Raw genomic sequence first — 57671 nt, forward strand, 5'->3', positions numbered from 1 at the left:
TTATGTCGTCATTGAAACATGGGCTTCGAAACAAGCAATTGATTTGCACAATCATACACCAAATTTTATTGAATTCGCCGCATTTGCTAAAGAGCATTGCGAAAAACTCGAAATTTGTATTGTGAAACCTGTGTTATAAGATTAAACCGAACAAGCGATTAACCAAATTGTGTGAGAAAGAAAATTGGTCAAGAAATATTATATTAATAACGCGGATGCGATAAAGTTTGGAGCAGTTTAATCAGGTCAATCGGTTGCCAAAACTTTTGTTGACAACCGATTTAATAAAGTGATGAATGGCGTTATAACATCAGGCATCTATTCTGTTGAAATTACATTTTTTCAACGGTTTTTATGCCTAACATATCTAATCCTACTTTCAGTGTTTTAGCTGTCAAAGAAGCCAGTTTTAAGCGACTTAATTTTAGGTTTTCATTTTCAGCTGTTAAAATAGGGCAGTTTTCGTAAAAACTTGAAAAAAGCGTTGCAATGTCATAAAGATAAGCACAAAGCACGTGAGGCGTTCCTTCATTTGCTAACACTGAAATAGTTTCATCAAATTGAATTAGTCGAGTGGCTAATGCGCGTTCTTTTTCTGTTTCTAAAATAATACTTCCCGATAAGTCATCTTCTGAAATATTGGATTTTCTAAATACCGATAACACACGAGTATAAGCATATTGTAAGTAGGGTGCCGTATTACCTTCAAAAGAAAGCATATTGTCCCAATCAAAAACATAATCAGTGGTACGATTTTTAGAAAGATCAGCGTATTTAACCGCACCAATTGCAACGGCATCGACGACTTGTGCTAACTCTTGTTCAGTGAGTTCTGGATTTTTACTTTGAATTAAGACTTTTGCCCGTTCAGTCGCTTCATCTAAAAGATCATTTAATTTAACCGTATCACCTGATCGTGTTTTAAACGGTTTACCGTCTTTTCCTAACATCATACCAAACATATGGTGTTCGAGTTTTAAAGAATCAGGCACATATTTGGCTTTATGTACAATTGTCCAAACTTGTTCTAAATGCTGATGCTGACGTGAGTCGGTATAATAAAGTATGCGATCGGCATGTAGTGTTTCATAACGATATTTGGCACAGGCGATATCGGTTGTTGCATAAAGGTAACCGCCGTCGCGTTTTTGAATAATCACGCCCATTGGTTCGCCTTCTTTATTTTTGTATTCATCTAAAAATACAACGATTGCACCTTCGCTTTCTACCGCTAATTTTTTATGTTTTAAGTCTGCCACAATGCCGGGTAACATTTTGTTATAAATGCTTTCGCCCATGGTGTCTTCAACGGAAAGTGTGACATTTAACCGTTTGTAAGTCGCAATATTTTGCGTCATGGTAATATCGACCAATTTTCGCCACATTTCACGACAATATTCATCACCACCTTGCAGTTTTACAACATAATTACGTGCTTTTTCAGCAAAAACTTCGTCTTCATCGTAATGTTTTTTGGCTGCTCGATAAAACGATTCCAGATCGGATAGTTGCATATCATTTGCATGTTCATTTTGCATTTTTTCCAGATAAGCAATGAGCATCCCAAATTGTGTTCCCCAGTCACCGACATGGTTAGCACGGATAACATTATGACCAAGAAAAGTTAAAACTCGTACAGTGGCATCCCCGATGATTGTTGAACGTAAATGACCGACATGCATCTCTTTGGCAACATTCGGTGCTGAGTAGTCTACAACAATCGTTTGTGCTTTTGCAGGTAAGGTAATATTCAGTTTATCGCTACTCAGTGCAACTTCATTTTGTTGAGCAATCCAACTATTTTTTAAAAAGATGTTAATAAAACCGGGGCCAGCAATTTCGACTTTTTCGGCAATGTCATCAATATCTAGATGTTGTAAAACCTTTTCTGCCAACGCTCTTGGTGGCATTCCTAGTTTTTTGGCGGTTGCCATGATGCCATTAGCTTGATAATCGCCAAATTGTACTTTAGCTGATTGTTTAATTAAGGCATCACAGTTATTATCAGCACCGGCCATTATCATTGCTTGCGAAACACGTTGAGTTAGTAATTGTTGAATATTCACACTAAACCTAATCAATTATCATAAATGCCCAATATAATACCGATAAAGTAAACACTTGTCACGGCTCAGATGATGTCGTTTACTTTAGTTTAACAGGGTTTTGATTTCCTATTAGGGTATTTTTCAATCAAAAGCATGATTGACAAAAATGACCGATGTTAATCGATCAATTTGGTGATAAACAGAGTCAAAATTTGATTGACATTCTAGTCGTTGAGTGTGTGCTTGATCTTTGTTCCCAATATATTTTCAATATAATGTTGTAGTCGTTGCTTTTCATGATCATTATTTTCATACCAGTTACGTGAAGATAGGCGAAATATATGCGGAATGGTTCTAGATAATACCGATTGTCGCCAAATGTTTCTATATCGTGCATTGGATAATAACGGGTGAATTGGCGCATCGCACTCAATGCCGATACAATAAAGTTTAGTGCTCGGATCTTCAATAGTAAAATCTAATGTAAATACGCCACAGCCTGAGTGGCGGCTATAGGATAAATTGAGCGAACGAATAAAAGTTTCTACATCGTCAAGCAGTCCGTCATCGTGTTGTGTTGGTATTGGCAAATCAGATTGCTTATGTGCCTGTTCGATCAGGTTAAGTAATAATTCAGCAAAAGTAAAATTACCTTCAGATAATGCTTTAGAATAAGCTAAATAGTATTGTAGGTAATCACGAGGGGAGGTTGGAGCACGTTTATTGGCTAGCGCATCAGAAACATCTTCAATAGGCATTGAGGAGATCAAAATGACTTTTTGGCGAGCTCGGGTGATTGCTACATTTAAGCGCCTTTCGCCACCTTGTTGCCCTAGTATGCCAAAATTTCGCCTGAAAATACCTTGTTTATTACGACCAAATGTCGTTGAAAAGATGATAACATCACGTTCATCGCCCTGCACATTTTCAACATTTTTGATAAAAATTGATACATCTTCACCCTGATCGAATCGTTGATTTTCTTGTTCAAAAATGTCTGAAAATTTTTTATCTAAATTGGCTTTTTCATAAAAACACTTTTCAATCAAATCTGCCTGCTTTTTGTTAAAGGTTACAACGCCTATGGATGGACGATGAGTCGCATCTTTTTTCCAAATGTTATCGACCATTTCAACAACTTTTATTGCTTCACTATAATTGCGTTGATCTTCATATAGACCATTTACCCAAATATATTCAAGTGGTTTGATTTGCTTAATGATCTTAGCTGAATGTCTGACAGGTACGTTTAGTTGGCTATGGTAAAAAGCGGTATTGGAATAGTTAATCAGCTCACGATAAGCGGAACGGTAATGAATTTGTAAATAAGTTGTTGGCAACACAGTGCGAGAAAGTTGTAATAAATCCGGACAATCCATAATTTCTTTTAAATTCCAACGATTGAGTAGAGGATTTTCGTTAACTTCTTGTGATAGTGCTTGAATAGTATCATCATCAGCCTCTTCGACTATGTCAGCGTCTGTTTGTACGCCAAAAAATGTAGTGGGTGGCATCTGTTTGTCATCACCACTGACTATGGCAATTTTGCCCCGATAAAGAGTAGGTATAGCGTATTCAATGGGCATTTGTGAGGCTTCGTCATAGATGACCAAATCAAATAATCCCGCTTTTAATGGCAATAAGCGACTTGCGGTGTCGGGATTCATTAACCAAATTGGTCTTAAGAACATTAATCCAAGCGGTATACCTTGCTCGATGAATTCACGTAATCGTTTGGCGCGTTGACCTGTTAGCCTTGTTATTCCTTCCCACCTTTTGGGATCAGCTATCTGATTACATTTTATATTATTAAGTAGTAACTGTTTATTCAGTTGATGCAGCTGTTCGTCGTTAGATTTTAGCTGTTCAATGGTTTGATTGATAACTTGCTGATCAATCTGTAATATCGGGTTTTCTTGTTCGATGTACAATTTCCAAATCGTTTTAGCTTCATAATCCAATAGTTGTCTAAATTGATATTGTTGGTTTTCTGGGCTTAATAAGGCTAGTTCGGATTCAAAAGGTCTTAGTTTTGCCAATACTTCAAGTGCAGTTTCAGATAATTGAATCGCTTCTTTACGAAATGATTGATACGCTTTTAATGAAGGTAAAACATGGTAAATAGCGTCAATAGTTGAAGGTGTTGGTTGATTTTTAACAATCGCCTGTAAACAGTTTTGATACAGGTTTTCATTTAAAAATTGATTGAGCAAGGATAAATGTTGTTCTGAATCTTGACGATATTGATAACGGACAAAGGCCGCTTCGTATTCATTAATTAAATCTTGAAAAGCGTCGCTACTTTTCAATAATGATTGCTCCACATACTGACTATAAGGTGCTTGGTGAATTTTATCAGCCCATGCTTTGACTTCTTCAAGTTCCGATAATGTTTCCTCGATCAAGTATTGAGTGGTATCAAGATTAAGCGTTAAATTGTGTTGAGGTAATTGCAAATCAACAAAGATACTCAGTAACGTTTTGCGAATTGGCCGATATTCAGACTCCAATAATAGCGACTCATAAAGCATTGGAATGCGGTTAATGTTTGCTTCCTCACCGTGCATAGCTAAAAAGTTAAAAAGTCCTTTTTTTGCTAAATAGCGTTGCAAACTCAGGCATTTGTACCAAGCATTAGGGGTTATGAGTTTTCTTGCTTTACTCAGTAAATCTTCTAGTATCTTTGGCTCTAAATAACAAAATTTTTGAGACAGGTGGCACCAAGCCTCTGAGTTTAAATAAGATAGCTGATTTTGCAAAAATTTTAACCCATTGATGAGTCTATCACCTTCTAAATTACCTGTTTGGATATTTTGAATTTTGAACAAGGGTAACCATTTTAATAGCCGCTCCCGAAGATTTTCCGTGATATTTAAAAAAGCTTCACTCTCTTTTTTAAGCCACTGTTGATGAGGGAGGGGATCATCAACATCAAATTGGATAGGTTGGTTATCAAGATTTGCTGTTCTAACGTGTTCAACTTGAATAAATTGAGTCAGTGATTGATTAAATAAATTTATCGTAATTGGATCATTTGAAAATTCTGTTAATTCTGATAATGGACTATGTTCAAATTTTGCCGGTAACCACAGTGAAAGTAAGGGTGAACACTGATTTTTAATCATTGATAGTTGTTTGACATCAAGATTCTGAAATACTTTGCCTAATTCCGGTACGGTTAATTTGGGTGGATTGTTGGCAATCGTGATTAAATCAGCGATTAACTCCCGATAACTTAAACCAAAGTGGGTCTGTTGAGTATATAATGCCTCATCATATTGATCGAGCTGTGCTTCCAGTTTTGTTACTGTTTTTGCCAGTTTGATGCGCGCTTTAATGTAGTTATCTGAAGGCAGGTTTTTGTCCAGCAAATCAAGCTGTTGACGAATACTATTAATCAATTTGGAGCGATCAGCATTAATATCGTTAATCATTATACTGCGCGTATCAAGGCCTTCGGCAGTTAAACGCTTATGAACAACTTCAAGGGCCGCTTTTTTTTGACAAACAATCAGTACCGTTTTATGGCGTCCAATTGCGTCGCCAACCATATTTACAATGGTTTGACTTTTTCCGGTTCCTGGTGGGCCTTCAATTAACAAACCGGGCGCTAATCGTGCTTGTAAAACAGCGTTTTCTTGGCTTGGGTCACTGGCAACCGAAAAAAAACAATTTTGTACGTCTGGTTTTTCAATTTGCTCATCGATTTGAGAATTGGATTTCAGTTTTAGTGCGGTTTCAAGTGCTGTGTTGTCGTAGTCGAGTTTTTTTAATTGACTAAGTTCTTCACCAATTGATTGTCCTATAAAGTTGGCATCAAATAACACAGCGGAACAAGCAAAGTAGATTTTACCTTTTTCTGGTTCAAAGGATGTTGGTAAATCATCGATTTGACTCGACAAAATTTGTCCTAACGACTTTAATTCATTCATAACCTCAAGGCTATTTAACGTTGAACGTAATAATAAGTCATCAAAAACATGTTTCCATTGATTAAAAAGTGTTTTGCCCAAAATCCCTTTAAGTGCGGGATTGATTTTTATTTCTTCTCGTTGACGATCAAAGGCGAGTGTAAGTCGTTTCATTGATGCTATATCGTCATTCATTTTTATGGGCCAAAGTAATAATGGTGCTATTCTGGGTAACCGATTGCCACTGGTTTCTTGATAAACTAAAAAAGGAAAGCCCATATAAAGACTGTCAATGCCCGTATCCCGTTGATAAATAGTGGTTGTCCGAAATAAGTTGCGTAATTTAATTTCAAGAAGTTCATTCGTTTCGAATACGGCTTTAATATCGATTTGTTGCTGACGAGGTTGTCGAGCAAGAATATGATCAAGTAGTTTATTTGACGGTAAAGATGCGGTTCCTAATAAGTTAAGATCAATACGTGGTGTAAAACGACCTAGGTTCATCCTAACTAACGGGCCTTGCAAGATACTCATTGATACTTTTTTATGAAAGAAATCGATAATTCGAGATGAGTATTTTTTTAATGGCGGTTTAATCCAATGTTCATTAGGAATGCTCAATAAAACCAAGAGCCGACAAAATGGTATACGTTTTTCAAAACGATACTGCAGTGTCCACTGATCGAGCTCTTCATGACCCAGTTCGGCAAATCCTTCTATTCGCTCATCCAATAGTTGATATAGTCTTAATCTAGGTTGCTTAAAATAATTTGCTAACTCTTCATCGCTTAATATATCAATATCATAATCATTGGCTAATTGTTTACATTCATTGATGACGTTATTTGCCGTTTTAAATTGATCTTCTTGTGCACTGAGTAAAATGATTAGATCATCTTCACTAATATTGTTACGTTCCATTAATGATAATAATCCAAGATTATTGGCATCAGGAAAGAAAGATGAGCGTTTAGTCCACATTGCCATTAATTGGTTTTTAGAACAGGCTAATTGAAGTGTTTTTAGTCGGTTTTCATCCAATTTGATTTGTAAATTTGATGCACGTAAGCGAACATTATTGGCGCGTATAGATAATCGCCATAACCCTAGTTTAGATTTATGCTCTTTAATAGGCATAGTTTCACTAATCAATTGAAATTTTTTTAATGGTTTTGTATCAATAGAATTTTTGAGTGAAACGGATAATAGGTCATAATGATATGTTTTATCATCGATCATTTGCTTACTTAGTATTTTATTATCGAATCGTTCAGTTTGGCAATGACCACAGTGACGCTCTAACTCCATTTTGTATTCCTTATATTCAACTTAATGTTGATGTTATTTTTATCATTTTTATTTATATTGAATTGTAGAATGACAATGATTATTTATAAAGATTAATTTTAATACAGTCGATAGAAAACACGCATTTTAGCCCGATTTGGGTTAGCAAATGGCATCTATTATTTTGTTAAATATACAATTCAAAAAAAGCCCGAAAACTCTTATTGGTTTTTAATTTATCTATATTAAATTAACATCAATCTATTTTGAATTCATTATGACCTCTTAAGTAAACCGGCTTTGTGCGATGATCCTTTAAAAAACGAGCTACTCTAGTTATTCATCATTTATATTTTTACGGATTGCTTAACTGGATGCTGTCACAGGAATATGACGAATCTTAGGGTTATTAATGAGTAACCAATCGGGTAAATTACTTTCTTTTTCAACTAGCCAAATAATGGTATTTATAAATAACCGATCGTTTAAACCTTTAGGTTTTGGGTATTCAAGTTGTGAAAGTGCTAAAGAACGCGCAAAAAGTTGATGCTCACTAAAACTCATATTATGACGATTTTTAGACAAATGTGATTCATAATCAATTATCAACGCAACAGGCTGTTGATCATAGCTGACTAGTTGATCTAACGTGTTACTTAAATGATTTATTTTTGCGGAATCTTTTTTGGGAACAGCATTTAATCTTAGGCGTTTAAACAACGTATCGCTTTTAATTGCGGGTAAGTCTGGTGTTTGAATTTCTTCGAATCCAACAGCTGAATTCCACAATAAGACGTGATTAAATTTTGCATTTTTTAATATTCGATAAATCGACAAGACTAATGTTTCGGAAATGATGGTTTCAGTATCAATTTTCGATTGTTGTCGATCATGAATGTTTCCGGATAAAACGAATTGAGGTTTTGAATTTAGATAGCGATTTAAATCACGCATCCAGCGAGGGCTCTTGAAAGATTGAGACATAATTAATCCTTTAATAAAAATCAAATAACTGACGTTTTTATTATATACAAAGCAATTGAGTAACATCTACTATTTTTTTAATTAATAACTTATTTTTATTTGAATTTCTTGAATACTCAATCCGTTAAACAGTGATTAAACTTAGGTGATAATCATAATAAGACACAATTAAAATCGCTTTAAAATTATCTAATTTTGGATCATTAATTCGTTACCTTTTTACCTTAACAGTGATTAAACGTGCTTGTTATTATTCATGCTATCACAATTACAACTGTTTACAATTAATGAGGTAAACACTAAACTATTTATCGTTCTCAACGGGGTGCCCAAATGGCTGAGAATGTTGGTTAACATAACCCGTCGAACCTGAACTGGATCATGCCAGCGGAGGGATTTGAGTTATTGTGTCTGCTCAAACCTTTTGTCTTTTATTTACTATTTTGGAGGCAAAATGTTTCGTAAGAATCTTCTTTTGTTTTTTGTTTTTTCAGCTTTTTTCTTGATTGATACCGCCAATGCTAAGCCAACTTTAACCGTTTATAGTTACAATTCTTTTATGTCTGAGTGGGGCCCAGGTGAGGCCATTAAGCAAGGTTTTGAAGCGGAGTGTGATTGTCAGTTGGATATCATTTCGTTAGGGGATGGTGTATCTATTTTAAATCGGATCCGGCTCGAAGGGAAAAAGACCAATGCCGATGTTATTTTAGGCTTAGACAATAACATTTTACAGCAAGCTAAGTTAGCCAATATTGTTATTCCTCATCAAATCATTAAACCTGATAATCTTAACACTGATTGGTGGAATAATGATTTTCTTCCTTATGATTATGGTTATTTTGCTTTTATTTATAACAAAGATAAAATCAAAAATCCTCCCCATAGTATGCAACAACTTGTTGATAATAAAGCCAATTGGCGAATTATTTATCAAGACCCAAGAACCAGTACGCCAGGACTAGGTCTACTGTTTTGGATCAAAAATATCTATGGCGATGATGCTGCCAATGTATGGAAAAAGATTGCTAAAAATACGGTAACCGTCACCAAAGGCTGGAGTGAATCTTATGGTATGTTTTTGAAAGGCGAAGCTGATTTTGTTTTAAGCTACAGTACATCGCCGATTGCTCATATTATGAAAAATGATCATCGCTATGAGGCAGCCATTTTTGATGAAGGACATTACCGTCAGGTTGAAGTAGCAGGTATAATCAAATACAGTCAGCAACCTGAGTTAGCACGTCAGTTTTTACAGTATTTACTTAGACCTGAAATACAACGTCAGATTGCTGAAAAGAATGTGATGTACCCGATCATTCAAACGACATTACCTGAGGCTTATCAGCAAATAAAGCCTGTCACTAAGGCGTTAGAATTTGGATCTGAGCAAGTTGAAAAAGGACAAAAAGCTTGGATTCGTGAGTGGCAATCAGCGATCAGTAAGTAATTATAGACATTAACATGTTGAATTTTAGAACGTTAATACCGGGTATTCTTGCCTCCGGTAGCATAGTGGTTGTACTGGGTAGTGCATTATTATCCATTGGTTATTACGCAATAACTTCAGGTGAGATAAACAGTTATATTGACAGCTATTTATTACATATTTTGTGGATAACTGTTTATCAAGCCACACTATCAACATGTCTTTCCATTTTCTTTGCTATATTAATGGCAAAAGCTTTATCCATGGTTGAGTTTTGGGGTAAAGGTCTATTGTTGCGAATAATGCCGGTGACGTTTATTTTACCTGCACTGGTTGTTGTGACAGGGCTTTTATCCGTTTATGGGCAACAGGGATTACTGTCAATCTTTGTTGGATATATCGGCTTGCCATTTTCATGGTCAATTTATGGATTACAAGGAATTTTATTAGCACACGTATTTTTGAATTTTCCTTATGCTTGTTGTCTATTTTACCGAACGCTGATGAGTGTGCCTGTTGAACAGAAACAGCTAGCCGCTCAATTGAATTTTTCTGGTTACACTTTTTTTCGATTGGTTGAATGGCCACATCTTCGTCGGCAAATATTGCCTATGGCTTCGCTGATTTTTATGCTCTGTTTTTCAAGTTTTGCGATTGTATTGGCTTTAGGCGGTGGCCCCAAATATACCACCATTGAAGTAGCAATTTATCAATCCATTCGTGATTTTGATTTTATTCAAGCGGTTTTGCTTTCCTTATTGCAATTGCTTTGTTGTGTAGGTTTTATGGGAATAATGCAAAAGTTTAATAATAATAAACAAGTCACAATGCGCTTTATAAAGCAAAACTACCGTTTTCCTGTTTCTGGCTTGGCTGCCTTGCTAAGTTCAATCGTGATTATTATAGGGGGATTATTTATTTTACTTCCTTTGATAAATATCGTGATTGATGGTGTTTATTTTTTCCGTTTGTCACTGTTTACGCCAACCTTTCAACATGCAACACTGTTTTCACTTTTCATTGCATTGGGGTCAGCCATCGTAACCCTGTTAATGGCACTATTTATTCTTTGGACAAATAGTCGATTGCTCATTTATCAAAAGGTAACTTGGAGTAATCGATTAATGTTAGCCAGTTCGTTAATTTTAGCGATTCCCAGCATGATTTTAGCGTCAGGACTGTTTATATTATTTTATCAGTATGCAGGTAATACTTGGTTTATCTGCATTTTATTAATATTGTGTAATGCTTTAATGGCATTACCTTTTGTCATTAAAAGTCTGGCTACCCCCATGTTCGATGTCACTAAGCGTTATTGGCTATTAAGCCAATCCCTTTGCATTGACGGGGTTAACCATTTTTATTTGATTGAATATAAAGCGTTAAACAAATTAATGTTAAAAAGTTTTGTTTTTTCGGCTATCTTATCTTTAGGGGATTTTGGCATTATCGCACTATTTGGTGGGCAGTCAGTCATCACATTGCCTTATTACCTCTATGAGCAGCTATCACATTATCATTATCAAGATGGTAGTGTCACAGCGGCAATATTATTAATTATCTCTTTTAGTTTATTGGTTTTGGTGGATGATGATCACACTCAATCATATTAATTATCATTATGATAATTTTAAAATGTTTTTTAATTTTGGTATTGCCGCAAAAGAACGGGTCGTCATTGTTGGGCCAAGTGGTGCGGGTAAAAGTTCATTATTGAGTTTAATCGCTGGTTTTATTTCACCTGATTCAGGAAAAATAATACTCGATGATCAAGATATGACGAATGTCACTCCCGGAAAACGCCCGGTATCTATGTTGTTTCAACATAATAATTTGTTTGACCATTTAACGGTTCAAGATAATATCGCTTTAGGATTAAAACCTTCTTTAAAGCTGAATATTTCACAAATGCAAATTATTGATGATATTTTAGAAAAAGTTGGATTAACAGGATTTAATCAACGTTACCCTGAACAATTATCGGGTGGTCAACGTCAACGGGTTGCTTTAGCGCGGTGTCTAATTCAACATCGTCCGATTTTACTTTTAGATGAGCCTTTTTCAGCGCTGGATCAATCATTACGTTTTGAAATGCTTGAATTAGTTAACCAAATCTGTGAAGAATTTGAATTAACATTAATGATGGTGTCCCATTATCTGGATGAATCATTGTATTATTTTTCACGATGTTTAGTTGTCGATGAAGGGCAGATTATTTTTAATCATTCACCCAAAAAGTTAACCTGTTCAGAACATCAACATGTTGCTCAGCTATTAGGCTTGAAGTCGATTTAATCCGCTAAAATTAATCTTTAGCTAAGCAGTATATTCATTGAAAATATGTTTCATATTGCTTTCATAGCATTAATGATTACCGTTGGCTTTTGTTAGTTTCAATATCGAATGTGAGTGCTTAAGGTTTTATTAATCTACCCAATGTATCTTATAAAAACTTATTCATCATGATTCGTTATTGATATTTATGCAAAATTTGAAAGAAGATCAGAAATTTAGTTTTTCCTCGTTATTTTTGATTATATTATTTTTTACCTATTTTTCATCCGCTTTGCAACTCTATATTTCTCTGTCGGGACACTCTAATTTTATTGGGTTAAGAGATTCCATTATTTATAGCTTAATTTGGCTCATACCGGTGTTATTTTTTCCGAATCATACTCGTAAAATTGCAGCCATTTATGGGATTATAGTTGGCGGATTGTCTTTAATTTCGTTAGCTTATTTTGTGATTTATCGGCAGGAGTTTTCACAAAGTGTTTTTTTTATAATGGCTGAATCAAATTTCAATGAATCTAATGAATATATTCAGCAATACTTGAGTTTTAAATTGATTGCCGTATTAGTCGTCTATATTTTAGTGGCTCTATTTCTTTGGAAACAAGTCAAACCGGTTTATGTCCAAAATAAAACTAAGTGGATAGTTTCATTGTTGATTGCTATTTATGCTTTGATGCCACTAGTAATCAGTGTAATGGTAAAAAAAACCTCCTTTGAGAGAGCGGGAGCACATTTATTAAGCCGTATGGAAACGACAGTACCTTGGCAATTAATGAGCAGCTATATTGCATACCGTTCACAACTTTCTAATATGGAAAATATTTTGAATAATTTGCAATCTTTGCCTTCATTAGAAAATTTAACAGATAGTAATGGAGAGACACCAAGAACATTAGTCTTAATCATTGGGGAATCGACTACCCGTACAAGAATGGGAATTTATGGTTATAACCGCAATACTACCCCGATGATTGAACAATTTAAAAAAGAAAATCCAAATTTATTGGTTTTCAACGATGTTGTCTCATCCAGACCATATACGATCGAAATTTTAGAACAAGCCCTGACTTTCGCCGATGAGCGGCATCCTGATTTATACTTAACACAACCTTCACTCATTCATCTTATGAAACAAGCAGGGTATAAAACATTTTGGATTACCAATCAACAAACAATGACTAAACGAAATACGATGTTAACCATGTTTTCTAAGCAAACAGATAAACAATATTATATGAATAACGATCGTAATCAAAGTGCCAGACAATATGATGATGCTGTGATTCAGCCTTTTAAAGAGGTGTTAACCGATCCCGCTAAAAAGAAATTTATCGTTATTCATTTACTTGGTACGCATATGAAATATGAATTTCGTTATCCGAAAAGTAGTGAATATAATGTTTTTCAAGATAAGACAGGCATTCCATTCAATATTGACGATGATAACGCCAAAGTCTACAACAGCTATGATAATGCAATTAGCTATAATGATTATGTAATAACGACATTGTTTAATACATTTAAACAGAGCCATGATAACGGTTTTATATTGTATTTTTCCGATCATGGTGAAGAGGTTTATCAAACACCACCGTATGATGTCTTAGGACGAAATGAAAAAGCACCAACCAAACCGATGTATACCATTCCCTTTATACTTTGGCAATCACCAAGTTGGTTGAAAACACATCCTAATGATTATCAAGCTTACGTTGATCGCAAATTTAGCTCACAAGATTTAATTCATACTTGGTCTGATTTAGCCGGCTTAAGTTACAATTTATATCAGCCTGAAAAAAGTTTAGTTAATCCTAACTTTAAACCATCAATACGTTGGATTGGCGATCCCTATGATAAAAAAGGTTTAGTGGATTTTGATAAATTGGTTAAGTAATTGATATCCTGATTGCACAAGCATTTAAGGTATGATATTGTATATTTATACAGTTATATTTTAGATGCTATCATTCAGATTATGCGAAAAATCATTCATGTTGACATGGATTGTTTTTATGCGGCAGTTGAGATGCGGGACAACCCTCGATACCGTAATATCCCCATTGCTGTTGGGGGTGACCCACGAAAAAGAGGCGTTGTTGCAACAGCCAATTATCTTGCTCGACAATTTGGTATTCATAGTGCTATGTCAATGGCACAAGCGGTAAAACTGTGTCCAAATCTTAAAGTTATTCCGGGTAGACATGCTGTTTATAAAGAAGTTTCAAACCAGATTCATCAAATTTTTCAGCGTTATACCCAAGCAATCGAGGCCTTATCACTTGATGAAGCTTATTTAGATGTGACTGATTGTCAACTTTGCCATGGTTCGGCAACATTAATTGCCAAAGACATTCGCCAAGCTATATTTAATGAACTGGGTTTAACTGCGTCAGCTGGTGTTGCGCCACTTAAATTTTTAGCTAAAATTGCTTCAGATATGAACAAGCCTAACGGTCAATATGTGATTACACCTGACGAAGTTGATTCGTTCATACAGCAACTCCCTCTTAAAAAGATTCCGGGGGTGGGGAAAGTCACCGAAAAAAAACTGGCTGAACTAGGGTTATTTACTTGTCGAGATGTGGTGAAGTATGATTTAACCAAATTACTTAATCAATTTGGTAAGTTTGGACGAGTGCTTTATGAAAGATGTCAAGGCATTGATGAGCGTGAAGTCTGTAATGACAGGCAACGTAAATCAGTGGGTGTTGAACGTACTTTGGTTGATGATATTCATACTTGGGATGACTGTTTACTGCAACTCGATCCACTTTATGATGAGTTAGAAAAACGATTAAGTAAAGTCAGAACAGATTTATCGATTGCCCGACAAGGGGTAAAATTTAAATTTGATGATTTTCAACTCACGACACAAGAACATGTCTGGGCAAAGCTGGATAAACAAGATTTGATTGAACAAGCGTACAAAGTTTGGCAAGAACGACGAAATGATAGGGGGGTTAGGTTAATTGGCTTTCATGTTACCCTTATTGATCCACAATTAGACAAACAGTTAATCTTCCCTTTTTAGCTATTTAAAGCACTAAGGTGTTAAGCTGAATTTATGGGGATGATTGAAATATCACAAAATCCCCATAAATGAGTTTGGCTTAACTAAGTCGTTATTTTAAGTTTTCACCGTTGGTCTGAATGACTTGTTTATACCAATCAAAGGAATCCTTCTTATACCGTTTCATGCTACCATTACCTTCGTTATCACGATCAACATAGATCACACCATAACGTTTTTTCATTTCGCCAGTAGTAAAGGATACAACATCTATAATTCCCCATGCGGTATACCCAATAACATCTACCCCGTCATAGTCCATTGCTGTTAACATTGCTTTGATATGTGCACCGAGATATTCAATTCGAGGTTGGTCATGTATTTGATGACCATTTTCGAGTTGGTCAATTGCCCCGAAACCATTTTCAACAATAAATAACGGCAATTGATAGCGATCATATAAACGGTTTAATGTATAGCGTAAGCCTTCAGGGTCAATTGGCCATCCCCAGTCACTGCTTTTAATATAAGGATTTTCAACCGCATTTGGTAAAGCACCATTGACGATATTGTCACGGTTATCATTTTTGACATCGGCTTTAACGACAGTAGACATGTAATAACTAAACCCAATGTAATCAACTGTGCCTTGTTTCAAACATGCTAAATCTTCTTGCGTAATATCAAGTTTATAACCTTCACGCTCAAACTCTTTTAATGCATAAGCAGGGTAATAGCCTCGGACATGAACATCAGGGAAGAAGAATCGTTGATGCATTGCAATTTCTGAAGCCATCATATCTTCAGGATTACATGAGTATGGATAGATTGGTACATGAGAAATCATACAGCCAATTTGAAAATCTGGGTTGATTTTTTTACCCGCGATCACGGCTTTAGCACTGGCTAAGAGTTCGTAATGAGCAACTTGGTAAAGGACTTCTTGCGGATTTTCGCCTGCTTTGACTTGTACACCAGAATTAGTCCAAAAGAAAATAGGATTACTCGTATCCATTTGATTGTTAATTTCGTTAAATGTCATCCAGTATTTAACTTTGTTTTTATAACGCTCAAAGCAGGTGATCGCAAATCGTTCAAAAAACTCAACCGTTTTACGATTACGGAATCCCCCATATTCACGAGCAATATGCAAAGGAATTTCAAAATGGGATAGGGTAATGACCGGTTCAATTCCGTTGGCAATTAATTCATCAAATACCGCGTCGTAAAACTGTAATCCCTCTTCATTAGGTTGTAGTTCATCGCCTTTAGGGAAAATTCTTGTCCAAGCAATCGAAGTACGAAGACATTTAAGTCCTAGATCCGCAAATAGTTTAATATCCTCTTTATAATGGTGATAAAAATCAATTGCGGTATGGTTTGGGTAAAATTTTCCTGCTTCAATATCTTGCGTAATTTGTCTTGGCACACCGTGTGCACCTGCTGTCATAACATCGACGACACTTGGGCCTTTACCGCCCTCATTCCAACCGCCTTCAAATTGGTGGGCAGCTAATGCACCACCCCATAAAAAATTTTTTTGCTTCATATCTGTGTTCCTTGTTATTGCTTAATGTCAAATACGATATCTTGAGTTGTAACGTCTGTTTTATCGGTTAAAGTGATTTGCTGATACTGCGTACTATTAACAATAATAATTGGGGTGATTAATGGATAACCCGCTTTTATAATTGCGTCTGGATCAAAACTGATAAGCAAATCACCTTTTTTAACTTGTTGATTTAATGATACATGATAATTAAATTCGTTATTTGTTAAATTAACTGTATCGATACCACAATGGATTAATAGTTCTACACCATTATTTAAGGTCAAACCAATTGCATGCTTTGAACGCTCAAATACTGCAGTAATTTGCGCATCATCAGGGGCATAAACGTGATTATCCGTTGGCTCAATTGCGATACCTTCTCCCATTAACTTTTGCGCGAAGGCAGGATCAGGGACTTCACTCAGTGGCAGCGCTTTCCCTGTCATTGGGCTGGTAATTTGAATCTCATCAAGTAAAACATTTGGCGTATCATCTTCGATTGAATCGTTTGAGGATAATTTTGTTTCACCCGTCCCTAAAATTTGTATCAATAATACAGGTCCAAACAGGGCAATTGCTGAACCAAGTAATACGCCAATAAATGATCCTGGGTGTTCAGGGTTAATCGCATTAACTATAGTTAACGGACCCGGCAAAGCGGCATAGGTATAGTAATAAGGTGTAAAAAATCCAGCAACAATTCCGCCTATTGCTGCACATGCACAGCCATAAATGAAAGGTTTTTTGAAACGTAAGTTCACACCATATATAGCCGGTTCAGTAATACCAAAAATACCGGTAACAAATGCGGATAAAGAGACCCCTTTCATATCTTTATTTTTGGTTTTGATATAGAATCCTAACGCCGCGCCCACTTGACCAATAACAGCAATTGTTTGGAAAGCTTGGAATGAATCTTGACCGTATTGATTAATATTTTCAATGATAACGGGGGTGATTCCCCAATGAACACCGAAAATAACAAATATTTGCCAAACTGCACCGATTAATCCACCTGCCACAGATGGTGCAAGATTAACAATCCAGTTATACCCATTAGCAATATAATGTGCAGCATTTGCAGTCAGCGGACCGATTGCAAGCAAAGTAAGCGGAACCATAATGACTAAGCAAATAAGAGGCATCAGGAGTGGTTTGATGATGCTATGTAAACGTGGCTCTAAAAATCGTTCTAAATAAGATAACAACCAAACTAAGAATAAAGGGGGTAAAACCGTAGATGTATAAGTAGTTTCAGACAATGCCAAACCAAATAAATTAACTTCTTGTCCTGATTTAATGAGCGCCGCTAATTCAGCCCAGGTTGGTGATAACAAGGCTGCACAACACGCCACGGCGATATAAATATTACAGCGAAAATGTTGTGATGCTGTAATCGCAATAAAAATAGGTAAAAAGGCGAAGGGTGCCCACGAAATGAAATTGAATACTTGGTAAGTGCCTGTCGTTCCGAAATCAGGAAAGGCTAATTTAATTAAGATTAGAATCCCTTGTAATATTCCCGATGCGGCTAAAACATAAACGAAAGGCGCAAAAACGGCTGACATAGTTGCAATGATAAGATTTAATATATTTTTATTTTCGGAACTTGCAACTTTATTATCTGTTTTAATTAATTGTATAAAAGCATTGTAGACCTTATCGACATTTGTGCCAATCACCACCTGAATTTGTCCACCTTTTTCAACAACGGTTATGACGCCAGGGAATTTAGCAATATTTTCTTTAGCATTTTCGGGTGTTTTTTGGGTTACCAAACGTAAACGTGTTGCACAACGAGCGACTGTGACAATATTATCTTCACCACCCAGCTCATTCAAAATATCAACAGCCAACTTATTATAGTCTCGAATCTTTGATGACATTGTTTAAAGTTCCTTATAAAAAATACAGTTAGCTTATCTTATCGACAAATTGAAAATTGTTAATTACCAATTTTATTGTTTGTGATCTAGATCTAATTTTAAATTTGTTTGCTTTAATATTAAAATAACCTGTATAAAATGGGATATGCCTATCTAAAAAACAGAGAAGGGAAATAAATGTTAAAATATCAGGATGTTGCAGAAAAAATTAAACGAACAATTTATCAACAAAAATTGCCAAAAGATACCCAATTACCCAATATTGAAGGGTTAATTAACCAATATCAAGTCAGTCGGACAACCATTATTAAAGCCTTGAATCAACTTGAACGCCATGGCGTAATCTATCAAATACAAGGTAGTGGTATTTTTGTCAGACAGCCTAAAAAAAGTGGATATCTCAATTTTCTAGAGAGTCACGGCTTTAGTGTAGATTTAAACGATCTTCCTGGTGCATCGCAAGTATTTAACGTAGATGTTATTGAACCAGACAAAAAAGTAAAAGAAAATCTAAGATGTAGTGATGATGAACACGTTTATTACATCAAGCGTTTGCGATATGTGGACGGCGAAATATATGGATTTGAACAATCTTATTATCGCAAAAAACTGGTTTCATATTTGAATAAAGAAATTGCTGAGCATTCAATATTTAGTTATGTGAAAGATATCTGTAAAATTAGCATTGGTTTTTCAGATAAGTATTTCAAAGCGATAAAATTAGACGCTGAAATAGCGGAATACTTAGGCTTACAAGCAGGCGATCCGGCGTTATGTGTTGAAGAGATATTTTATACATCGGCAGGAGAACCATTCGATTTTTCAACAATTATCTACCATTACGACAATGCTAAATTTTATGTGCAGAGCCATTCTAAATGAATCGAAGTTTTAAGAGAGTAGCTTGAAAAAATGGATGATTGATGTAGTAAACTATTTGTACAATAAATACTTTAAATTATAAATAAAATGGTAAGTATATTCGGGTTTAAACGCTCTCCGACTATTTACCATTTAGTTAAAAAGCTAACTAAGGAGAGCGTGCTCAATTAATAATAGGTTTATCTTAAAAGTTTATTGTATAGGTTTAAGTGTTTCAAAAGTACCTGATAAAATTAGATTTATTTTATACTCTGTTGGAGCATAAATATTAACATCTGCCCTCATATTTCCATCATCATACAATCTTTTCGCATAACGTTGAGATGAATTGTATTCGGAATGCAAATCAAATTCTCTACCGCTTATATCAAGTTGTATTGGTGCACCTAACAGATATTGTTTCGCCAGTAGTCTTTCAACTTTATTTTTAAGTTTAGCTAATAATATTGCTTCATGCTCTTCAACTGCTTTTTGAACGGCTTCTTTCGAAACGGTGTAATAAGTATCATCATTGACAACCATTTTTAATTCTTGAGCTTTAGCAATAATTTTACCAATAAGGTCAAGCTTAGTTGTTTTGACCATAAGATTATGCTGAACATAATATTGTTTTACAGTAATTCTTTCCGGTGATATTTTATCAGTATCTGACTGTGTTATGGTAAAATTCGTTAATTGAAGTTTTTTTAATTCATCGGTAATGGTTGAATATTTTTTATAAAGATTATCTTTGGCGTTATTTAAAGTTTGGGCTGTTTCGCGAATATTGAAAGCATAGAGATTTTTAACTTTATCGCTTTTTACTTGATGAATATCATTGATATTATATTTATCTAATATTTTATTGAGATCAACAAAGCTATCGTTATTATCAATCTTTATAACAATATTCATATTTGCTTGATATTTTGAATTTTCTTGACTATTTTCTTGATTTATCTCTCTCACATTGTTTTGATAACCAATTGTCTCTAAATTGTCTTCAGTTAAGCCCAACTTCAATAATTCATCTTTAAATTGTTTCATTATATTTACATTGAGATCTGAGGCATCGTTAGGTGTTGCGGCATCAGTTAGTAAAGTTACAGAAAATTGTACTGTGTCAGGTTTTAATACGACAGTTTCAGAAATTTTGGCTTCAACTTTTCCCACAGGTATTAAATTTTTGCCATATTTTAATTCTTGTAATTGAAGATAAGTATTATTGACATTCAATTCTTGATTAACTGAGTTAGCAGCATAACTATTAAAGGCGATACCAATATTGAGTAACATGGCAAATAAAATTGTTTTTTTCATCTTATTATCCTACAGTTAAGGTTTATTTGTTTATAAAAATACTTGTTGAATTGCTAATAAAAGGCTAAATAAATCTAATCTAGATTATAGATAAAAAGCAGATTAAATGTCTAAAAAATGTATGGGATTGTAAAAAGATGTAAAAGCGTTTTTCAACGCTTTTATTTCATTAGCTGATTGTGTAAGAGTTTACTTTAGTTTATACCATATTGCTCACGATAAGCTTCAACTAGTTTTACTTGATCTTGTCTGGTTGGATCTTGATAAAGATATTGGATCAAATCATCAAGTGTAATAATTGAAATCACTTCGCAATGATAAGTTTGTTTAATTTCTTGAATTGCAGAAAGATCGGCACGACCTTTTTCTTGTCGGTCTAAGCAAATTAATACGCCAGCTAATTTTGATTTATTATCTTCCAATATTTGCATCGATTCACGTATTGCGGTTCCTGCAGTAATAACATCGTCAACCAGCATAACACGTTGCTCATAAATCGAACTGCCGACTAAATTGCCTCCTTCACCATGATCTTTTGCCTCTTTACGATTAAAGCAGTAAGGAACATCAACGTTGTGATGTTCAGATAATGCAACGACAGTTGATGATACAATCGGAATCCCCTTATAAGCAGGACCAAAAATTACGTCATATTCGAGCTTGGCATCTAATAAAGCAGCAGCGTAAAAGCGACCTAAAAGCGCTAAATCTTTACCGGTGTTAAACAAACCCGCATTAAAAAAATAAGGACTTTTTCGACCTGATTTTAAGGTGAATTCGCCAAATTTCAATGCTTGCCGATTTAAAGCAAATTCAATAAATTCACTTTTGTATGATTTCATCGATCCTCTCCAATTAATCTTTTAAGGCCTGTCTTTGTGCATCAATAATTGTTGCAATGCCATTTTTGGCTAATTCTAATAATTTTAATAATTCGTCATGACTAAAAGGTTCACCTTCGGCAGTCCCTTGAACTTCAATAATTCGTCCGTCATCAGTCATTACTACATTCATATCAGTTTCAGCATTAGAATCTTCAATATATTCTAAATCACATACCGGTTGACCATCGACAATACCGACAGACACCGCTGCGACCAATGATTTAATCGGATTTTGTTTAACTTTACCTTCGGCAATCATTTTATTTATCGCATCATTTAGCGCTACACACGCGCCAGTAATTGAAGCTGTTCTTGTACCACCGTCAGCTTGAATGACATCGCAGTCTAAGGTAATGGTATATTCGCCTAAAAGTTTAAGATCTATCATTGCTCTTAATGAACGAGCAATTAATCGTTGAATTTCCATTGTGCGACCTGTTTGTTTACCTTTTGCCGCTTCCCGTTGCGTTCTTGAATTAGTCGCACGAGGCAACATACCATATTCAGCCGTGACCCAACCTTGATTTTGACCTTTTAAAAAACGGGGTACGCTTTCATCGACAGTTGCATTACACAGTACTTTTGTTTCACCGAACTCTACTAATACAGAACCTTCTGCATGCTTAGTGTAATGACGGGTAATTTTGATAGGGCGGACTTGTTCCGCAGATCGACCTGACGGGCGCATGCATTTCTCCAGCAGTTATATTTAAAAAATTATTTGAATTTACCATTTAGGAGGACATCAACAAGAAAAGGTTGATGTTTAGCCTAAGCTAAGAGCGCATTATACAGAATTTGTGATACAATGCCCAGCAAGTTTTTTACTAAATTTAGGAAGCCATTATGATTTCCAGTATGACCGCTTATGCCAGAAAAGAAGTAAATCAACCATGGGGGACCGCTTCTTGGGAGCTTCGTTCGGTCAACCAACGTTATTTAGAAACTTACATTCGTTTGCCTGAACAGTTTCGCTCACTTGAGCCTATTATTCGTGAACGGCTTCGTCATCGTTTAACGCGGGGTAAAATTGAATGCCATTTGCGTTTTGAATTGGATCCTGCTGCTCAACATCAAGAATTATCTTTAAACCAAGATCTAGCTAAACAAATTTTAAATGCAGCTAATTGGATTCAGTCAGAGCACAAATCCGGCGAAGTCAATCCTATCGATGTTTTACGTTGGCCAGGTGTATTATCAGCTAAAGAGCAAAATTTAGATACCATATCGCAAGAACTTTTAGCAATATTAGATTCGACAATTGATGAATTTATTACTGTACGTGAACGTGAAGGTAAAGCATTAGGTGAGCTTATCATCCAACGGCTTGAAGGGATAACGGAACAAGTTGAAAAGATTCGTCAATGGATGCCACAGATTTTGGAATGGCAAAAAGAGCGTCTACAAACTAAATTAGCTGAAGCCAATATCGAATTAGATAGCTCAAGGTTTGAACAAGAAATTGTCATGATGGCTCAACGTATTGATGTTGCTGAAGAGCTTGATCGTCTAATGACACACGTTAAAGAAACTTATGCAATTTTGAAGAAAAATGAAGCCGTTGGACGTCGACTTGATTTTATGATGCAAGAATTCAACCGTGAATCGAATACCATTGCTTCAAAATCTATTAATGCCGATGTCACGGCTAGTGCCATTGAATTAAAAGTTTTAATAGAACAAATTCGAGAACAAGTACAAAATATCGAATAATTTTATTAATTAGATATAACAACGTAATTCTTCTCAATATCAATTGATTTTATTATCAAAATATTGAGAAGTTAATGAATTTAAAAATAGCTCGATTTCAACATTTAAAAAAATCCCTTTTTCTTTCCTTTTACTCATACTAAAATACGCCGCTCTCAAAAAAGCTTTGATATGTTTTATGAAAATAATGACGGTTTCACTTGCTGTCAATAATATAAATTATCTAATTTTTCTATTGAAATAATCAAAGTAGATTTATCTATAAATATAAGGAAAAATAATGAACACCTCAACTGAACACTATCAATTTTCAAATAAATTCAATCTGGGCTCTACGATTGTTTTAACTTTGCTGGGTATTTTTGTGGCTATTTTACTTGGCGTTGTATATGCCATAATCTCTCATTTTTCTCCACTAATTCTTATTGATATCGGTCTTATTGTGGGGATGTGTTATGTGATAATCATGTTGCAATCTAATTTATCTCAATTAGCGAAGATCCGTAATGTCAAAATCAATATATTAATGACTTTTTTAATCTGCTTGTTTGCCTATTATTCAAATTTGGTTACTTTTGAAGTTTTGTTATTTGACACTAATTATTTGTCCAATTGGATTTCACTGTTTTTATCGCCTATTGATACTATAACTTTATTAATAGATGATATCATTCCTTATCGTGAAATCACGATTACTAAAGGTAGCTCATCAAAAGGTTCAATTTCAGGGATGTTATTAGCTGGCGTTTATCTGATTGAATTCTTAGTCTTCTTTTACCCAATTTTAACAGCTTTATTTATAGAAGATGCCTTTTGTGAAGATTGCCAAACTTGGTACAAAAAATATTTTTTCCATTCTTTGTCTAGTGAAGAATTAGAAAACAATATTAATAATAGTCGTGTAGGTAATTATGCCGATGCATTAGCCAATGTAGAACTTCAAAAAGATATTCGGGATTTGCTCGTTAAAAAGACTGACGATAAAATGTCAATGCTAAATTATGAATATTGCCAATGTCCAAAATGTCAGCAAAAAAGTATTTTAACCATTACGAAAAAAATGTTAAAACAAACGGATAAAGGGCCTGAAGTTGAAGGTGTGAATGATGGAATACTTGTCAATCAAGCTTATCTTGATCACCAAACAGATCAACTTTTTTCAACAAAAATCTAGCATCACAACGATTAACTATTCTCTTTTAAAATCAGGTACTCTTAAGAGTGCCTGAAAACCCATATTTTAGCTGAAGTCTATTTCCTCAACTCAGTACATCGAAAATGTTATCTTTCCAATGTTAAATCTAAAAAAATAATGTTGTTATAAAAATCGTTTAATAAATAGCGCTGTAAATGTTAAAAAAATTTAATAAATATCATAGAGAAAAAATAAAATAATGGCTTACCATTTAAATTTTATTAAAAATTTATTTGCGTTGTCTATGGCAGCTAGCCAAGTTATCAACCGTTATAAATTGAGAAGTTTGGTGTGCAAAAAAGGTCCAATGTTTGTCACTTTTTAAGTGAAAATTAGATTAGCGGTTTTTACGTTTATCTGAAAATTATCTCATCAAAACTTTTCATTGTTTTTTCATTGAATTAATTAATATTTAATAAAAAAAACAATAGATTAAATAATGCTTACAATATTTATAAGAAATTTTCGATCGATTGAATATTGATTGATCATTTAATCCGATCAATAATATTTTTACATAACTTTCTAAAAGACTAGTGGTTATGTTTAATATCGTAAAATCAAGGAAATTTAATAAATGAATAAAATCTACAAAGTTTTAAAAAATAGACAAGGAATAAGCTTGGCAGTATCGGAACTAGCCAAAGGCAAAACAAAATCTTCAGTAAGTAAAATTGCAGCAGCCATCATGATTACAGCTGCGATGTCTGAAAGTGCATTAGCTGCACCAATTCATATTAATTCGAATGAAACAATCAAAGGTAATGGTACTGGCACAATTCAAAGTGGTCAAATAACCAATGAGGAATATTCATTAGGATCAGGGACAAATGGAAAAGGACGTCTAACGATTAGTGATGGCGGTACGCTATCGTTAGCAAGAATTTTAGTTGGTCGAGGCGCAGGAAATTCAGGTGAATTAATTCTTGATAATGGACATCTTATTAATGCTCAGGGTGTTGCATACTTTGGTTTCCAAGGTGGTGATGCGAATGTATTAATCACAAATGGTGGTACTTTCACTAATACTGCTTGGGCTTCGCCAAGTATAGGAAGTGAAGCTGGTTCTAATACCACCCTAACAGTGAAAGGTAAAGGAAGCGCATTCATTCAAAAATCGAAAATTCAAGTATTTGTTGGCGCTAATGGTAATGCCAAAGTTGATGTCATAGAGGGCGGCTTATTTGATGCAAAAAATACGCTATTGCTTGGATTTGCAAATGGTACTGCAATTTTTAATGTTATAGGTAAGGATTCAACATTAAATGCGGCCACTATGCGTATAGGGCCAGAAAAAAATGTAAATACGGGTCATGCTGAGCTAAATATTTTAAATGGTGCTAAAGCCAATATTGGTGATACAGTCAACGGTACTTTAGTTGTTAGAAATGGCGGTAAAGTATTTGTTGATGGAACTGATTCTGCATTGAATGTGGTTAAGGATATATCAATTGGTAATAAAAGTGAAATCACGGTTTCTAATGATGCCAAAATAAACACAACTAAAAACGCTAATGGTGAAAATGATGGTATAACCATCAATGAGGGCGGTAAATTAAATATTGGTGGTAAACCAAATGAAGCGCCACAAAAAGCGGGAGCAATTGATGTGCCGGTTATCCATTTTGCAAATCAAGATCCATCATTACCAGCGGGTGAACTTAATTTCAATCATACTAATAATGATTATCAAGTAGGCTGGGATATTGATAGCAAAGCAAATGGAAAAGGCAATGTCAATGTAATCTCTGGTGATAACTTTATTAGTGGTAAACATACTTATGAAGGAAACACCAATATAACTGGTGGTTCTTGGAACGCGAAAGCCGAGAATGTCTTTAGCGAAAAATCTAACTATAACGTTGATAAGAAAGGTTCACTTAATTTAGAAGATCATAACCAAACAATTGGCAATTTAGTCAATGGTGGAACTATCGATTTAGGTAAAGACTCAGCAAATACAGTATTAACTGTCAATGGTGATTACCGTGGTGAAGATGGCAAACTGAATATGTATGTGGATACAGAAAAAGGTGAGTCAGATAAACTTGTCGTAAAAGGTAATACGTCAGGAAAAACCAATATTGATATAACTGAAATCGGCCGAGGAAATTCAGAACGCGGTAAAATCAATCTAGTTGATGTTGTCGGTCAAGATGATGCTATCTGGAATATCATTGAGAAAAAAGATAGTGAATTTGACTATACAATTGGACGTGATGAAAATGGCAAATTAGTCATTGAATATACCAACGCATTTTCAAATGTTTATAAATCACCGATAGTAGCATCAGTATTTGGTAACCAATTAGCGGCATTAAATATGTTCCGTCATAGTGCTCACGACCGTGATACCTCAATTTATGTACCGGATTCAAATGTTTGGATGCGTTATAGCTATGACCGAACTCAGACTGATATGTTTAATGGTAGACAATCAATAGACATGAAGACATCAGTGATTGAAATGGGTGTGGATGTATTATCTTTAGACCAATTTAAAGTAGGGGTTTATGGTGGATACGGTCACAGCTCAATAGACACTCAACAAAAACACAGTAAACGTAACGGTGATGGCAGTGTTAGTGGTTATAACTTAGGGGTTTACGGTAACTGGAATGCACAAACCAATGGTGAAGGGCTTTATGTCGATACTTGGGCACAATATAGCTGGTTCAAACATAAAACTTCAGTTCATTTATCAAATTCAAGAAACTATTCAAGCAAATATAATGGGAACGCATTAAGTTTATCTGCTGAAGTTGGTTATGGATTAATTGTCCTTGAAGGCGATGAGAAAAACTGGTTACTTGAGCCACATGCTCAAATTGGTTATACCTGGTTAGACAGTGATAAGTTTAATTTAGGTCGTGCAGGTAAAGTTGACAACATTAATGCAGATGGTGCGCAATTACGCCTAGGTGCACGTTACTATGGTCAAAGCACAAAATCGGGTTACGGCGTGTTACCATTTATTGAAGCAAACTGGCTATATGATTCATCTTCACCAGAAGCGAAAGTAAAAGGAAAACATGTTGACTCAAATCAAGGTAAAAACTACGCAGAGTTTAAAGTCGGTGTCAGTGGAAGCATGACAAAATCACTAAGTGCTTATGCTCAACTTGATACTCGATTTGGCTCAGATAAATATTCACGAATTGGTGGACAACTAGGTTTAAATTATTCATTCTAACAATAGTAATATCTTAGTAAATACAAAGCAGTACGATTTAGTACTGCTTTTTTATAGAAAAAAGATATGTGATTCAAACTAAATTGAAAAAGGGGATATTTAGCACTGACTAAATAAAGAATTTAGTCTAAAAAAAATCATAACATGAACAATATATTGAAAAAAAAAGATTGCTAATTGATTATGTATTTTAAACGCAGAATATGAAAATTTTGTGCAAAAATAATCAGTTTATTAACTTTACATTAACTTACAATTAACAAAAAAAACAATTAATTATAATTATATTACGCTTTTTATTAGAAATTTTCGATAGATTAAATGTTGATTGATCGCTTAATCCGATCAATAATGTTTTTTACATAAGTCTCTTGAATCTTAGTGACTATGTTTAATATTGTAAAATGAAGGAAATTTAACAAATGAATAAAATTTATAAAGTTTTGAAAAATAGACAAGGAATTAGTCTGGCAGTTTCGGAATTAGCCAGAGGAAGAGGTAAAAAAACTAAATCAGTATTAATTAATGCCACAATTCTTGGGGCTTTATCTGTTTTATCTTCCGGCAATGCTTTTGCTGCACGTGTTAATATAGATACCAATCAAATTATTAAAGGTGATGACACTGGAACTTTGCCTAATGGCGTAGTCAGCAATGATGAATATATCATTGGTCAAAATGGACATTTAACAATTAGTGATAATGGTACATTAAAAATTAATAGAATTATAGTGGCACATGATGTAGATACTTCTGCTCAATTTACACTCGACAATGGTCATTTCATTAACTCTACTGGTGATGCTTATTTAGGATCTCAAGGTAACGCTAATATTCTTATTACTAATGGCGGCACTTTTACCAATACTGGATGGTCTTCATTACGTATAGGTCATTCTAGCACTTCTAATACAACTTTAACTGTATCAGGTAAAGGCAGTACAATAAATCAAGTTAACTCACAAGATATGGGGATTGCCGGCGACGGTAAGGCTGTAGTTAATATTTTAGATGGTGGTGTTATTAATTCATCTCGAGCGACATTTGTCGCAAGTGGTAATGGAAATGCGATTATTAATATTGACGGTGAAGGTTCTGCTTTTAATTCAGGTGGTATGCGAGTAGGAACGCAATCAGCTGATAAAGATGGCTATGGTGAAATTAATGTAACCAATGGTGGTAGTTTAAATATTGCTGATGGTGATGCAGGTACATACAACAAGCTAGCTATCAGAAATGGTAAAGTATTAATTGATGGTAAAAATTCTCAATTGAACGTGATGTCTGAAATTATCGTCAATGAGGGTGGTAATCATTCTGCTAGTTTAACCGTTGCAAATGATGCAGCCATCAAAACTCAAAAAGGCGATAAATCTGGTGAGGATCTCGGTATTCGAGTTGATCAAAATGGCGCCCTTAATATCGGTGGCGAAGTTGGAAAAGCCGCTGAAAAAGCAGGTTCTATTGATACGCCAAAAGTTGGATTAAGAAATGGTGGTAAATTAAATATTAATCATACTAACACTGATTATCAAGTAGGCTGGGATATTGATGGAAATGGGGATGTCAATGTCGTCTCTGGTGATAACTTTATTAGTGGTAAACATACTTATGAAGGAAACACTAATATAACCGGTGGTTCTTGGAACGCGAAAGCCGAGAATGTCTTTAGCGAAAAATCTAACTATAACGTTGATAAGAAAGGTTCACTTAATTTAGAAGATCATAACCAAACAATTGGCAATTTAGTCAATGGTGGAACTATCGATTTAGGTAAAGACTCAGCAAATACAGTATTAACTGTCAATGGTGATTACCGTGGTGAAGATGGCAAACTGAATATGTATGTGGATACAGAAAAAGGTGAGTCAGATAAACTTGTCGTAAAAGGTAATACGTCAGGAAAAACCAATATTGATATAACTGAAATCGGCCGAGGAAATTCAGAACGCGGTAAAATCAATCTAGTTGATGTTGTCGGTCAAGATGATGCTATCTGGAATATCATTGAGAAAAAAGATAGTGAATTTGACTATACAATTGGACGTGATGAAAATGGCAAATTAGTCATTGAATATACCAACGCATTTTCAAATGTTTATAAATCACCGATAGTAGCATCAGTATTTGGTAACCAATTAGCGGCATTAAATATGTTCCGTCATAGTGCTCACGACCGTGATACCTCAATTTATGTACCGGATTCAAATGTTTGGATGCGTTATAGCTATGACCGAACTCAGACTGATATGTTTAATGGTAGACAATCAATAGACATGAAGACATCAGTGATTGAAATGGGTGTGGATGTATTATCTTTAGACCAATTTAAAGTAGGGGTTTATGGTGGATACGGTCACAGCTCAATAGACACTCAACAAAAACACAGTAAACGTAACGGTGATGGCAGTGTTAGTGGTTATAACTTAGGGGTTTACGGTAACTGGAATGCACAAACCAATGGTGAAGGGCTTTATGTCGATACTTGGGCACAATATAGCTGGTTCAAACATAAAACTTCAGTTCATTTATCAAATTCAAGAAACTATTCAAGCAAATATAATGGGAACGCATTAAGTTTATCTGCTGAAGTTGGTTATGGATTAATTGTCCTTGAAGGCGATGAGAAAAACTGGTTACTTGAGCCACATGCTCAAATTGGTTATACCTGGTTAGACAGTGATAAGTTTAATTTAGGTCGTGCAGGTAAAGTTGACAACATTAATGCAGATGGTGCGCAATTACGCCTAGGTGCACGTTACTATGGTCAAAGCACAAAATCGGGTTACGGCGTGTTACCATTTATTGAAGCAAACTGGCTATATGATTCATCTTCACCAGAAGCGAAAGTAAAAGGAAAACATGTTGACTCAAATCAAGGTAAAAACTACGCAGAGTTTAAAGTCGGTGTCAGTGGAAGCATGACAAAATCACTAAGTGCTTATGCTCAACTTGATACTCGATTTGGCTCAGATAAATATTCACGAATTGGTGGACAACTAGGTTTAAATTATTCATTCTAATAATAGTAATATCTTACTAAATACAAAGCAGTACAATTAAGTACTGCTTTTTTTATAGATAATTATTAATAACATCAAAAACGATACAATTGTATGGCTTAATCTAACCTAATAACCGATTCTAAACAGCTGAAAAATTATTCATTTAGTTTTGATGAACAATCTCGATTTTTAATGGATTTAAAATAACAATAGAGCACAATATAGGCCGTTCCTGTCGATAGCAGATCTGCTGTTGGCGATGCTGCCCAAACACCATCAAAACCAAAGAATAGCGGTAAAATATATAACGCAGGTAATAAAATTAAAATCTGCCTTGAAAGACTTAATAGGATCGAAATTTTTGCCATGCCAATACATTGGAAAAAGCTTGTTGTCACCATTTGGAATCCAACAAAAGCAAACGAAAGTGTCGTATAGCGAAGCGCTATAGCTGATAAAGAAACCAAATCCTGTTCAGAACTAAAAGCACGAACAAGTGTATCGGGAATAAAAAATCCCAGTATAAATCCAATTGATGTGACCACCGTTGCAACCTTAACCGCATAAAAAAACGTTGCTTTAACTCGTGCGTAATTTTTAGAACCATAATTGTAACCAATTATAGGTTGCATGCCTTGATTAATACCGATGACTATCATAATAATTAAGGTAATAAGTCGATTTGCATTTGAATAAGCTGCGATAGCATCATCGCTCGATTCATGGGCTAATGGTGCATAGTGATTAAGTTGCCAGTTGATAAACACAACCACAACGGAAGCGGCAATTTGCATAGCAAAAGGTGACATCCCGATGGATAAGATCGCTTTGACAATTTTTAAATTAAGTCTGAAATTGCGTAGATACAATTTAATATTGCTATTTTTACTAATAAAATGCTGCATGACAAACAGAAAACTTATCAACATAGATAGTGTGGTTGCCAAAGCAGCCCCACGCATACCCCAACCCAAACCAATAATAAAGATTGGCGCTAAAATTATATTAGCAATAACGCTGACAAACATCGTTACCATCGCTTTAAACGGATAACCACTTGCACGCATCATATTATTATAGTTAAACGTCAATGTCAGGAAGATACTGCCAGGTAAAAAGACTTCTAAAAATTCTCTGGCATAAGTGTGATTAACGGGACTTGACCCCACAAACCGTAAAACGGGATCAACAAAAAAAAGCAATAATGACAATGTTAAACCACTTAATAGCGCAGTTAACATAAACGAGGTACCGGCAACTTTTTCTGCCTGATCATTTTCGCCTCGCCCTAAAAAAATTGATATTCGGCTAGCAGAACCTATTCCAACTAACATACCTATTCCTGCCGCAAAATTCATGACTGGCAAAATAAGCCCAGCGGCGCTGAGTGCTTCACGTCCAATCCAATGACCGATAAAAATACCATCAATAATGTTATATAACGTATTAACAATTGTTCCTATTACCGCAGGCAATGCATATTGCCAAAATAATGAACTGATTTTTTTATTTCTGAAATCATTATAAATATCTTTGGAGTGAGCCATAGTTATTCTTACCACAATAAGGTTTTTTAAAAGTTATTTGTTTACAATATAGTTTAATATATTATTTAAAGTCAGTAATGTTTGCTAGTTGAATTAGCAAAATTCGTTACTTTGACGATTTATCAAACCAACATTTAAAATTAATATTCAATTAATACCAGTAAATTTTTTTAAGAAAGCGAGTCATCGTCATCTATTGTAGCTTTAAATGGTAAGAAAGCTTAAGTAGATAAGATGTTATTGCCGATTTTGGAATGTTTATCTCATATAAGTCAAACAGGTTTTCATTTGTTGATAGCACTTTTTCAGTGCTTTGGTAAAATATATCATAATTTAATACTGCGATCCAAATAGGAATCCCTAATGAGTGTACAAATAGAAAAAGTTATCTTGCATAAATTAATTAGAAAAAGCGATACTGAAATTGAACTACAATTGCGTGACTCGATGTTAAGTAATCAACAAGCTGTGGTTAATTTAATTGAAGATATAAACCGTATTTATAATAATAAAAGTAAAGCATATGGTCTGTTCAACGAAGAAAGTTTATTTGAACAATCCCTTAAAGAATTACGGCTTGGCAACCAAGATTTTTTACATTTTAGTCAAGAATCTACCAAACAGTTACGCAATGAACTGGCTAAATATCCTTTTGCTGAAGGTGGCACAGTCGTTTTTTGTCACTATCGTTATTTAGCCGTAGAGTATCTGATCATTGCGGTTTTAAATAGTTGTTCGAGTATGTTAGTCAATGAACAACTTGATATATCTGAAACACAATATTTAGATATTGATCATGCTGACATTATCGCTCGAATTGATATCACTGAATGGGAAACCGATGCAGATTCTAAACGTTACTTAACCTTTTTAAAAGGAAGAGTAGGGCGTAAAGTATCAGACTTTTTTATGGATTACTTAGGTGCAAGTGAAGGGTTAGATGCCAAAGCACAGAATAAAACTTTAGTGAAAGCGGTTGATGATTATTGTCAGGAAATGCAATTTGATAAACAAGACAAAGTTCATGCACGTGAAAATGTTTACAATTATTGCCAAGCTCAGTTGCAAGCCGGTGAAGAAATTGAGCTTAAAAATCTCGCCAATGAATTACCAACTCATGGTGATAACAATTTTATGGAATTTGTTAAAAACAGTGATTACGATTTGGAAGAAACGTTTCCGGTTGATCGTAGTGCTTTGCGCCAACTTAAAAAATTCTCTGGAAGTGGAGGGGGATTAACATTAAGTTTTGATTCCGATCTCCTCGGAGAACGAATTAAATGGGATCCGCAAACCGATTCATTAGTAATAAAAGGTGTGCCACCTAACTTACGTGATCAGTTGCAACGCAATAGTGGTTCAAACTAATTATACACTCCCTTTTTTAACACAATTATCAGGATTCAAAAGTATGAAATATGTTGGCGCGCATGTGAGCGCTTCCGGTGGGGTTGATAACGCCCCAATCAATGCTTATCAAATTGGCGCAACTGCTTTTGCGCTATTCACCAAAAATCAACGTCAATGGCATGCAAAGCCACTTGAAAGCGCCATGATTGATAGCTTTAAAAAGCGCTGTGAAAAATACGGCTTTACTAGTAAACAGATATTGCCACATGATAGTTATCTTATCAATTTAGGTCATCCGGATAGTGAACAACTTGAAAAATCACGCACCGCCTTTTTAGATGAAATGCAGCGTTGTGAGCAACTCGGATTAACGTTACTTAATTTCCACCCGGGTAGTCATTTAAAACAGATATCTGTTGATGAATGCCTTAGCCGTATTGCTCAATCTATTAATATTACGTTAGATAAAACTAACAATGTGGTTGCCGTAATTGAAAATACCGCAGGTCAAGGCTCTAATTTAGGTTATAAATTTGAACATTTGGCACAAATTATTGACCAAGTGGAAGATAAAACTCGAGTTGGTGTCTGTATTGATACTTGTCACGCCTTTGCTGCCGGTTATGATTTACGTACTGAAAAAGCCTGTCAAGAAACGTTCGCCGAATTTGAAAAAATTGTTGGTTTTGAATATTTACGAGGCATGCATTTAAACGATGCCAAAAGTGAACTTGCCAGCCATGTTGACCGCCATAATAGTTTAGGAAAAGGGAACATTGGTGAAACGGCTTTTAAATATATTATGCAAGATCCAAGAATTGATGAAATCCCGCTGATTCTCGAAACTATCGATCCGGATATTTGGTCACAAGAAATTGCATGGCTAAAAGCACAGAGTAAAGAAAATTAAATTAAAAAATACCAATGGGGAGAGCAACTATTTAAAGATTTACCTTTAATGGTATTTTGCTTTGAATAGTTCGCATTTAGCTGTGAAGACTTCGATTTTATTTCCCTTACAATGACGAAATAACACCAAAGGGGATAATCGCCATTAAATGGTACTTTCAAGACATTATCTGGTTGGAATTTAAACAAAGTACATTGGTATTTGAAAGAATTACAATAACAATAAAGGTAATAGGAAGGCACGCTCAGTGTGCTAAAACAGTGAATCAGACAACCAGTAGCCTAACGTTGTCTTATAAAAAGTGCATAGGAAATAAAATGAAAAAGCAGTTATATTTATTATTGATGAGTTTTATCACATTGTTATTACTCAGCAATTGCAGCACCAACACCAATTCGGATAAATCTGAAACATCTGGATCGAACATAGAAGTAATAAAAGATGTCGAGATATATTATGTGGAGAGCGTCGAATATCTCGACCCTGATAGTATATTTTTTCATGTATCGTTATCGGAAACTTTACCGCCCGATGCTGACAAGAAAATACTACCTGCCAATCTAACCCCAAAAAAATATACATTAACCGACAAAGAACGTAAATTGTTTATGAAAATGGCAGGGATTGCAGAAGATGCGTATTTCTGGATTTATGATTACACAAACAATCAGCTCTACTCCTATCCAATTTTATCTATGGAAGCAACGGCGATATTAGATTCTTATAGATCCGATCGTTCGCCTCCTTATGATACGGAAGATTATCGAATTGGATTCGACTTACCGCAAGATTTATTGCCAAGGTTTCGTTCAAATTATGATTTATTCGTTTCTATAACAAAAGACAATCCTTTTGCACAAGAACAACTTACACCACTTGACTGGCGGTTAATTCCAAATGCAAATTATCCTGATACAGGACCAGATAAATTATCAAATAGAAATTATGGAAATCTCCCGAAGTATCTAAAAAGTTACATGGCCAATGCGAATAATATGACTTTTTATGTTCAGGATTATGTAGATGAAAAAGAGCCACAACGACGGGATATTTATAAAATTTTTGAAAGAGAGCTTCTAGTTGTAGATAACGAAGGAAACACTCTTTTTAAAAGGCGTATGTATCAAGGTGAAGGTATGTCATTAGTTGGATTAAACAATTACCATGATTATGAAAATGAAAAATTCCAATGGGCAGGACAACTATTCAAAGATTTACCCCCAGTGGTATTTGGTTTTCAATGGTTTTCATTTGGTTGTGAAGGTCTCGATTTTATCGCACCCTACAGGGACGGTATAGAATTTAAATGTGATAATCGCCATTAAATGGTACTTTCAAGACATTATCTGGTTGGAATTTAAACAAAGTACATTGGTATTTGAAAGAATTACAATAACAATAAAGGTAATAGGAAGGCACGCTCAGTGTGCTAAAACCGTGAGCTCGACAACCAGTAACAATAATTTGTCTTAATAAACGGCATTGGCAGTGAAATAAAAATAATAATCACTAAGATTTTATTGGATATGGCATAACGCATTATTAAATTGATGTAATACACTTAAAACATTTAATGATCATATAAATTTAAAAATTATGGTCATAATATATTGAAAAAAATCATTAAATCAGTAAGATATTTTTTGAACTGAAAAGGTAAAAATATACAATAGCGAAAATTTACAATTCAGTTTTTTTGATTTTTTTTGAGTTGTTGTTACATAAATAAGAGTATAATTGCCTAAAAATAAATACAATAGTTATTGGTATCAAAAAGTTTTTTTCTATGTTCATTAGATTGTATTGTATTTAGACAGATTAATCATAATATAAAAACATTATAGTTTAACCCTATACGCTTAAATATTCTTAAAATCAAGGATGTAGTATGAGTTATATTCAAAAATTATTTAGAAACATTGGTATTTTAGTTGTTGTTACACTATTAAATTTTGTTTGTTATGCAATAGCTGACCCGGCATCAAATCTATCTGATAATAAACAAATAGCCAAAAATGTTGAAGTACGTGAGTTAAACTATATTGATTACTTGAAAGAAAAAAAACGTTTTGCCTTTATCCCTGTCACTGATGATTTACTTAAACATGGTGGTCGTTCAATAGAAGCTTTTTTCTTAAGTCATGCAGAGCAAAATCATACCGATCCGGTAAGTGCAGAATACAAAAAAAAATATTACCGTATTGAAGGTAAAGACTATGAAATATTTATAGCTAAATCAGGCTTATCAAATTCAGATTTTGTCTTCGTGTTTGATAAAGATTCGAAACAACTTAAGTCATTTGCATTAAATGAGTTGAATGCTATAGCAATAATTAGCCCTGATCACTCTATTAAAGATAGTGGTCCTTATTTTGAATCCGATTTTTTATTTGGATTTGAAATTGATGCTGATAAATTAAAGGATTTTACCAATCCATTAGTTTACATTGGTAAAGAAAATCCATTTATTCATTAAAATTACCTTGAAGCATTCCAAAAATTTTTATTAGATGTTTGATAATATAATTAATTGTATTGACCAGATTCATTAATGATCCTCAAACATCTAAATTTTCTAAGCAATCAGTTTGTTGGTTCTTCTAACTCCACTACTAAATGAATGAATTCTGGCAAAATGTCTAATATTAATGCCAGTTGCTGCAAAACCAAAATATCATTGGTGTTTTGCTCGTCATTAATGGAAATGGTTTCAATATAATTTGAAATCATTTTTTTCATGACTTGTTCATTTTCATCGATTTTTTTATCGTTTAAAAGATTGATGATATAGACTGCTAGATCATCAAATAGATCCAATGTATGTTGAGAAATGATTTTATCTCGGTGCGAACCTAATGTTGAAAGATAGCTGATTAAAGTGTGATTAAGCGTTAATAAACGAAAACCCTGTTCAATCACGTTTCGATTTACATGAGGTTCTTTTGTCATCAGACTAATCAATGTCGATAGGTCAGCATTACTATCGTGGGCGGCGCGTCTTGCTAATCGATATTTTGGGTCATTGGTTTTACCAGTTAAATATTGACTTCCAATAAGCGCCAGATAGTGACTATCATCATGGCAAACGCGATCAATTAGTTTGGTTAAATTTCTAAACTTCCAGTCTGGCCAAATAAAGCTAACAGCAAACCATGCAATAAAACAGCCTATCAGTGTTGCAATAATTCGTAGGATAGCAACTTCTACACTGTTTTCGCCAATTAAACTGAAACTAAAAAAGACTAATAATGTAATAAATGCGGTAGCGTAAGCATATTGAGAATTTTTAAATAAGAAAAATAGCCAACCAGTTATGATGATTAAAATTAACTGTTCAATGATGCTTGGAAATAGATAGGTTAACGGAATGCCGACAATAATACCTAAGATAGTACCAAGAATACGTAATTTTAGTCGATATTTAGTCGTTGAATAGTTTGGTTGACAAACAAAAAGACTGGTAAGGATAATCCAATAACCATGAGAAAGATTAGAAAAATAGATGATGATATAGCCAACAAACAGGACAATACTCATACGTATTGCATGACGAAAAAGGGAAGACTTGAGAGTTAAATTATGCTTAATTTTAGCAAAAATATCATGGAAACTTGTAAGTTCCTCATCAATTAATTCATTATTTTCTTTGTCTTTTGAAAGATGTTGTTCATTATCAATATTTGCTAATAATAAGTCGATAGATAACAAATTTTGATAAAGATTTTGTAGTGATTTAACCAGTAAGGCTTCCGTTTTATTTTTAGCTTGATAATGGGCAATAGCTTCTTCTAAATATGAAAAATGACGAGCAAATAATGAATCATGCTGATAAGTTTGATTCATTTTAATGGAAACGGCTAATTTGGCACATGCTTTTGCTTGTAAATTCAAAATTCGTGCAAAGCGAAATAAAATATCACTATGTTTAAAATGTTGACTTAGCGCTTGATAATCACCATGTGAAGAGCTTGCTCGCTCATGAATATCTTGAGCAACAAAGTAATAACTAAGCATTTTCTTCACATATGATTGACCTTGATAAGCTTTTAATCGATTAAAAAGAGCGTGTTTAGCTTGATTAAACACATTAATTACTTGATTGTTACATTCGGTTAATTCTAATGTTTGACTTTTAAATTCATGAGTTTCATCCGGATCAAACATCGCCGCTTTAGCATCAAGGTAATGACTTAATTTAACAAAACAAGTTGAAATAGTCTGTTGGGTCGTTCGAATCGGCTGAATAAGAGATTCAATCAAAGAGACAATGTTATACCATAAAGCGCCGAGTAATAAATAACAAGGTAGCGTGTAATTATCATCAAATAAATTATGCCCTAACATGGTATAGGCTGCGATCAATAACGATCCAAAAGCAATCACACCATAACGTTGACCCAAAGAACCAAGCATAATGAAGATAAATGTTGAACTCATTAATCCTATAATAAAAAGAAGAGGAATATTAAATAATAGCTCGACAGAAAAGGTAGCAATTGCAAAACACACTAACGTTAATAAAATATTTATACATCGACTTAGTAAACGTGTATCAATTTCGGATAATCCCGCAGCCACAACACCCAGTGTTAAAGGAATGACATACGACACATAGCCTAAGTACCAAGGAACCAAGGTTGAACCTGTTAAACTGATTAACATACGAATACTAAAAAGTAGATTACTACTATAAAAGACTTTACGTAAAGTTAAGATTATTGGATGCACGATGTTTTTTGAATTGAATGTTAGTTACTGTAAATGTAAGTAGCATACTATATTGTGTCAATTTGTAAAAGGGCTGAGGCAACTTGCTAAAACTAATGTTTTGATTATTTGTGTTAACTAAAGTTAAATTAAAATATATCATTGACACAAAAGTCATTGCTAAGTGAGATCTCGTTATTAATGAATGCATTTATTACACTAATAGGTTAAGCCTTTTATTTATTTGTTTGGCTTCTTTTAATGCAAAATAAAACCATGTTACTTACTGAATTTAAAGTAATTTATCTGCTCATGTCCCGATTGATTACTGACTTAACTTATCTACTAATGACGTAATTTAAGGTTATCATTACGTCAACTAAATGGGTAAGAGTATAACTCGCCTTATTTCTAAGTTAAAATACGACGTAAAGTAGATATTAAATAACAAGGAATAAATCGTTATGACAACTGAAATGACAACACTTGATAAGATAAAAAAACAAATTGCAGAAAATCCTATCATTCTGTATATGAAAGGCTCGCCTAAATTACCGAGTTGTGGTTTTTCAGCACAAGCAGTACAAGTATTATCTCAATGTGGTGAGCCTTTTGCGTACGTCGATATTTTACAAAATCCCGATATTCGTGCTGAATTACCAAACTATGCAAATTGGCCTACTTTTCCACAGTTATGGGTTGAAGGTGAACTAGTAGGGGGATGTGATATTATGATCGAAATGTTCCAAACTGGTGAACTGCAAACATTAATAAAACAGACAGCTGAAAAACATAAAGCTTAAAAATAGACACATTATTTAAATAAGAGAGTTTAATTACTCTCTTAAATCTCTTGAACTTCTTCATCTATTGAACTTGGCTCGAGTTGAGGCAATGGCCAGCCTCCTAATCGCTTAAATCGATTCACTATTTCACAAAATAAAATAGCGGTTTTTTCGGTATCATAAAGTGCAGAGTGGGCTAACTTGTGATCAAAAGGAATGCGAGCAAGTTCACATGCTTTTGCTAGAACGGTATGCCCAAACACTAAACCACTCAGTGCTGCAGTATCAAAAGTAGCAAAAGGGTGAAACGGATTACGTTTAATATTGGCTCGTTCTGCTGCTGCCATTAAAAAACTATGGTCAAAGTTTGCATTATGCGCAACCATAACAGCACGATTGCAATCGTTTGCTTTAATTCCCGATCTAACCATTTTAAATATCGCTTCAAGCGCCATTTTTTCGTCAACAGCTTGTCTTAATGGATTGTCGATATCAATACCATTAAAAGCTAAGGCACTCGGTTCTAAAATTGAGTTTTCAAATGGATTGACATGAAAATGAAGGGTTTGGTCTGGAATCAGCCATCCCTCTTCAGTCATTTGTAGTGTGATTGCCGCAATTTCTAGAATAGCGTTAAGTTTTGGGTCAAATCCTGATGTTTCTATATCTATTACAACAGGATAAAAACCACGGAAGCGTTCACATAATTTAGCATTTGGCACAATAGTTGTCTTATTTAGCATAAAATAAAATTATTATGCCAGTTTTTACCGTATTCGCCTAGTTTTACCTTCGATTCAGCACTGTTGAACTCGAAAAAAAATATACTAAATAAAAACACTAAAAACGCTATCTGTATAATTTTTGTTTAGATTGTTCAATTGATTTTATCCAAGTCTGATTAATACGTTTAGCATGTTTAGGCATGTGTTTTAAGCGTAGTTCAATTTTTTGTAAAACTTCTTTAGCGAGTGAAAATTGCTGCCACTCAATTAAGGTTTGTAAATAGTATGAAGCGGCTTCTAAACTTGGATAATAACTGATTAATGCATTAAATTCTTCTTGAGCTTCTTTTTTTAAATCAAGTCCAATTAAGATTTTGGTATAAAGTAAATGTCCTTCATCAGAACGATAAGTTGGATTTTTATCTCTTAGATAATCCAAAGTTTCTTTTGCCTTTTTGTACTGTTCAACTTGATAGAGTGCGTAAGCATATTGTAATAAAATATCTGGTGCTGATTCATAGATCCCAGTTAATGCTTCTTGATAATAAATTAACGCTTCATGAGCTCTATCATTATCAACGAGTGCTTTAGCTAAACAGACTTTTGCTTCAACAGTGGGCGAAATTTCATAATTACTTAAAGCTTCGCGAAGTTCACGTTGCGGATCTAACGCTTTTAATAATTTTGATTCAATTTGATATCCCACTGAGGTTTGTCTAAAATCGGGTAGAAATATGACTAAAAAGTAAATCAAACTACCAATAAAAGGAAAAAGGAACAATATAGACAGCCAAAATCGTTCTTGCTCTGTTTTAATTACATGAACAGCAAAAAATAGAGCGATAATTGTACTGAATCCTATACCTAAAAATGGCAAAACATATACCTCATTGAATATAAACCGACGTAATGTATCATTTAGCTAAAACTTAATAAATAATAGAAAAGAACAAATTTGTTAATTTGTTTAACTCCGTGTTTTTACGCATCCAAAAATCATTTTAAAACAGGATGTTATTTATTGACCTTCTGTAAACATGAAAGAATTTATTTAAAATTTCACCATTAATATCACTATATCGAATCGTTACGTGAGATAATTTATAATAGTTTATACTTAATCATATAGGCTGGTTTATAAAAAAATTGCCAATATTTCGATTATAATAATTTCGAGATTCATTAAAGGATTTTATTAAAAAATTCATATTGTTCTTTAAAAAGTCATTAAAAATACGAGAGGAAAACGTGCAAAATTTTGAACTTCAACAAATTATTAATCATGAATTACAAGTTGAACGCTACCGTGACTATGCACCTAATGGTTTACAAGTACAAGGACGTAAGCAAATAAAAAAAGTGATAACTGGGGTGACCGCATGTCAACGTTTATTAGATGAAGCCGTTAAATTAGATGCTGATGCGATTTTAGTTCATCATGGCTTTTTTTGGAAAAATGAACCACTAACGATAACAGGAATTAAATATAAACGCTTGCAAACATTGCTTTCAAATAATATTAATTTATTTGCGTATCATTTGCCTTTAGATGGACATCCTGTTATCGGCAATAATGCATTACTTGCGGATTTATTCAATATCGAAGTGGATAAACGTGAGGATATAACCGATTTGTTATTTAAAGGGACACTCATTGAACCGACCACATCACTGCAATTTAAGCAAAAACTTGAACAAGTTTTGCATCATCGTTCACGAGAAATATTATTTTGTGGCGATAATGCTCCTCAAATAATTAAACGAATTGCGTGGTGTAGTGGTGGTGGTCAAGACTTTATAGAAGCAGCAGCAGAACAAGGATTTGATGCTTTTTTCACAGGTGAAGTTTCTGAACGTACCATTCATATTGCTCGAGAATATGGAATTAATTTTTATGCAGCAGGGCACCATGCCACTGAACGTTACGGAATCAAAAAACTTGGTGAATGGCTAGCCAAGCAATATGACCTTGAAACTATTTTTATTGATATTGATAATCCTGCATAACAAAAGTTGAATTTAAATAAGAAATATCGCATACTTGTCGGTAGATTTTTTATTCTTGAAGTTGGTTATCAATAAATAATATGAGAGGTCATTTTATGTTTACAGGAAGTCTGGTCGCCCTTGTTACTCCAATGGATACAAAAGGAAATGTAGACCAAGTAAGCTTAAAAAAATTGGTCGAATATCATATTGCCAATGGCACATCGGCAATTGTTTCTGTTGGTACCACTGGCGAATCAGCAACGCTCGATCATCATGAGCATATCGATGTAATTAAAAGAACGATCGAATATGCAGATGGAAAAATAAATGTCATTGCTGGAACTGGCTCAAATGCGACTAAAGAAGCAATTGAATTAACTAACCGTGTTGAAAATATTGGTGTAGTTGGCTGTTTAACCGTTGCGCCATATTATAATAAACCAACTCAAGAAGGTCTTTATCAACATTTTAAAGCAATTGCGGAAAATACAGCTTTACCCCAAATAATCTATAATGTCCCGGGTCGTACTTGCAGTGATATTAAGCCAGAAACAGTTGGACGATTATCTAAAATAAAAAATATTGTTGCATTGAAAGATGCAACAGGAGATTTATCAAGAGTTTATAAAACTCGTAAACTTGTTGGTAGTGAATTTAAATTATTAAGTGGTGATGATGCGACTTTCTTAGATTTCATGATTTTAGGTGGTGACGGTGTGATTTCCGTGACAGCGAATGTAGCTGCCAAACAGGTTGCAACAATTTGTGAGCTTGCAACGAAAAATCAAATTCAAGAAGCTCGAAAGCTGAATGATACGTTATCAGCACTACATAGTAGCTTATTTATTGAGCCTAACCCAACTCCAGCAAAATGGGCTTGCACAAAATTGGGTCTAATGGCGAACGATACGATCCGTTTGCCGCTGGTTTCACTTACAGATGCTTCTGTGTCTGTGGTTGAAAAAGCTCTTAAAGATGCGAATTTACTCTAATTTATGTATAACCAATAATTTATAAGCAGATATCTATGTTTAATAAAACTATGTTAAAAAACAAAGCGATTAAAAACACAATGGTGATGACAGCCATTGCATCTTTATTTTTGGTTGGTTGTGGTAGCGATCAAAATTATAAACGAGAAGTTGATGGGAACGAAGATTATTTGAATTCGCCAGTTTTGAAACCGCTAACTGTCCCTCAGGGTGTAACGGTACCTGCTGAAAGTTCCGAATATTATATTCATTTTAATAAAAATGAAGGCGCTGTATATGGTAAGCAAGTGGATATTCGGGCACCTATCATTCCTATTCCAACTATTCCTGATTCTTATGCGTCTTATAACTATGGTACCGCTTCATTAAATGCGCCTGCTGATGCGAATGTATGGTCTGTTATCCCAACTGCGCTGAATAAATACAATATTCCGATTAGTAGCAGTGATAATAATGTTATTGTTACGGGCAATGCTTCAATTTTTTCAAGTGATGAAGAGCCGAACATCCAAGCGTCTTATGTCATTCATCGGCAAAATTATCCTGGTACAGAAAATATCATTGTCGAGTTGAAAACATTAGCTCGTGGTACACAAGATATTTCATCTGATTCTATTGAAGTGCAACGGTACGTTGTTCGCTTATTTAATTTAATAATGGATGAGGCTGCACCTAAGTCATCACAAGTGGCGCAAGAACAAACAGATGAAAACGTCGTTGAAGACAAAACCATTCATGAAGATTCAAAATAAAGCAAGACGCTATGAGATATTATTTGTGACAAGTAACATTTTGATAAATAGTTAAGATAATCAGTAGTGAAGAATTTAGTTAATTCTTTTATGTAAAACTGGCTATAGATTGAACTTCACTATTCGAGACGATATAGCAAACAATAGCATCTTATTATTTATTGCATTGGTACAAATACGTGAGTATCGAAAAGTTTAAAACTAAGGAGCGAATAGCTCCTTAATCATTTGTTGGCAATTTGATATAAGGTTAGAACCATGAAAAAGTTGGCTGAGCTTTACCGTGGTAAAGCAAAAACGGTTTATACTACTGAAAATCCCGATCTATTAGTGTTAGAGTTTCGCAATGATACTTCCGCTTTTGATGGCTTACGTATTGAACAATTAGAGCGTAAAGGGCGCGTCAATAATAAATTCAATTATTTTATTATGAATAAACTGCGTGAAGCAGGTATTCCTACTCAAGTTGAAACGCTTTTGTCTGATACAGAAGTCATCGTCAAAAAACTGGATATGGTACCTGTGGAGTGTGTGGTTCGAAATCGTGCCGCAGGTTCTTTGGTCAAACGCTTAGGGGTTGAAGAAGGTAAGGTGTTAAATCCGCCAACATTTGAATTATTCCTAAAAAATGATGCATTGCATGATCCCATGGTTAATGAGTCATATTGTAAAACATTTGGTTGGGCTACTGATGAACAGTTATCAACGATGAAGGCACTAAGCTTTAAAATCAATTCAATTTTGACCGATCTTTTTGATAAAGCAGGATTTATTTTAGTGGACTATAAACTTGAATTTGGATTGTTTAAGGGTGAAATTACGTTAGGTGATGAATTTTCCCCTGACGGTTGTCGATTATGGGAAAAAGAGACCTTAAAAAAAATGGATAAAGATCGTTTTCGCCAAGGGCTTGGCGGTGTCATTGAAGCTTATGAGGAAGTCGCCACCAGAATCGGCGTTGCTTTGTAATGTTTGCTCAATTTGATATCTCCTTTTTTCTTTTACTGGGTTTAGCTGCACTGTGTTATTTAACGCATAATAACACAGTCACTTTTGCCGTATTATTGCTACTATTATTTAAATTAACCCCATTGTCGACCTATTTTCCGTTTTTAAATCAATATGGACTGACAATTGGTATTGTCATTTTAACGGCGGCTATGATGGTTCCGCTTGCCGACGGATCTTTGAGTATCAAAGACATATTAAAATCATTCACAACATGGCAATCAATTTTAGCTATCTTTGTCGGCATACTTGTCTCTTGGCTAGGTACCCGTGGGGTTTCTTTAATTGGCGCACATCCCACCATTGTTAATGGTTTAATCATTGGAACCTTGATTGGTGTTGCCTTTTTCAAAGGTATTCCAGTTGGCCCCCTTATTGCCGCAGGCTTGCTTTCCATATTGATTGGAAAAAGTTAGTCGATGATTAATCTTGATAGCACCAGAACTTTATGGGTGTTGCGTGGTGATGTAACGAAATTATTCAGTCAATTAAGTGACATCATTAAGCAACATAAAGGGGATTGGATCACAATAAGTGATCAAGCTATTTTATCAAATTATGTGCCAAATATCGTATCAATATCTAATACTAAAACCCTTTTAGGACAAGAGTATTTACATGCCATTTTTGATGCAACTCAGTCATTTAATTTAGAAGCATTTGCCATGTTGTCAGGAACGCTTGTAAAAGGAAGCCGATTGATTTTGTTATTGCCTGAAAATTATAATCTTTGGGCAGACAAAGATAGTTTACGTTGGAATGAAAATGCTTATCCAATACCTGTGCCTAATTTTATAAACCATTTACAGCACACTATCTCTAAATTTAACGGTTTCAAAAAAAATAACTTTTCTGAATGTTATTTGACATCGCCTGATTATGATGAACAGCAACACACATTAAAACAAGTGTTAAACAGTGATAAGCCTATCCATGTTATCACGGCAAAACGAGGTAGGGGAAAATCCGCTTTGGCAGGTCAATTCTCTCACTATCGACATTGCATTGTTACGGCTCCTAACAAAAAATCGCTGACCACTTTCTTTCGTTTTGCTAAACCTGATGTTCGTTTTTATGCACCTGATGAATTAATCGAAAAAGGTGTCGATGATTTTGCTGACTATCTTATTATTGATGAAGCAGCCATGATACCTTTGCCAATGCTAAAAAAATTGCTGCAACTCGTGAATTTAGACAAAAGCCGTATTTTACTGACTACTACGGTTGAAGGTTACGAAGGTACCGGACAAGGTTTTTTATTAAAATTATTAAATGATAAACAATGTGATTATTTTCATCTTGAAAAACCAATTCGGTGGAATGGCGATGATCAGTTAGAATATTTTACTGATTGTTTAGTTCTCAATGGATTAATATCAGCAGAAAATCAGCGAATTAATAATACAAAGCCAATTGATTATTCCATAGTAGCGCGTCATGATTTAAGTAGTTTGAAGGAGATCTTTTATTTACTGAAAACAGCCCATTATCAAACTACGTTAGTTGATTTAAGGCGACTTTTAGACGCGACAAATTTGACGATTTGGCAGGCTAAACAGAGTCATAACCTAATTGGTGCAGCCATAACGGTTAAGGAAGGAGATTTACCGGATGACTTAATTGAAGAAATATGGAAGGGTAACCGTAGACCAAAAGGAAATATGGTTGCACAATCTTTGGTAGCCCATGCAGGTGTTAAACAAGCAGCAAAATTAAAATCTGTCAGAATAAATCGCATTGCAGTGATAGCTTCTTATCGAAGACAAAATATTGCAACGCAATTGATACAACATACTTATGAAGCGGCAAAAAAACAACATCAAGATTTTTTATCCGTGAGTTTTGCCTATAGTAGGGAAAATTATCAGTTTTGGTCATCTGTAGGTTTTGTACTTGTACATGTTGGTAGTCGTTTAGAGGCAAGTAGTGGCACATATTCGGTAATGGCAATAAAACCGATTAACCAAAATGGTATAAATTTGGTCAACGTGCTATCCAAAAAGTTACAACGTAACATGATGTGGTTAAAAGAGATCATCGCACTCCCATTTGATGAAATGCTTATTGCTGATACTGATCAGCAATTGACTAAGCAAGATATTATGGAATTATACGGATTTTGTTATTTTCATCGAGCATTCGAAGCAACTTATGCTTCATTATGTCGCTTACAACAATTTAATGATAAGCAAAATAATCGAGTGAAATTATCTGTCTTAGGTGCTTTACTGAAAAATAAAAATCAAGGCAATGCGATCATTCAGCAATTTCAATTGACTGGGCGAAAAGCATTATTAGAAACAATTAAACAAGAGGTTAAGCAATGGTTGAATAGTAACAATGAAGTTATTTATGAAAAATAGCAATGTTGTTTTATTGAAAACCATGCTGATAAGTTAAATTTAGCGTTATTTCATGTTTAAAAGGAACAAGAGTGAAGAGTAATAATGTAGATAAATTAAGATTTAATTCAAATATTAATCATGATCGGCGTAGATCGGGATTTGAATATTTTCTGTTAGGCTGGTCATTAGCATTCAGCCCGAAAATTAGACATTTTGTATTCTTGCCTTTATTGGCGAATATGGTGATTATGTCAGCGCTATTTTATTGGTTTTTTTCCACAATTACAGGCATGGTTGACTGGGGATTATCTTATGTACCGGGGTGGCTTTCTTGGCTTGGCTATATTATTAGTTTTATGGTGATTCTGATTTTAGTCATATTATTTTGTTATTTTTTTAGTACAGTGACTAACTTTATTGCTGCACCGTTTAACGGCTTGCTTGCCGAACAAGTTGAAGCTAAATTAACGGGTATACCTGCACCCGATACTTCTTGGTTAAGTTTAATCAAAGATTTACCTAGAATATTTGGTCGTGAAATTCAAAAATTAATCAATTATGTATTATGGTCTATCCCAATATTATTAACGTATTTTATTCCTGTTATTGGTCAAACAGTCACACCGATAATTTGGTTTTTATTTACTGCATGGCAAATTAATATTCAATACGCTGATTATCCTTTCGATAATCATAAGATTACTTTTCATCGTATGCGTGAGTTACTTAAGCAGGATAAAGTTGATAATTTAGTCTACGGTATTTTAGTTAGTTTTTTTACTATGGTGCCACTATTAAACCTAATTATTATGCCAATTGCAGTTTGTGGCTCAACTGCGATGTGGGTCGATCGTTATCGCCATCAAGCTTTATTTAAAAGTGATATTAACGATATCCGATAGGGAAGAAAGTGATTAATTTTTTTCGAAATTAATCACTTTTTGTTTTTATCCTCACCACTTTTTGGAGTTTGGTTATTCTCCTCATCATCATAAGGTATGGGTTTAATTCCTTTTTTATCAATGTAAGACTTAAAATTAAGCTTATTGAGAGCTTTAATGGCATTAATAAAAATACCTAAGATGAATAATAAAATTACCCACCAATAATCTTTTATCCACTCCATTTTTTTACCTTTGTTGGATGCATGTTAGTGACGTTCGTTTAGTCGAATGTCCAAAGTAGCATTAAATAATCTATTCAAATTTTGTTTGAGCAGATTTAACAAGTTAGATAACTTAGCCAATCTTATTAAACGAGTAATTTTTCCAAAATTCTTTGATAAATTTTTTTCAGTGTGATGATATCCTGACAATTTACATTTTCGTTAATCTTATGGATTGTTTTATTTAATACCCCAAACTCGATAATCTGACAGCCCATTTTTGCAATGAAACGTCCGTCTGATGTTCCGCCACTTGTTGATAATTTTGTCTCAATATTTGTGTACTCTTTTATCGCACTTGCTGTAGCTTGAGTCAGTTCACCTTGCGGCGTTAAAAACGGATGACCTGATAAACGCCAATTTAACGTATAGTTTAATTTATGCTTTTGTAAAAGTTGCTCAACGCGGGTTTTAATTAATTCGTCAGTGAGTTCACTACTGTATCGAAAATTGAACTGCACCGATAGATCACCGGGCACAACGTTTTCAGCTCCTGTGCCTGCCTGAATGTTTGCAATTTGCATAGAGGTTTGCGGAAAATATTGATTGCCATTATCCCAAACCGTATTAACCAGTTCAGCCAATGCAGGGGCAAATCGATGAACAGGATTGTCAACTAAATGAGGGTAGGCGACATGACCTTGCATACCATGAATAATTAAATTTGCTGTCAAAGAACCTCGACGCCCATTTTTAATTTGATCGCCTAAAACCTTATCACAAGAAGGCTCTCCTACAATACAATAGTCTACACGTTCCTGACGTTCAATAAGACGATTAACAACTTTAACTGTTCCATCGGTTGCATCAGCTTCTTCATCAGAGGTAATTAGAAACGCAACACGACCACGGTGATTGGGGTTTGCTTTAACAAAATCTTCAGCAGCACAGATCATTGCTGCGACACCACTTTTCATATCTGATGCGCCACGGCCATAAAGTACACCATGAGTATCAATGGTTGCCTCAAATGGGGGATACAGCCATTGGCTTTCATCGCCAGCAGGCACTACGTCGGTATGACCAGCGAACATAAGTGTTGTTTCTGACGGATCGCCATGATAAGCCCAAAGATTTTTAGTGCGACCAATATTGAATTCTTCAATGATAAAGTTAAGTGATGTTAAGCGCTCGATAAGGATATTTTGACAATTTTTATCATCCGGACTTATCGATTTTTCGGCAATCAATGCTTTGGTTAGTTCAATAACAGGCTCTGTCATAATGATCTCGGTTTTATTGTTGTTGTTTGAAAAATTGCGAATAACTTTCGTCTGAAAATCCGAGTAATACATGCTTACCCTTGATTATTAGCGGTCGTTTTATAATTGAAGGATTGTCCAGCATCAGTTTCATCGCAGCTTGCTCATTGTCAACGTTAGCACGTACTGATTCATCCAATTTACGCCATGTTGTACCCCGTGTATTAAGTAGGCTTTGCCAATCAACCAATTTCAAAATAGTCTGTAATTGTTCAGCTGACAGTCCATCTGTTTTGTAATTGTGAAATTGATACTTGATTTTATTTTCATCAAGCCATGTGAACGCTTTTTTCATTGTACTGCAGTTTTTAATACCGTAAATGGTTAACATAATTCTCATTCCTTAAGCAAAGTATAAAGTCAAATTATATCAGTTGTCTTACCGAATCTCTAATTTTGAATTGGATGAGTAATATAAACATTAATTAAATGAATAATCGAAAGATTAATCGCTTAAATTTAACCTTATTTAGATTCTTTTTGTTTTTCAGAGCAAAACACTTGAAAAAAACATATTAATTCTTATTTTTGACATAAATTTTATTTTTTAAAGTTACTTTTCTATTTTTTTAAATATTAAATATTAATATTGCGAATTATTCGCATTTTAAAACTATTTTTATAGGTGGATATTTTTTAAAATAAGCAGAATAAAACGTGCTAGCATAATTCACAGGAACATTAATGTCAGTATTAACATTAAATCACCTCCCTTTAGGAAATGAGGCGGTTATCTCTCGTCTATTACCTGAATCCTTACCTTTTCGTAGAAAGTTACTGGCAATGGGATTAACTCCAGGCTGTAAAATTTCGATTGTTCGTGTGGCTCCTTTGGGAGACCCACTTCAGATTAAAATACGTGGATTTTTTCTTTGTCTAAGGCATCGTGAAGCAGCAACCATTGAAGTAACGGAGATAAATGAGTGAAAATAGCACTGGTTGGAAATCCAAATTGTGGCAAAACAACACTGTTCAATTTACTGACAGGATCAAAACAGCGAGTCGGTAATTGGCCTGGCGTGACAGTTGAACAAAAATTAGGTTTATTTTCTTACCACCATCACCAATACGAGGTCGTAGATTTACCGGGGACTTATTCTATTGAGTCTGATGCGGTTTCAATGTCGCAAGATGAATGGATAACGCGTGAATTTGTTCTGACAGAAAAAAATAATGTCATTATTAATGTTATTGATGCCAGCAATTTACAGCGAAGCTTATATCTAACATTTCAATTGATTGATCTACAAGTACCGATGATTGTTGTACTCAATATGATTGATACGGTTAAGAATATGGGCGAAAAAATCGATCACCAACGATTATCCGTTTTACTGGGTTGTCCTGTAGTACCTATTTCATCAACCAAAAAATTAGGTATTAATTCATTTTATCAAGCAATTGAAAATAGGGCTGTCAACAAGCAAAAAGCTCAACCTTGCATAGACACGTTAGGGCAATCTCAGCAAAAAATGTTGACTCGTTATATTAGTGAGTTACCAGAAGAAAGTAGTGTTCATCAACTTAATCGCTGGCAATTAATTGAAGCCTTATTAGGACACAACACAGATCAGTTTAATTCACTTGAATTAGAAAAACTTGAAATTTGTCGACAACTCCTTTCGGCATGGTGTGATAATGAAATTGATGTTGCGCTAGCAAGTGCCAGATATGAAACGATTGATCAAGTGTGTAAAAAGGTTATTGCTAAACCTCGAGAATTAAGTCCCGATATTTCAGAAAAGTTCGATAAAATTACGCTTGGACGCTTTACAGGGATACCATTTTTTTTAATTGTGATGTATGCCATGTTTATGGTCGCTATCAATTTTGGTTCGGTATTTATCGATTTTTTTGAAAAATTTTTCGGAACAATTTTTGTCAATGGAACAGCAGGTTTATTACAATTTATTCATGCGCCCGATTGGGTTCGTGTCATATTGTCTGATGGCATAGGCAATGGGATTCAAACTGTTTCAACGTTTATTCCTGTCATTGCCGCGATGTTTTTTGCTTTATCTTTTTTAGAGGATTCCGGTTACTTGGCGCGTGCCGCAATGGTGGTTGATCGGGTTTTACGTTTTATCGGTTTACCGGGTAAAGCTTTCGTGCCCATGTTAATGGGCTTTGGCTGTGGTGTACCAGCAATTATGGGCACGCGTACATTAGAAAGTTCTCGAGATCGTATAATGGCTATCTGCATGATCCCTTTTATGTCTTGTGGGGCAAGATTACCGGTTTATGCATTATTTGCGGTTATATTTTTCCCGCTTCATGCTTCTTTCGTTGTATTTATGTTATATCTGCTAGGTATTGGTGTCGCAGTCCTGTCGGGGATGATTTTAAAAAACACGTTATTAAAAGGTGAGTTAACCCCCTTTATTATGGAGATGCCAGTTTATCGAATTCCAACCCTTCGTAGCATTTTACGCTTAACTTGGCAACGCTTGAAAAGTTTTATTTTTAAAGCCGGAAAAGCGATTGTAATTATGGTGACGATTTTAAGTTTACTCAACTCATGGGGAACAGATAATACCTTTGGACATGAAAATACCAATCAATCGGTATTATCAGTCATAAGCCAAAAAATCACACCAGTTTTTCATCCCATGGGTATCGATAACGAAAATTGGCCTGCAACAGTGGGCATTTTTACGGGAATTTTTGCAAAAGAGTCCATCATTGCGACGTTAAATTCACTTTATTCTATGGATAGTCAACCAGAAGATGATGAACAATCGGATTGGTTTGAAGACATTAAATCGGCTTTTGCCACTATTCCAGATAATTTATTTGCTTTGTCTGAAACGATTACTGACCCTCTTGGATTGTCATCATTAAATGATGATATCGATACTTTACAAACTGATTTAGCGATCAATTCCACTGCTATTTCTAAAATCAAGACATCATTCACGTCTTCGTCAGCCGTAATAGCTTATTTAATATTCATCTTACTTTATACACCATGTACAGCAGTATTAGGGACTATTTATCGTGAAGCAGGGTGGCGCTGGATGATTTTTGTTGCAGTATGGACATTCACAATTGCTTGGTTGGTGGCGACAATCTATTATCAACTTACACAAATTGCCTATTCAAATACTGCAAGTTATTGGTTGTTCGCTTGTGGACTATTGATAACATTGATGATGTTTATTCTGCGCAAAGTGGGGAATAATTCACTCAAGAAAAATAACATATTCAATCATAAAAAATCAAGGAAATCATCATGTTGTGATTGATTTACTTTTATCATTTGATTCTCTGGAGAACAAAGTAGGTAAAACCTATAAGACTAATATAGAAAATGTTAATGACCTCGATTCGTGATTATGTACAATTAAAAGGGCGCGTGGAATTGCAAGATATAGCACGTCATTTTAGATTGCCTGAAAGTGCCCTTATGCCGATACTAAACTTTTGGGTAAAGAAAAAAGTGATGCAACTCATCGTTGTAGAACAACCCGATTTTTGTCAGTCGAAAAAATGTGATAACTGTGCTGGTTGTAATTTTGCGAATAAAACGATTTATGCATGGATTTAGTCAATATTTAATATCATGCATTTTTGTTTTAGGGCTGGTCAATATAGCGTTAACGATTAGCTGAAAAATACTAGATTGATTTTTTATCGAGATATTTTTCATATTGATAAAGTGAATTTCGTGATTTAGGTCACATTAAAAAATCAATTTATAATGTAAAAATAACAAACTGATAGTAGAGATAAACAAGCTATAATTGCTATCACAACTGTGTGAAAATTTTGCTTTTTTGTTATCTATTTCAGGTTATTGTTAAATGTATAAAAACGTTAAAATAACGAGTCGCTAAGTCGTTTTATCACTAGATAAATGCTATTATAATCTTTTAGAAAATTGAAGCTGTAGAGGATATAGAAGTATATGAGTCAATTAGATGAATTTAAAAAATTAACCGTCGTTGTTGCCGATACAGGTGATATCGATTCAATTAAACAGTTTTCACCAGAAGATGCAACCACGAATCCTTCTCTTGTATTAAAAGCCGCTCAACTTCCTCAATATCGTTATCTGATTGATTCTGCAGTTGAAACTGCAAAAAAATTAGGTGGTAGCAAAGAACAACAATTAGTTAATGCTTGTGACCAAGTTGCTGTCAATATTGGTGCGGAAATTTTGAAAATTGTACCCGGACGAATTTCGACAGAAGTGGATGCTCGTTTATCTTTTGATAAACAAGCTTGTATCGAAAAAGCCCGCCGAATTATAGAACTCTATCAACAAAAAGGTATCGATAAATCACGAATTTTGATTAAAATTGCTTCAACATGGGAAGGGATTAAAGCTGCCGAAGTTCTTGAAAAAGAGGGCATTAATTGTAATTTAACGTTACTATTTTCATTTGCACAGGCACGTGCTTGTGCTGAAGTCAATGTGTTTCTCATTTCGCCTTTTGTTGGTCGTATTTATGACTGGTATCAAGCTAAAAAACCAATTGAACCTTATATTGCCGATCAAGATCCAGGTGTGGTATCAGTACGTAATATTTATAATTACTATAAACAACATGGTTATAAAACGATAGTTATGGGGGCAAGCTTCCGTAAAGTTGAACAAATTTTAGCATTAGCCGGTTGTGACCGATTAACGATTGCGCCAAATTTATTGGCTGAAATGCAACATTCAACAGCGCCTGTTGAACAAAAACTGTATCCAAATCAAACTGTCGTTGAACGACCTGCACCGATTACCGAGTCTGAATTTAGATGGCAACATAATAGCGATGCCATGGCTGTCGAAAAATTGGCAGAAGGAATTCGTGCCTTTGCGGTGGATCAAGGTAAATTAGAAGAGATGATTGCAACACTTCTATAATAATAAAGGGGGAATCACCATTCCCCTTTCACTTTTTTTTATAAAGTTAATAATATAAATCTGTTTCAAAAATACAGAAAAAATGAATTTGAATAACTTAAAATATATTTTGGAGATTAAAACATGAATGCAACGACGCTATCTCACCGCGAGCTTGCGAATGCGATAAGGGCATTAAGCATGGATGGTGTACAAAAAGCAAAATCAGGTCATCCGGGTGCGCCTATGGGTATGGCTGATATGGCGGAAGTACTTTGGCGTGGATTTTTAAAACATAACCCGAACAATCCAACTTGGGCAGATCGAGACCGTTTTGTATTATCAAATGGTCATGCTTCGATGCTAATTTATAGTTTACTACATCTTACCGGTTATAAAGTTAGCATTGATGACTTGAAAAATTTCCGTCAGTTGCATTCAATCACAGCAGGGCATCCAGAATATGGTCATGTTCCGGGCGTTGAAACCACAACCGGACCTTTAGGACAGGGCATTGCTAATGCAGTTGGTATGGCAATTGCAGAAAGAACTTTATCTGCACAATTTAATAAACCAGGTCATACTATAGTCGACCATTTTACCTATGTATTCATGGGTGATGGTTGTATGATGGAAGGGATTTCACACGAAGCTTGTTCATTGGCTGGAACACTGAAATTAGGAAAACTCATTGCATTTTATGATGAAAATGGTATTTCAATCGATGGCGAAATAGAAGGTTGGTTTACTGATGATACCGCGAAACGCTTTGAAGCTTATGGATGGCATGTTATTCGCGGTATTGATGGTCATGATGCAAATGCCATTGCTCAAGCGATTGAACAAGCACAAGCTGTGACCGATAAACCTTCTTTACTGATGTGTAAAACAGTTATAGGTTTTGGATCACCAAATAAAGCGGGCAGTCATGACAGTCACGGTGCACCACTGGGAGATGCTGAAATTGAAGCAACCCGTCAAGCACTTGGGTGGAATTACCCGCCGTTTGATATTCCTAAAGCTTATTATGAAGCGTGGGATGCGAAAACCAAAGGCAAACAAATTGAAGATGAGTGGAACACTCGCTTTGAAGCTTATGCCAAAGCATATCCAGAACTTGCAAGCGAATTTAAACGACGAATGCAAGGCGATTTACCAGAAAATTGGCAACAAGTGGCTACCGATTTTGTCAATAAATTGCAAGCAAACCCAGCAACGATAGCGACGCGTAAAGCATCACAAAATGCAATTGAAGCTTTTGCACCAGTATTATCTGAGTTTCTTGGTGGCTCGGCTGACCTAGCTCCAAGTAACTTAACAATGTGGTCAGGCTCAAAAGAAATTTTAGCCAATCCGGATGGTAACTATATTCACTATGGTGTACGTGAGTTTGGGATGTCTGCTATTATGAATGGTATTGCACTTCATGGCGGCTTTATTCCTTATGGGGCAACATTCTTAATGTTTATGGAATATGCACGAAATGCGGTACGCATGGCTGCCTTAATGAAGATTCGTTCACTGTTTGTCTATACCCATGACTCAATCGGATTAGGTGAAGATGGACCAACACATCAACCTGTTGAACAAATGGCAAGTTTACGGGTAACACCAAATGTCAGTACTTGGCGTCCATGTGACCAAGTTGAATCAGCCATAGCATGGCAATATGCCATTGAACGTAAAGATGGTCCAACAGCATTGATCTTCTCAAGGCAGAATCTTAAACAACAACCACGAACAGCTGAACAATTAGCCAATGTTTATCGTGGCGGTTACATTTTAAATGATTGTGCAGGAACGCCAGAGTTGATCTTAATTGCGACGGGTTCAGAAGTCGAATTAGCAGTAGAAGCCTATCATCAATTAACAAAAGCGGGGAAAAATGTACGGGTTGTTTCAATGCCATCAACCGATGCATTTGATAAACAAGACTGCGCTTATAAAGAGTCAGTATTACCTTCTTCAGTCACTGCGCGTATTGCGATTGAAGCCGGAATTAGTGATTACTGGTATAAATATGTGGGGCTAAATGGCAAAATTGTTGGTATGACAAGTTTTGGCGAATCAGCACCTGCAGAACAGTTATTTGAAAAATTTGGTTTTACAGTTGAAAATGTGATTGCAAAAGCCAATGATTTATTGAAATAATTGTAATTCCTGTTTAAAGCGCCATTACCATTTAGATAATGGCGTTTTTTTTTGGATCTATCTTAAGATATTATGATTTTATTTGATAAAAAAAGGATTCGGATCTTTTTTTAATTTCTCATAAGGATATAACTCATTTTTCCAATCTTTAATTTTAATCTTTGTTTGGTGTGGTATATCTGTCAACTTGTTTTGCATATATTCATGTGAAACATCTAAGGTGATACCCATCCATTTACTTAACAAGTAAACAAGCTGATAACCTGAGATTTTTTTCTCAATTTTTTGTTGTGTTGTACTTTTCGAATCAAAGAAAATAAAAGGTACTTCGTAGCTATTTTGGTATTCCCAGTTATGTCTTAAATCTTGATATTGATCCAAGTGGGTAAGACCATGATCGGCAAAATAGACAAGCGAATAATCTTCATTATGTTTTTTTAGTATATCAATTGTTGATTTAATCAGGTCGTCCGTTTCTTTTATACTGCTGACATAGCAAGAAATATTTTCGTTATATAGATTGAATTGAATATCAAATTGTAATCGACGACAAAAATTGGAATGAGATCCCATAAG

Annotated in this window: 44 protein-coding genes and 1 riboswitch (2 of these 45 cut by a window edge); of the genes, 28 read left to right on the top strand and 16 right to left on the bottom strand. The window is 34.7% G+C overall.

Translation table 11 applies throughout. The features are described 5' to 3' along the window. Window positions 1-139 carry the end of a putative quinol monooxygenase gene (locus ACGH4F_RS04215; protein WP_411590119.1) on the top strand. It extends 152 nt beyond the left edge of the window, so 139 of the gene's 291 nt are visible here — the last part of the coding sequence; its start codon lies beyond the left edge, outside the window; the stop codon is at window positions 137-139. 193 nt (window positions 140-332) lie between these two features. Here the strand turns inward: ACGH4F_RS04215 and argS are convergent, their stop codons facing one another. From argS to ACGH4F_RS04230, 3 genes are all read right to left on the bottom strand, one after another. Then, window positions 333-2066 (bottom strand): arginine--tRNA ligase, encoded by a 1734-nt coding sequence (argS, locus tag ACGH4F_RS04220; RefSeq protein WP_267352179.1) that lies wholly within the window; start codon window positions 2064-2066, stop codon window positions 333-335. Window positions 2067-2272: 206 nt separating this feature from the next. Continuing rightward, window positions 2273-7267: an AAA domain-containing protein gene (locus tag ACGH4F_RS04225; RefSeq protein WP_411590121.1), complete on the bottom strand. Its 4995-nt coding sequence runs from the start codon at window positions 7265-7267 to the stop codon at window positions 2273-2275. 345 nt (window positions 7268-7612) lie between these two features. Then, the gene (locus tag ACGH4F_RS04230) at window positions 7613-8230 is read right to left on the bottom strand and encodes a hypothetical protein (protein ID WP_411590123.1); all 618 of its coding nucleotides are present in this window, start codon (window positions 8228-8230) and stop codon (window positions 7613-7615) included. 311 nt (window positions 8231-8541) lie between these two features. Further along, window positions 8542-8644, top strand: a riboswitch (TPP riboswitch). Between the two features lie 40 nt (window positions 8645-8684). Between ACGH4F_RS04230 and thiB the strand changes: the two genes are divergently transcribed. The 5 genes from thiB to dinB all read left to right on the top strand — a co-directional run bounded on the left by thiB (window position 8685) and on the right by dinB (window position 14982). Continuing rightward, complete coding sequence (thiB, locus tag ACGH4F_RS04235) at window positions 8685-9677, top strand: thiamine ABC transporter substrate binding subunit (protein ID WP_411590125.1); 993 nt, start codon at window positions 8685-8687, stop codon at window positions 9675-9677. 14 nt (window positions 9678-9691) lie between these two features. Next, window positions 9692-11269 carry a thiamine/thiamine pyrophosphate ABC transporter permease gene (gene thiP / locus ACGH4F_RS04240; RefSeq protein ID WP_411590127.1) on the top strand — a complete coding sequence of 526 codons (1578 nt, stop codon included), beginning with the start codon at window positions 9692-9694 and terminating at the stop codon, window positions 11267-11269. A 22-nt stretch (window positions 11270-11291) separates the two neighbouring features. Further along, window positions 11292-11951, top strand: coding sequence for a thiamine ABC transporter ATP-binding protein (gene thiQ / locus ACGH4F_RS04245; protein ID WP_267352174.1), 660 nt, complete (start codon window positions 11292-11294; stop codon window positions 11949-11951). A 187-nt stretch (window positions 11952-12138) separates the two neighbouring features. After that, window positions 12139-13845 (top strand): phosphoethanolamine transferase CptA, encoded by a 1707-nt coding sequence (gene cptA / locus ACGH4F_RS04250; RefSeq protein ID WP_411590128.1) that lies wholly within the window; start codon window positions 12139-12141, stop codon window positions 13843-13845. A gap of 81 nt (window positions 13846-13926) precedes the next feature. Beyond that, window positions 13927-14982 carry a DNA polymerase IV gene (gene dinB / locus ACGH4F_RS04255; protein ID WP_267352172.1) on the top strand — a complete coding sequence of 352 codons (1056 nt, stop codon included), beginning with the start codon at window positions 13927-13929 and terminating at the stop codon, window positions 14980-14982. A 91-nt stretch (window positions 14983-15073) separates the two neighbouring features. Here the strand turns inward: dinB and ACGH4F_RS04260 are convergent, their stop codons facing one another. Then, window positions 15074-16510, bottom strand: a complete 1437-nt coding sequence (locus ACGH4F_RS04260; RefSeq protein WP_411590129.1) for a 6-phospho-beta-glucosidase — start codon at window positions 16508-16510, stop codon at window positions 15074-15076. 14 nt (window positions 16511-16524) lie between these two features. Beyond that, the gene (locus ACGH4F_RS04265) at window positions 16525-18399 is read right to left on the bottom strand and encodes a glucose PTS transporter subunit IIA (RefSeq protein WP_267359310.1); all 1875 of its coding nucleotides are present in this window, start codon (window positions 18397-18399) and stop codon (window positions 16525-16527) included. A 177-nt stretch (window positions 18400-18576) separates the two neighbouring features. Between ACGH4F_RS04265 and ACGH4F_RS04270 the strand changes: the two genes are divergently transcribed. Further along, window positions 18577-19281 (top strand): GntR family transcriptional regulator, encoded by a 705-nt coding sequence (locus ACGH4F_RS04270; RefSeq protein WP_267359312.1) that lies wholly within the window; start codon window positions 18577-18579, stop codon window positions 19279-19281. A gap of 192 nt (window positions 19282-19473) precedes the next feature. Here ACGH4F_RS04270 and ACGH4F_RS04275 read toward each other — a convergent pair whose 3' ends face one another. The 3 genes from ACGH4F_RS04275 to rph all read right to left on the bottom strand — a co-directional run bounded on the left by ACGH4F_RS04275 (window position 19474) and on the right by rph (window position 22152). After that, the gene (locus ACGH4F_RS04275; RefSeq protein ID WP_411590131.1) at window positions 19474-20580 is read right to left on the bottom strand and encodes an SIMPL domain-containing protein; all 1107 of its coding nucleotides are present in this window, start codon (window positions 20578-20580) and stop codon (window positions 19474-19476) included. Between the two features lie 194 nt (window positions 20581-20774). Then, window positions 20775-21422 carry an orotate phosphoribosyltransferase gene (gene pyrE, locus ACGH4F_RS04280; RefSeq protein ID WP_267352167.1) on the bottom strand — a complete coding sequence of 216 codons (648 nt, stop codon included), beginning with the start codon at window positions 21420-21422 and terminating at the stop codon, window positions 20775-20777. A gap of 13 nt (window positions 21423-21435) precedes the next feature. Next, window positions 21436-22152, bottom strand: coding sequence for a ribonuclease PH (gene rph / locus ACGH4F_RS04285; protein ID WP_220215281.1), 717 nt, complete (start codon window positions 22150-22152; stop codon window positions 21436-21438). A 158-nt stretch (window positions 22153-22310) separates the two neighbouring features. Between rph and ACGH4F_RS04290 the strand changes: the two genes are divergently transcribed. From ACGH4F_RS04290 to ACGH4F_RS04305, 4 genes are all read left to right on the top strand, one after another. Further along, window positions 22311-23177, top strand: a complete 867-nt coding sequence (locus tag ACGH4F_RS04290; protein WP_267352166.1) for a YicC/YloC family endoribonuclease — start codon at window positions 22311-22313, stop codon at window positions 23175-23177. Window positions 23178-23457: 280 nt separating this feature from the next. Further along, on the top strand, window positions 23458-24351 hold the full coding sequence (locus ACGH4F_RS04295; RefSeq protein WP_267352165.1) for a hypothetical protein: 894 nt from the start codon (window positions 23458-23460) through the stop codon (window positions 24349-24351). Between the two features lie 598 nt (window positions 24352-24949). Continuing rightward, window positions 24950-27565: an autotransporter outer membrane beta-barrel domain-containing protein gene (locus ACGH4F_RS04300; protein WP_267359317.1), complete on the top strand. Its 2616-nt coding sequence runs from the start codon at window positions 24950-24952 to the stop codon at window positions 27563-27565. Window positions 27566-27987: 422 nt separating this feature from the next. After that, window positions 27988-30588 carry an autotransporter outer membrane beta-barrel domain-containing protein gene (locus tag ACGH4F_RS04305; RefSeq protein WP_411590134.1) on the top strand — a complete coding sequence of 867 codons (2601 nt, stop codon included), beginning with the start codon at window positions 27988-27990 and terminating at the stop codon, window positions 30586-30588. Between the two features lie 137 nt (window positions 30589-30725). Here ACGH4F_RS04305 and ACGH4F_RS04310 read toward each other — a convergent pair whose 3' ends face one another. Continuing rightward, window positions 30726-32117, bottom strand: coding sequence for an MATE family efflux transporter (locus ACGH4F_RS04310; RefSeq protein ID WP_267349680.1), 1392 nt, complete (start codon window positions 32115-32117; stop codon window positions 30726-30728). 363 nt (window positions 32118-32480) lie between these two features. Between ACGH4F_RS04310 and yejK the strand changes: the two genes are divergently transcribed. The 4 genes from yejK (at window position 32481) to ACGH4F_RS04330 (ending at window position 36853) form a co-directional block, all read left to right on the top strand. Further along, complete coding sequence (gene yejK, locus ACGH4F_RS04315) at window positions 32481-33485, top strand: nucleoid-associated protein YejK (protein WP_267359319.1); 1005 nt, start codon at window positions 32481-32483, stop codon at window positions 33483-33485. Between the two features lie 43 nt (window positions 33486-33528). After that, window positions 33529-34377, top strand: a complete 849-nt coding sequence (gene nfo, locus ACGH4F_RS04320; protein WP_411590136.1) for a deoxyribonuclease IV — start codon at window positions 33529-33531, stop codon at window positions 34375-34377. A 317-nt stretch (window positions 34378-34694) separates the two neighbouring features. Continuing rightward, window positions 34695-35702, top strand: coding sequence for a hypothetical protein (locus tag ACGH4F_RS04325; RefSeq protein WP_411590137.1), 1008 nt, complete (start codon window positions 34695-34697; stop codon window positions 35700-35702). A gap of 563 nt (window positions 35703-36265) precedes the next feature. Next, a complete protein-coding gene (locus tag ACGH4F_RS04330) occupies window positions 36266-36853 on the top strand; it encodes a hypothetical protein (RefSeq protein ID WP_411590139.1) in 588 nt (195 codons plus the stop codon). A 107-nt stretch (window positions 36854-36960) separates the two neighbouring features. On the opposite strand, the gene yccS is transcribed toward ACGH4F_RS04330, so the two are convergent. Further along, window positions 36961-39105: a YccS family putative transporter gene (yccS, locus tag ACGH4F_RS04335; protein ID WP_411590141.1), complete on the bottom strand. Its 2145-nt coding sequence runs from the start codon at window positions 39103-39105 to the stop codon at window positions 36961-36963. A 455-nt stretch (window positions 39106-39560) separates the two neighbouring features. Between yccS and ACGH4F_RS04340 the strand changes: the two genes are divergently transcribed. Further along, on the top strand, window positions 39561-39887 hold the full coding sequence (locus ACGH4F_RS04340) for a Grx4 family monothiol glutaredoxin (RefSeq protein ID WP_065558000.1): 327 nt from the start codon (window positions 39561-39563) through the stop codon (window positions 39885-39887). A gap of 41 nt (window positions 39888-39928) precedes the next feature. Here the strand turns inward: ACGH4F_RS04340 and rnt are convergent, their stop codons facing one another. Further along, window positions 39929-40612, bottom strand: coding sequence for a ribonuclease T (gene rnt / locus ACGH4F_RS04345; protein WP_267349667.1), 684 nt, complete (start codon window positions 40610-40612; stop codon window positions 39929-39931). A 106-nt stretch (window positions 40613-40718) separates the two neighbouring features. Then, window positions 40719-41471 (bottom strand): hypothetical protein, encoded by a 753-nt coding sequence (locus ACGH4F_RS04350; RefSeq protein ID WP_267349666.1) that lies wholly within the window; start codon window positions 41469-41471, stop codon window positions 40719-40721. A 371-nt stretch (window positions 41472-41842) separates the two neighbouring features. Here ACGH4F_RS04350 and ACGH4F_RS04355 point away from each other — a divergent pair, with 371 nt between their 5' ends. The 7 genes from ACGH4F_RS04355 (at window position 41843) to cysZ (ending at window position 48582) form a co-directional block, all read left to right on the top strand. After that, entirely contained in the window at window positions 41843-42601 is a 759-nt protein-coding gene (locus tag ACGH4F_RS04355) for a Nif3-like dinuclear metal center hexameric protein (protein WP_267380093.1), read from the top strand. A gap of 95 nt (window positions 42602-42696) precedes the next feature. After that, on the top strand, window positions 42697-43575 hold the full coding sequence (dapA, locus tag ACGH4F_RS04360; RefSeq protein WP_267360616.1) for a 4-hydroxy-tetrahydrodipicolinate synthase: 879 nt from the start codon (window positions 42697-42699) through the stop codon (window positions 43573-43575). Window positions 43576-43610: 35 nt separating this feature from the next. Beyond that, entirely contained in the window at window positions 43611-44327 is a 717-nt protein-coding gene (bamC, locus tag ACGH4F_RS04365; RefSeq protein ID WP_411590143.1) for an outer membrane protein assembly factor BamC, read from the top strand. A gap of 258 nt (window positions 44328-44585) precedes the next feature. Then, window positions 44586-45296, top strand: coding sequence for a phosphoribosylaminoimidazolesuccinocarboxamide synthase (purC, locus tag ACGH4F_RS04370; RefSeq protein WP_267349659.1), 711 nt, complete (start codon window positions 44586-44588; stop codon window positions 45294-45296). Next, entirely contained in the window at window positions 45296-45751 is a 456-nt protein-coding gene (locus ACGH4F_RS04375; RefSeq protein ID WP_267349657.1) for a DUF441 domain-containing protein, read from the top strand. Before purC ends, ACGH4F_RS04375 begins: the two co-directional genes overlap by 1 nt. A 3-nt stretch (window positions 45752-45754) precedes the next feature. Next, window positions 45755-47698, top strand: coding sequence for a tRNA(Met) cytidine acetyltransferase TmcA (locus ACGH4F_RS04380; RefSeq protein WP_411590144.1), 1944 nt, complete (start codon window positions 45755-45757; stop codon window positions 47696-47698). Between the two features lie 113 nt (window positions 47699-47811). Beyond that, window positions 47812-48582: a sulfate transporter CysZ gene (gene cysZ / locus ACGH4F_RS04385; protein ID WP_411590154.1), complete on the top strand. Its 771-nt coding sequence runs from the start codon at window positions 47812-47814 to the stop codon at window positions 48580-48582. Between the two features lie 32 nt (window positions 48583-48614). Here the strand turns inward: cysZ and ACGH4F_RS04390 are convergent, their stop codons facing one another. From ACGH4F_RS04390 to ACGH4F_RS04400, 3 genes are all read right to left on the bottom strand, one after another. Further along, window positions 48615-48806, bottom strand: coding sequence for a hypothetical protein (locus ACGH4F_RS04390; protein WP_267349651.1), 192 nt, complete (start codon window positions 48804-48806; stop codon window positions 48615-48617). 125 nt (window positions 48807-48931) lie between these two features. Next, a complete protein-coding gene (dapE, locus tag ACGH4F_RS04395) occupies window positions 48932-50068 on the bottom strand; it encodes a succinyl-diaminopimelate desuccinylase (protein WP_267349650.1) in 1137 nt (378 codons plus the stop codon). A gap of 13 nt (window positions 50069-50081) precedes the next feature. After that, window positions 50082-50438 (bottom strand): ArsC family reductase, encoded by a 357-nt coding sequence (locus tag ACGH4F_RS04400; protein WP_411590145.1) that lies wholly within the window; start codon window positions 50436-50438, stop codon window positions 50082-50084. Between the two features lie 353 nt (window positions 50439-50791). On the opposite strand from ACGH4F_RS04400, the gene ACGH4F_RS04405 reads away from it, so the two are divergent. The 5 genes from ACGH4F_RS04405 to tkt all read left to right on the top strand — a co-directional run bounded on the left by ACGH4F_RS04405 (window position 50792) and on the right by tkt (window position 57095). Beyond that, complete coding sequence (locus ACGH4F_RS04405; RefSeq protein ID WP_267349646.1) at window positions 50792-51034, top strand: ferrous iron transport protein A; 243 nt, start codon at window positions 50792-50794, stop codon at window positions 51032-51034. Beyond that, window positions 51031-53352 (top strand): Fe(2+) transporter permease subunit FeoB, encoded by a 2322-nt coding sequence (gene feoB, locus ACGH4F_RS04410; RefSeq protein ID WP_411590146.1) that lies wholly within the window; start codon window positions 51031-51033, stop codon window positions 53350-53352. Before ACGH4F_RS04405 ends, feoB begins: the two co-directional genes overlap by 4 nt. A gap of 71 nt (window positions 53353-53423) precedes the next feature. Then, window positions 53424-53654, top strand: a complete 231-nt coding sequence (locus ACGH4F_RS04415; protein WP_267349643.1) for a FeoC-like transcriptional regulator — start codon at window positions 53424-53426, stop codon at window positions 53652-53654. A gap of 360 nt (window positions 53655-54014) precedes the next feature. Further along, a complete protein-coding gene (tal, locus tag ACGH4F_RS04420; RefSeq protein WP_267349642.1) occupies window positions 54015-54965 on the top strand; it encodes a transaldolase in 951 nt (316 codons plus the stop codon). A gap of 123 nt (window positions 54966-55088) precedes the next feature. Further along, window positions 55089-57095 carry a transketolase gene (tkt, locus tag ACGH4F_RS04425; RefSeq protein ID WP_267360627.1) on the top strand — a complete coding sequence of 669 codons (2007 nt, stop codon included), beginning with the start codon at window positions 55089-55091 and terminating at the stop codon, window positions 57093-57095. Between the two features lie 78 nt (window positions 57096-57173). On the opposite strand, the gene ACGH4F_RS04430 is transcribed toward tkt, so the two are convergent. Further along, window positions 57174-57671 carry the 3' end of a phosphoethanolamine transferase gene (locus ACGH4F_RS04430; RefSeq protein ID WP_411590147.1) on the bottom strand. Its footprint extends 825 nt past the window's final position, so only the last 498 of its 1323 coding nucleotides appear in the window; its start codon lies beyond the right edge, outside the window; it ends in the stop codon at window positions 57174-57176.

Origin of the sequence: Gilliamella sp. CG35, from assembly GCF_046635745.1 — a bacterium.
Lineage (GTDB): Bacteria > Pseudomonadota > Gammaproteobacteria > Enterobacterales > Orbaceae > Gilliamella > Gilliamella apicola_I.

Bases quoted from the DNA above. Each gene is read 5' to 3' on its own strand.
- tal (WP_267349642.1), top strand. From the start codon at position 54,015: ATGAGTCAATTAGATGAATTTAAAAAATTAACCGTCGTTGTTGCCGAT.
- bamC (WP_411590143.1), top strand. From the start codon at position 43,611: ATGTTTAATAAAACTATGTTAAAAAACAAAGCGATTAAAAACACAATG.
- rph (WP_220215281.1), bottom strand. From the start codon at position 22,152: ATGCGCCCGTCAGGTCGATCTGCGGAACAAGTCCGCCCTATCAAAATT.
- ACGH4F_RS04295 (WP_267352165.1), top strand. From the start codon at position 23,458: ATGAACACCTCAACTGAACACTATCAATTTTCAAATAAATTCAATCTG.
- ACGH4F_RS04305 (WP_411590134.1), top strand. From the start codon at position 27,988: ATGAATAAAATTTATAAAGTTTTGAAAAATAGACAAGGAATTAGTCTG.
- dapE (WP_267349650.1), bottom strand. From the start codon at position 50,068: ATGACAGAGCCTGTTATTGAACTAACCAAAGCATTGATTGCCGAAAAA.
- ACGH4F_RS04375 (WP_267349657.1), top strand. From the start codon at position 45,296: ATGTTTGCTCAATTTGATATCTCCTTTTTTCTTTTACTGGGTTTAGCT.
- ACGH4F_RS04325 (WP_411590137.1), top strand. From the start codon at position 34,695: ATGAAAAAGCAGTTATATTTATTATTGATGAGTTTTATCACATTGTTA.
- ACGH4F_RS04275 (WP_411590131.1), bottom strand. From the start codon at position 20,580: ATGAAAAAAACAATTTTATTTGCCATGTTACTCAATATTGGTATCGCC.
- rnt (WP_267349667.1), bottom strand. From the start codon at position 40,612: ATGCTAAATAAGACAACTATTGTGCCAAATGCTAAATTATGTGAACGC.
- ACGH4F_RS04265 (WP_267359310.1), bottom strand. From the start codon at position 18,399: ATGTCATCAAAGATTCGAGACTATAATAAGTTGGCTGTTGATATTTTG.
- tkt (WP_267360627.1), top strand. From the start codon at position 55,089: ATGAATGCAACGACGCTATCTCACCGCGAGCTTGCGAATGCGATAAGG.
- ACGH4F_RS04400 (WP_411590145.1), bottom strand. From the start codon at position 50,438: ATGTTAACCATTTACGGTATTAAAAACTGCAGTACAATGAAAAAAGCG.
- ACGH4F_RS04405 (WP_267349646.1), top strand. From the start codon at position 50,792: ATGTCAGTATTAACATTAAATCACCTCCCTTTAGGAAATGAGGCGGTT.
- ACGH4F_RS04340 (WP_065558000.1), top strand. From the start codon at position 39,561: ATGACAACACTTGATAAGATAAAAAAACAAATTGCAGAAAATCCTATC.
- nfo (WP_411590136.1), top strand. From the start codon at position 33,529: ATGAAATATGTTGGCGCGCATGTGAGCGCTTCCGGTGGGGTTGATAAC.
- pyrE (WP_267352167.1), bottom strand. From the start codon at position 21,422: ATGAAATCATACAAAAGTGAATTTATTGAATTTGCTTTAAATCGGCAA.
- cptA (WP_411590128.1), top strand. From the start codon at position 12,139: ATGCAAAATTTGAAAGAAGATCAGAAATTTAGTTTTTCCTCGTTATTT.
- thiQ (WP_267352174.1), top strand. From the start codon at position 11,292: ATGTTTTTTAATTTTGGTATTGCCGCAAAAGAACGGGTCGTCATTGTT.
- ACGH4F_RS04290 (WP_267352166.1), top strand. From the start codon at position 22,311: ATGATTTCCAGTATGACCGCTTATGCCAGAAAAGAAGTAAATCAACCA.
- thiB (WP_411590125.1), top strand. From the start codon at position 8,685: ATGTTTCGTAAGAATCTTCTTTTGTTTTTTGTTTTTTCAGCTTTTTTC.
- ACGH4F_RS04230 (WP_411590123.1), bottom strand. From the start codon at position 8,230: ATGTCTCAATCTTTCAAGAGCCCTCGCTGGATGCGTGATTTAAATCGC.
- yejK (WP_267359319.1), top strand. From the start codon at position 32,481: ATGAGTGTACAAATAGAAAAAGTTATCTTGCATAAATTAATTAGAAAA.
- ACGH4F_RS04390 (WP_267349651.1), bottom strand. From the start codon at position 48,806: ATGGAGTGGATAAAAGATTATTGGTGGGTAATTTTATTATTCATCTTA.
- ACGH4F_RS04300 (WP_267359317.1), top strand. From the start codon at position 24,950: ATGAATAAAATCTACAAAGTTTTAAAAAATAGACAAGGAATAAGCTTG.
- ACGH4F_RS04310 (WP_267349680.1), bottom strand. From the start codon at position 32,117: ATGGCTCACTCCAAAGATATTTATAATGATTTCAGAAATAAAAAAATC.
- ACGH4F_RS04270 (WP_267359312.1), top strand. From the start codon at position 18,577: ATGTTAAAATATCAGGATGTTGCAGAAAAAATTAAACGAACAATTTAT.
- dapA (WP_267360616.1), top strand. From the start codon at position 42,697: ATGTTTACAGGAAGTCTGGTCGCCCTTGTTACTCCAATGGATACAAAA.
- ACGH4F_RS04380 (WP_411590144.1), top strand. From the start codon at position 45,755: ATGATTAATCTTGATAGCACCAGAACTTTATGGGTGTTGCGTGGTGAT.
- ACGH4F_RS04225 (WP_411590121.1), bottom strand. From the start codon at position 7,267: ATGGAGTTAGAGCGTCACTGTGGTCATTGCCAAACTGAACGATTCGAT.
- ACGH4F_RS04330 (WP_411590139.1), top strand. From the start codon at position 36,266: ATGAGTTATATTCAAAAATTATTTAGAAACATTGGTATTTTAGTTGTT.
- purC (WP_267349659.1), top strand. From the start codon at position 44,586: ATGAAAAAGTTGGCTGAGCTTTACCGTGGTAAAGCAAAAACGGTTTAT.
- ACGH4F_RS04260 (WP_411590129.1), bottom strand. From the start codon at position 16,510: ATGAAGCAAAAAAATTTTTTATGGGGTGGTGCATTAGCTGCCCACCAA.
- thiP (WP_411590127.1), top strand. From the start codon at position 9,692: ATGTTGAATTTTAGAACGTTAATACCGGGTATTCTTGCCTCCGGTAGC.
- ACGH4F_RS04415 (WP_267349643.1), top strand. From the start codon at position 53,424: ATGACCTCGATTCGTGATTATGTACAATTAAAAGGGCGCGTGGAATTG.
- dinB (WP_267352172.1), top strand. From the start codon at position 13,927: ATGCGAAAAATCATTCATGTTGACATGGATTGTTTTTATGCGGCAGTT.